This window comes from Xenorhabdus sp. TS4 (assembly GCF_014467265.1).
Taxonomy (GTDB): Bacteria; Pseudomonadota; Gammaproteobacteria; order Enterobacterales; family Enterobacteriaceae; genus Xenorhabdus; species Xenorhabdus ehlersii.
In genome coordinates, this window is the sequence record NZ_NKHQ01000002.1 from 32,940 (window position 1) to 90,610 (window position 57,671).

Genomic DNA, 57,671 nt, shown 5'->3' on the forward strand with positions numbered 1-57,671 from the left:
AAGAAATTCGGTGGTGCGGTAGTTCAGTTGGTTAGAATACCGGCCTGTCACGCCGGGGGTCGCGGGTTCGAGTCCCGTCCGCACCGCCACCGTATTTAGGGGCGTAGTTCAATTGGTAGAGCACCGGTCTCCAAAACCGGGTGTTGGGAGTTCGAGCCTCTCCGCCCCTGCCAGTTAACAAATAAGTAATAATTGATATAGCTTTCAGATTAATAGCCCAGCTAAAGTTAGCTGGGTTTTTTGTTGTTTGTCATTTTTTGTACAGCTCTAACGTACTATGGCTCTAACATATTGCAATTCTGACCTATATTTTTACTGACATATAGTTTTTAACTTCTAGTCTCGTGTGATTCTAATTTCTTTGCGGGTGCTACTCCTTTGCTCGCTCTATACCGTACATCAATCCTTATTTTTCTATAGTTTTGCTATAAAAGTTGTTTTTGGTTAGTTACAGGTGCTTTCTCAACAGGAATTTTTAATAAGTGTTGGATAAGCGCTTGTTGGTCACTGTTTTGTAGCCATACAGCGTACAATGGCCGTTCTATTAACTGATTATTATTAGGTAAGGCAACGAGTTTCGGATATTCTTCTTGCCAATGTACAGGAAGGAAGGTTGCAGCATTAACGCTATCCAATAATTCTCTGGCAATATGTGCTGATGTGGTTGTAATGATAGGTGGATGATCGTTCTTTAAGATTTGTTGTTCTTGTTGGTGAAAATCAGCTCCCCACTCTAATTTAATATAATTTTCTACTGTCTTATCAATGTTATTCAGGGTTGTTAATAAAATAAGCTGGATATTACCTATCAACTGACTTTGAAACTCATCCATTTTGGGCGGTTCAGTGGTAATTAAGAGATCCAATTCACGAGAATGCAATTGTTTGACTAGCGACTGGCGTGTTGAAACGAAAGACTCGATTCTTGTTTCCCGATGGTGTTGATAAAATGTATTTATCCAGGATGTTAGATAACTTTCCCATAGGGATGCTGTAGCGCCGATAGAGAGTTTTGTATGCTGGGCGACATAATTGATTTCTTTCTTCGCCAATTGCCAGGTACTCATTAGTGATTCTGCATAAGGTACTAGGCGTTCTCCAGCTGCTGTTAGGCGGATATTATTACGATGCCGTGTGAATAGATTGGTACCCAACTGATTTTCTAGTTGGCGGATACGAAAACTAACAGCGGATTGTGTTAAATAGAGCGATTCAGCTGCCCGACCAAAGTGACGAGTCTTACTGACTTCCAAAAAGGTTTTCAGTAATTCAGTATCCACATGCATCTCCAATAGTTTTTGTCGTTAAGATTTAAATATTTTGTTTTACAGAATGTCAAGCCTCCCTAATACTCCGCGCCATAATTAGTATGACTTAGAGTTAGGAGTGTGTCAGATGGCTGAAAGCTTCATCACGACTAATCGTTTTTTTGATAATAAAAATTATCCACGTGGATTTTCCCGTCATGGTGATTTCACCATCAAAGAGGCTCAATTGCTAGAACGTTATGGTCATGCGTTCAATGAATTGGACCTTGGTAAACGTGAACCTCAAACAGAAGAAGAAAAACTGTTTGTTGCAGTTTGCCGTGGTGAACGTGCACCTGCAACGACAGAAGAAAAGGTATGGACTAAATATTTGGCAAAAATTAGCCGTCCAAAACGTTTTCATACCCTTTCCGGTGGAAAACCGCAGCTTGATTCTTCAGAGGACTATACCGATACTGATGATTAATACCATCATTAATATTAATCATCTATCCAAGAGGGGCAGTTGTCCCTCTTCTAACCGATAACTTATCCAGCCTGCTTCTGTAATTGAATAAGTAACCTATCCATACTTCGGTAGCTGAGTGCTTCCATAATATCTGGTTTTTCTATTCTTGTTTGTTCTTTTAAGTCTGCAATTGTGCGAGAAACCCTAAGTATTCTGTGCCAGGCACGTATAGATAGTCCTAATTTCAATAAAGTATTTTCCAGAAAAACCGCATTTTCCATGTTAATTTTGCAAATATCTTCGGTTTGTTTGCTACTGAGACGGGCATTGATGTGCCCACAGCGCTCTATTTGTATTTTTCTTGCTTTTGCTACGCGTTTTTTGATTTCTTGACTACTTTCTCCATATTTTGTTGATGATTGACTTAAAATTCCTGGAGGAAGAAGGGGAACTTCAATAGAGAGATCAAAACGATCTAAAAAAGGGCCTGATAGTTTAGAGAGATAACGTAATACTTGGTGTGGACTACTTCGGTTATGTATTCCTTGATGATAGCCGGTTGGACTAGGGTTCATGGCTGCAATCAATTGAACTTGGGCAGGAAATCGGACTTTTGCTCTGGCACGGGATATTACTATTTCGCCAGATTCTAACGGTTCCCGTAGGGCATCAAGGACACTGCGATTAAATTCAGGTAATTCGTCTAGAAATAACACACCATTATGGGCAAGAGAAATTTCTCCCGGCTTAGGTATTGAGCCTCCCCCAACAAGAGCTGCCATTGAAGAACTGTGATGAGGGGTTCTAAACGGGCGTATATGCCATTTTTGAGGATTAACGGGGCATCCCGCTAAACTATTGATTGCAGCGACGTCTAGAGCTTCCTGATGCGTCAATGGTGGTAATAAACCACATAATCGGCTGGCAAGCATAGTTTTGCCGGTGCCTGGAGGACCGAGCAGCAGAAGATTATGACCGCCAGCGGCTGTGATCTCCAGTGCCCGTTTAGCTTGTTCCTGCCCAATAATATCCTGTATATCCAAAATAAATGATTCAGTCTGTAGTTCGACAGGAGAAGGAGAGGATAAGGTCGCATTTTCTCCTTGTAAGAAATGGCAGATTTGCAGTAAATGATTTGCCATTAGCGTTTCGTTTTGAGACAAAATTGCAAGTTCAGCTTGGTTTTCTGAGGAAAGGATCAGTTGTCTTCCTGCCCTTTTTGCACTCAATGCTGCGGGAATTGCTCCCGTAACTTGCCGTATTTCACCAGAGAGTGCTAATTCACCTAAAAACTCATAATTATGTAGCTTATCTGTCGGGATCTGCTCCGATGCAGCTAAAATTGCAATAGCGATGGGTAAATCATATCTTCCCCCTTCTTTGGGGAGATCTGCGGGTGCTAAATTGACGGTAATCCTTTTGGGTGGATAAGTAAAACCACTATTGATCAGAGCGCTTCGGACACGATCTCTGGCTTCCTTTACGGTAGTTTCAGGTAAACCAACAAGGGTGAGACCGGGTAAACCATTACTGATATGTGCTTCTATCGTGACGATAGGGGAATCAATACCAATTGTTGCCCGTGTATGAATAACGGCCAGTGCCATGATGCTCTCCTTAGCAAGAAAGCAGTTATCATGGATCGATAAAAAATAATGAAAAGTCGCTTTTCTTTATTTTGTGAAAAGGTTCGTAAATATATTTATCACTATGATTATACTGACAACCATTCAGTTGTTTGGATTTTAATAATAACATAATGTTATATATGAATAATCTAACAAGCTGGAATTTTTATGATAAAAAAATCGAGCGGGAATAAGTGGTACTCATCGATAACTATAACTTGATAAAATACATAAGATTAATTTAATTAATCTTGAGCATATATACTATTAACTATGATAATAGTTAATCATAAAAATTAGTTTTGATCGTATTTTTGCCATGTTATCGAGACTTAGACGATTAACTCGTTTTTTTATTATTTTATTTATTAATTATTTTACTAAACAAACAGATGGCAATTTTTTCTGAAATAAAAATGAGTGAATTACAGTGGATTTATCTATTTTTTAGTTATCTAAATGAAAAATATGAATAAAATAATTTTGTTATAAAAAAACAAAAATAATCGTTGTCAATAATCATAGAAAGTGATAACTCTTAAATATACGTCAAGCATACAAATTAAAAACGAATAGAATTATGAACGCATTTGTCTTTGTCCTAGTGATTAGCCTAATTATTAGCGTGGTGGTGATTATTCCACCGTGCGGGGCTGCACTTGGACGAAGAACGGCTTAGACAGAAGAATAGCCAGATTCCAAAAACCCCCGCACCGAAAGGCGCGGGGGTTTTTTTTAGGTCTGATACTGAGTTCGACAAAATAGAAGTAACAAAACATCGCAACAGCCAACAGCAAGGTAAACGTAACAGGGGAGACGGCAATGAACGGGGCACAATCGGTTGTAGAGGCATTACGAAAACAGGGAATTGAAAAAGTTTTTGGTTATCCTGGTGGAGCAATCATGCCAGTTTATGATGCGCTGTATGATGGTGGTGTTGAGCACATTTTGTGTCGCCATGAACAAGGCGCTGTTATGGCAGCTATTGGCTATGCGAGAGCAAGTGGTAAGCCAGGCGTTTGCATCGCGACATCAGGGCCAGGAGCGACAAACTTAATCACGGGATTGGCTGACGCATTATTGGATTCCGTTCCTGTTGTCGCTATTACGGGTCAGGTGAGTTCTGAATTTATCGGGACAGATGCCTTTCAGGAAATCGATATACTGGGAATGTCTCTTTCTTGTACAAAACACAGTTTTCTTGTTGATTCACTGGAAAAATTACCTCAAATCATGGCCGATGCTTTCTCCATTGCCATGAATGGTCGCCCGGGCCCTGTTCTGATTGATTTACCAAAAGATATTCAGTTAGCACAAGGTGATTTTGCCCCCTATTTAATACCGATATCCCCTAAATTTTCTCTTCCAAAACAAGAGATTGAATTTGCTCGTCAATTGTTAGCTTCATCTCGGAAACCTATTTTGTATGTGGGTGGAGGGGTTGGCATGTCTGGTGCTGTTCCTGAATTGCGTAATTTTGTATCTGAAACGGGTGTTCCCGTTGTTTCCACATTGAAAGGTTTGGGAGCGGCAGATTTTAAACATGAATGTTATTTGGGAATGTTAGGGATGCATGGTACTAAAGCCGCTAACCTTGCCGTTCAATCCTGTGATTTGTTAATTGCCGTTGGGGCGCGTTTTGATGACCGTGTTACAGGAAAGTTGAATACTTTTGCACCTAAAGCCAAAGTTATTCATTTGGATATTGATCCTGTTGAATTTAATAAATTACGTCAGACTCATGTTTCATTATTGGGTGATTTAAAAACCCTATTGCCTCATTTACAACAACCTTTATCGATCCAAGCCTGGCAACAAAAAATCAAACAATTAAAAAACGAACATGCATGGTGTTATGACTGTCAGGGCGAAAGCATTTATGCTCCGTTGCTGCTGAAGCAGGTTTCTGAACGTGCCTCGTCCAGCACAGTTATCACAACCGATGTTGGGCAGCATCAGATGTGGGCTGCTCAGCACATGACTTTTAGTCAGCCAGAAAATTTCATCACATCAAGTGGATTAGGCACGATGGGATTCGGCATTCCAGCGGCGGTTGGTGCCCAGATGGCTCGTCCTGAAGATATGGTTATCTGCATATCTGGTGACGGCTCCTTTATGATGAATGTTCAAGAATTAGGCACTATTAAACGCAAGCAATTGCCGGTCAAACTGATCTTATTGGATAACCAAAGATTGGGCATGGTTCGTCAGTGGCAAGAGTTGTTTTTTGACAAACGTTATAGCGAAACGATCTTAACTGATAATCCTGATTTTCTTACGTTGGCGCGGGCGTTTGGTATTCCGGGACAGAGAGTTACTGACAAAGCACAAGTGGACGAAGCATTGGATGCTTTGTTCAACAGTGAGGGTGCGTATTTATTACATGTGTCTATTGATGAATTAGAGAATGTCTGGCCATTGGTTCCACCAGGCGCAAGCAACGAAACCATGTTGGAGAAATCATTATGAGACAGCATCAACTTGCTATTAAGGCGCGGTTTTGCCCTGAGATTTTGGAACGGATTCTGAGGGTTACCCGTCACCGCGGGTTTCAGATATGCGCATTGAATATGGATCATATAACAGATAGTGATAATGTAAATATTGAACTCACCGTGTCTAGCCAGCGTCCAGTTAATTTACTTTTTTCTCAACTGATGAAATTGGTGGATGTTGCTGGTGTTGAGATCAAAAACAAAGAATCACGATTAATAAGCGCATAATGCGCCATTGAAGGAAAACTGAGAATGACAAAGCAAGCTGATTATATTTGGTTCAATGGAGAAATGGTGCCTTGGGCAGATGCTAAAGTTCACGTTATGTCCCATGCCTTACATTATGGTACTTCGGTATTTGAGGGGATTCGTTGCTATGACTCCCACAAAGGGCCCGTTGTTTTTCGTCATCGTGAACATATGCAGCGCTTGCGTGACTCAGCCAAGATTTACCGTTTCCCAGTGAGTCAAAGTGTGGACGAATTGATGGAAGCTTGCCGTGAAACGCTGCGTAAAAATAAATTGGTCAGTGCTTACATTCGCCCATTGATATTTGTGGGTCATGTTGGAATGGGAGTAAACCCACCTGCTGGCTATAAAACAGACGTTATCATTGCTGCTTTTCCGTGGGGAGCTTATCTCGGTGAGGAAGCTTTAGATCAGGGCATTGATGCGATGGTTTCTTCATGGAATCGCATGGCAGCAAATACGATCCCTACAGGCGCAAAAGCGGGAGGCAACTATCTCTCTTCTTTGTTGGTGGGAAGTGAAGCACGACGTCATGGTTATCAGGAAGGTATTGCCCTGGATGTTCATGGTTATATTTCAGAAGGTGCGGGCGAAAACTTATTTGAAGTGAAGGACGGAATTCTATTCACGCCGCCATTTGCTTCATCTGCTTTGCCAGGGATCACCCGTGATGCCATCATCAAGTTGGCACAAGATCTTGGCCTGGAAGTTCGTGAACAGGTACTTTCTCGCGAATCGCTTTATTTAGCGGATGAAGTATTCATGACAGGAACGGCTGCGGAGATCACTCCGGTTCGTAGTGTAGATGGTATTCAGGTGGGTATCGGCAAATGTGGCTCCGTCACTAAAAAAATTCAAAGTGCGTTCTTTGGCTTATTTGATGGTACGACAGAAGATAAATGGGGTTGGTTGGATCCAGTTAATCCTTAATAAAAAATATAAAACTCAACAGGCGGTCGTTCCCCGCCTGTTTTGATTGCTGAAGTTAATTGATAAGACTGACATGGGAGTGAAGACAATGCCTAAATACCGTTCTGCCACGACGACTCATGGCCGCAATATGGCGGGAGCCCGTGCCTTATGGCGAGCCACAGGTATGACAGATGCAGATTTTGGAAAACCTATTATTGCGGTTGTTAACTCATTCACGCAGTTTGTGCCAGGACATGTACATTTGCGTGATCTTGGCAAGCTGGTGGCAGAACAGATTCAGGCATCAGGGGGAGTTGCGAAAGAGTTCAATACCATCGCTGTTGATGATGGTATTGCAATGGGACATGGTGGAATGCTCTATTCGTTACCTTCGCGTGAGTTGATTGCTGACTCGGTGGAATACATGGTCAATGCCCACTGTGCTGATGCTATGGTGTGTATTTCCAACTGCGACAAAATCACGCCAGGCATGTTGATGGCATCTTTGCGCTTGAATATTCCGGTTATTTTTGTTTCTGGTGGTCCAATGGAAGCGGGTAAGACGCGATTATCCGATCAACTGATTAAACTGGATTTGGTCGATGCCATGATTCAGGGCGCCAACCCAAATGTCAGTGATGAACAGAGCGAGCAAATCGAACGTTCTGCCTGTCCGACGTGTGGCTCTTGCTCAGGTATGTTTACGGCGAATTCGATGAATTGTTTGACCGAAGCGCTTGGACTTTCACAGCCAGGTAATGGTTCATTGCTCGCTACTCATGCTGATCGTAAAACTCTGTTTATCAATGCTGGTAAACGCATTGTTGAACTAACTAAACGCTATTATGAACAAGATGATGATAGCGCTCTCCCACGTAATATTGCGACCAAAGCGGCATTTGAAAATGCGATGACATTGGATATTGCGATGGGGGGATCGACTAACACTGTTCTGCATTTGTTGGCCGCAGCGCAGGAAGCTGAAGTTGACTTCACGATGACGGATATTGATCGTCTGTCTCGTCAGGTGCCGCATTTATGTAAAGTTGCTCCGAGCACCCAGAAATACCATATGGAAGACGTCCATCGTGCTGGCGGTGTGATTGGTATCCTGGGTGAGCTTGATCGGGCTGGTCTTTTGTATCGCGATGTGAAAAATGTTTTGGGTTTGGATTTACCACAAACATTGGCCCAGTACGACATCATGCTGACAAAAGATGAAAATGTTAAGCGGATGTATGCAGCGGGGCCGGCGGGAATTCGTACCACACAAGCTTTCTCACAAGATTGTCGTTGGCCGTCGTTGGATGCAGATCGCGAGGCAGGATGTATTCGTGAACGTAATCATGCTTACAGTCAGGATGGTGGGCTGGCTGTTTTGTTCGGCAACATTGCAAGAGACGGTTGCATTGTGAAAACAGCAGGCGTTGATAAAGAAATCCTGACTTTCCGTGGTCCAGCCAAAGTTTACGAGAGCCAGGAGGATGCGGTAGAAGCCATTCTTGGTGGAAAAGTAGTGGCGGGAGACGTGGTTGTTATTCGTTATGAAGGGCCGAAAGGTGGCCCAGGTATGCAAGAGATGCTCTATCCTACCACCTATCTGAAATCGATGGGATTGGGGAAAAGTTGTGCATTGATTACGGATGGGCGTTTCTCAGGCGGAACATCGGGCTTATCTATTGGTCATGTCTCTCCAGAAGCGGCAAATGGTGGTTTGATTGGCCTGATTTATGACGGTGATATTATCAATATTGATATTCCAAATCGTAAAATTCAGTTGGATGTGGTGGAAACAGCACTGGCAGAGCGTACACAGGCTGAATTATCTCGCGGAGATAAAGCGTGGACACCTAAGTCCCGTGAGCGTCAGGTTTCTTTGGCATTACGTGCTTATGCTTCATTGGCGACCAGTGCTGATAAAGGCGCTGTGCGCGATAAAACCAAACTGGGGAGTTAATTGTGGCGGTTTATCCTCTTAATACTGAACCCAAGGGAGCGGAATATCTCAAGGCGGCATTGAGTGCGCCAGTTTATGATGTTGCTCAAGTCACTCCCTTACAGGAAATGAAAAAAATCTCTGCACGTTTAGGCAATACTATTTTGGTTAAACGGGAAGATCGCCAGTTGGTACATAGTTTCAAATTGCGCGGTGCGTACGCGATGATCGCAGGTTTGACGGAAGAGCAAAAAAGCAAAGGTGTGATCACGGCTTCCGCAGGCAACCATGCGCAAGGTGTTGCATTATCGGCCAGTAAGGTTGGCATAAAAGCCACTATTGTTATGCCGATAGCGACAGCGGATATTAAAGTCGATGCAGTTCGCAGTTTTGGTGGAGAGGTTTTGTTGCATGGTACGAACTTCGATGAAGCAAAGGCAAAAGCCATTGAGATAGCAAAAGAGCACGGTTACACCTTCGTTCCACCCTTTGACCATCCTGTCGTGATTGCAGGCCAGGCTACATTGGCAATGGAGTTGCTACAGCAGGATGTTCATCTTGATCGCATCTTTGTTCCGGTTGGTGGTGGCGGGTTGATTGCAGGGGTTGCCGTTCTGATCAAACAGCTTGTACCTGAAATGAAAGTCATTGGTGTGGAAGCCGAAGATTCTGCCTGTTTGAAAGCGGCACTGGAAGCAGGGCATCCGGTCGATTTGCCAAGAGTTGGATTATTCGCGGAAGGCGTAGCTGTCAAACGCATTGGCGACGAAACGTTTCGTTTATGCCAGCAATATGTCGATGATGTTATTACGGTAGACAGTGATGCTATCTGTGCTGCGATGAAAGATATCTTTGAAGATGTCAGGGCGGTTGCAGAACCTTCCGGTGCGCTGGCGCTGGCAGGCTTGAAGAAATATGTCCAGCAACATCAGATTCAGGGAGAACGGCTGGCACATATTCTTTCTGGGGCTAATGTGAATTTTCATGGATTGCGTTACGTTTCAGAACGCTGCGAGCTTGGAGAGCAACGCGAAGCCTTGCTGGCAGTGACGATCCCTGAACAAAAGGGAAGCTTCTTACAGTTCTGTCAGATACTGGGTACTCGTGTTGTGACTGAATTTAGCTATCGTTATTCGGATGCGACAGATCCAAATCAGGCCTGCATTTTTGTTGGTATCAGATTGAGTCGGGGAAATGCTGAACGTCGTGAAATCATTAAAGAATTAAAATCATCAGGGTATCAAGTCGCCGATTTTACGGATGATGAAATGGCGAAGCTGCATGTTCGTTATATGATCGGTGGCAGACCATCCAAGCCATTGCAGGAGCGATTGTTTAGTTTTGCTTTTCCTGAATCTCCAGGTGCTTTGCTGAAATTTTTGCAGACACTGGGGACTCATTGGAATATCACGCTGTTTCATTACCGTAGTCATGGCACGGATTATGGGCGTGTATTGGCTGCCTTTGAGCTTTCAGGGCCAGAAGTGTGTTTTGATCGCCATTTGAATGTGTTGGGCTATGAATACCATGATGAAACCGATAATCCTTCGTTTAAATTATTTCTGACTTAGTCATAAATCAATTAAATAAACAGCAAAATATCTTCCAAAGGGAAGTTGTTTTGCTGATTTTATATATTCAGATCATGACGAAATCCAGACTACAATAGCGCCCAAAATGCCTTAATCAACGGTTCGCCCAAGCGCTTACTCAACGCACAGACACCCAATTCAAACGGCTCGACCAAAGCAATATTTTCCAGCAGTGAAATACGGTTACGCACAGGTTCAGGACTGTTTTCGACAACAACCGTAGGGATCAGTGCAATCCCACAACCTAATGCTACCATAGAAACAATCGCTTCATGGCCGGAAACTGTCGCGTAAATGACGGGGTGCAGGATCTTATGTCGGCGGAACCACAGTTCAATACGTTTGCGGGAAGGGCCGTGCTCAGGCAGGATAAAAGGGATGTTATTCCAGTCGGGGTGTTCCTGGGTAGCGAGATTTCTCACGGCACAAGGCAGAGAAGGAGCAATCAGTACCAGTGGTACTTCACCTATTTTGGTAAAGCTGACATTATCAGGCAGTTTCTCTGGCTTACCTGCAATCCCTAAATCCACAGCATCGGATTGAACTTTATCAACGGCATCAGCAGCGTCTCCTGTTGTCAGTTTAATTTCCACCAGGGGATGTTCTGCCCGAAATTTATCCAATACTTGTGGAAGATGGCTATACGCAGCCGTGACTGAACAGAATAGACGTAACTCTCCCGTTAGTGATGGGCTTTGGTGGTTTAATGAATGCTGTAACTGTTTATATTGCAGGAGAGTTTGCTGGGCAAATTGTTTGAATTGTTCACCGGCTAAGGTCAATTTTACTGTCCGGTTATCCCGCAGAAAAAGCGGATGCCCCAATAATTCCTCAAGACGCTGGATCTGGCGTGAAAGTGTGGATGGACTGACGTGCATGGCCTTAGCTGAGCGGCCAAAGTGACAACTTTCTGCAAGGTGTAAAAACAGTTTTAAATCACGTAGATCCATCGTTTTTAGGCCTTTTATCGAGAGGCTGTTTGCCGTGAAAAAGTTTGTTGCATAAACTGCAATATAGTCTTGTTAATATATCAATTTCAGCAATGGCTTGCATGTCATATATTGTTTCTATGCAAACGACCTCACACCTAATTATTATATCGGAGTCACCATGGCTAATTATTTTGATACATTGAACTTACGCCAACAATTGGCGCAGTTAGGCAAATGTCGGTTTATGGCGCGGGAAGAATTTGCTGACGAAGCAGGGTATTTGAAAGGCAAGAAAGTGGTGATCATTGGTTGTGGTGCGCAAGGGCTAAACCAAGGTCTCAATATGCGTGATTCTGGTTTAGATATTGCCTATGCCTTGCGTAAAGAAGCGATTGATGAAAAACGACCATCATGGCGTAAGGCAACCGAAAATGGTTTTAAGGTTGGCACTTATGAAGAATTAATTCCACAGGCTGATTTGGTTATCAACCTGACACCAGACAAACAGCATTCAGCGGTGGTTCAGGCAGTGCAACCCTTGATGAAAGAAGGTGCAGCACTGGGCTATTCCCACGGTTTCAACATCGTCGAAGTGGGTGAGCAGATACGCAAAGATATCACCGTTGTGATGGTTGCGCCTAAATGCCCGGGTACGGAAGTGCGTGAAGAGTATAAGCGTGGATTTGGTGTGCCTACTCTGATTGCTGTACATCCAGAAAATGATGCAAAAGGCGAAGGGATGGCGATCGCGAAAGCGTGGGCAGCCGCAACAGGGGGACATCGGGCGGGTGTACTGGAATCTTCTTTTGTAGCAGAAGTTAAGTCTGATTTGATGGGAGAACAAACCATTCTGTGTGGCATGTTACAGGCTGGTTCTTTGTTGTGTTATGACCAACTGATTGCTGATGGTGTTGATCCCGGTTTTGCCGGAAAATTAATTCAATTTGGTTGGGAAACTATCACTGAAGCGCTGAAACAGGGTGGCATTACATTGATGATGGATCGTCTTTCTAATCCAGCAAAATTGCGTGCCTATGCCTTATCTGAACAACTGAAAACTATTTTGACTCCTCTGTTCCAGAAACATATGGATGACATCATTTCTGGTGAATTTTCTTCCACAATGATGGCAGACTGGGCAAATGACGATAAGAATTTGCTGGCTTGGCGTGAGGAAACCGGTAAGACGTCGTTCGAAAATTACCCAGACTACACAGGGCATATCAGTGAGCAGGAATACTTTGATCATGGCGTCCTGATGGTTGCAATGGTCAAGGCGGGGGTAGAACTGGCATTCGAGACGATGGTAGATACTGGCATTATCGAAGAGTCTGCTTATTATGAATCTTTGCATGAACTGCCGTTGATTGCGAATACCATCGCTCGCAAGCGTTTGTATGAAATGAACGTGGTAATTTCTGATACTGCAGAATACGGTAACTATCTGTTCTCATATGTCGCTGTTCCGTTGCTGAAAGAGAAATTTATGGCAACCTTGCAAGCAGGGGACTTAGGAAAAGAAGTTGCAGATCGTAGCGTTGATAATGCGCAGTTGCGTGATGTGAATGAAGCGATCCGTAACCATCCGATTGAAGTTATCGGTCGTACTTTGCGTGGCTATATGACAGATATGAAACGCATTGCAGTCGGTGGCTAATATCATGTTTATCCTGCCCGAAGTGACTTTATCGGGCAGGCAGTTCTTTCATTCTTGCAAATCGAATTTCAATTTTAGTTCATCAATGGCTTGTCGCTGAAATGCTTCAAATCGTTCTTTCGGTTGCTGCGATTGGATCATATTTAGCGCAGGATCGTTGACTTTAGTGCGTACACCGCTTAATTCCTCCATGACAGCCAACCCACAGAAAGGCACATAGGCTTCAGAATATCCCCCTTCGTGAACGATGACTAACTTGCCATGGCACAACTCATCGGCTGCTTGCTGTACCCTGCGGGTCATTTCACGGAAGCTGTCACTGTGCAATTGCATTCGTGCCAGAGGATCAAACGCATTGGCATCATAGCCGCAGGCAATGATGATCAACTCGGGTTGGTAACGTCGCAATGCAGGGAGTACAATCTGATCCATAGCATAAAGATAACTATTGTGCCCAGCTCCTGCCATCAATGGGATATTGATATTAAACCCTTCTCCTTTACCCGCCCCGATATCTTCCTCGCCACTATAGCCTTCGGGATAGCAGCCATCTTGATGCAGTGAAATAGTCAAAACATCATCACGTTCCCAGAAGATATGTTGGGTTCCATTGCCGTGGTGAACATCCCAGTCAATGACTGCGACTCGACCAACCCCAAGCTGTTCTTTTGCATGCTCAATGGCGAGGGCAATATTGGCAAGGAAACAGAATCCCATTGCTTGATCTGGCAGGCAGTGGTGTCCGGGGGGACGGGAAAGGCTGTAGGCATTATCCAACTCGCCTTGTAACACCGCTTTTACTGCGGCATAAGTTAGTCCGGCGGATAGTTTGGCTATTTCATAGCTACCTTGTCCTATTGGTGCCTCTGAGCCTAATGTTCCTCCGCCATTATCACTCACGGTCTTAAAGCGCTGTAAATACTCTTCGGTATGAACCAGTCTCAGCGTTGCATCATCAAGAGGTTCAGCACCACGCAGTTGCAATGAATGACTTAATCCCGAAACATCCATTAAGTTTTTCATTCTGCGTTTTGTTTCCGGTGATTCTGCATGTCCTGCACCGTTGGGAGGTTGTACCCATCCTCCAACCGGAAATGTCATAACGTGTGATAATCCCGAATTATGCCAGAAACAGAGTTCATCAAAGAAAAAGCCTGTTTTACGTAACATATTACATCCTCTTTGATTCCATTTATCTTTCAAGCTGCAACTTGAAATCTATTTGGTATATTGATTGTAGTCAGTAAGCGCAATTGATGGTTATAACATCAACGTAGTTAAATAGATCCTATGTATTTCAATTACAGTAGAATCAATATTGATATATTTTGACAGAGTAATTTAAATTATTAATGAAAAAATTATTTTGTAATTTATCACATAAATTAATAATAAAATGAATGAGTTTTAATGAAGTGCTATAAATAACAAATGGATATGTGAGTTAGCGATAGTATAAAATAGCGTAAAATAGGTATTCATATATTTATGGATTAAGAATGTTGGTAATAACTCCATTTTTTCTGCTATTTTTTTATCCGTTGAAAAATAAAATGCACTATAGTTTTCACCTCATTTTTTATAAAAATATGATTGATGCTTTTTTAATTTTTCTTGTGATAGTTCACTAACGTAAAGAAAATCACCTGTAACCTTGCTTTCTGTTACAATTTCTCTCCCCGATCTTTTATCCTGATATAGCTTTCGAAACAGTATGCGATTAAATCCAAGCCAACAACAAGCGGTTGAATTTGTAACAGGGCCTTGTCTGGTTCTGGCAGGTGCAGGCTCCGGCAAGACTCGAGTGATCACCAATAAAATTGCTCACCTGATCCGCACCTATGGTTATCAGGCTCGCCATATTGCGGCAGTCACTTTTACTAACAAAGCGGCACGTGAGATGAAAGAACGTGTTGCCCAAACCTTGGGTCGTAAGGAGACACGGGGATTAATGATCTCGACTTTCCATACCTTGGGATTGGAGATCGTTAAGCGTGAATACAAAGCGCTGGGAATGAAAAGTAACTTCTCATTATTTGATGATCAAGATCAGATGGCTTTGCTAAAAGATCTCACTGCGGATTTGCTGCAAGAAGATAAAGATCTGCTACAAAAACTGATTTCGAACATTTCTAACTGGAAGAATGACTTAATATCGCCAGAACAAGTAATGAGAATGGCACGTTCAGCGCAGGAACACCAGTTTGCAGAATGTTACCGTCGTTATGACTTGCACCTGAATAGTTGTAATGTTCTCGATTTTGATGATCTGATTACCAAACCAACTTTGCTGTTAATGCATGATGAGGAAGTCAGGGAGCGTTGGCAGAATAAAATTCGCTACTTGCTGGTGGATGAATATCAGGATACGAATACCAGTCAATATCAACTGGTGAAATTATTGGTGGGTAATCGCGCACGTTTTACCGTGGTTGGGGATGATGATCAATCCATTTATTCATGGCGTGGTGCTCGTCCACAGAATTTGATTTTATTGAAGGATGATTTCCCGCAGTTGAATGTGATTAAGCTGGAACAAAATTACCGTTCATCAGGGCGGATATTGAAAGCGGCGAATATTCTGATAGCCAACAATCCCCATGTTTTTGAAAAAAAACTCTTTTCGGAATTGGGGTATGGTGATCCGCTCAGGGTGATCGAAGCGAACAATGAAGATCATGAAGCTGAGCGTGTGGTGGGGGAGTTGATCGCTCATCACTTTATCAATAAAACGGAATATAAAGATTACGCTATTTTATATCGCGGTAATCACCAATCCCGTATCTTCGAAAAAATGTTGATGCAAAATCGCATTCCTTACCGAATTTCGGGGGGAACATCATTCTTTTCTCGGCCTGAAATTAAAAACCTGCTCTCTTATTTGCGTGTTTTGACCAATCCTGAGGATGACAGTGCATTTTTACGTATCGTCAATACACCACGACGAGAAATCGGTGCGGTGACGATCCAGAAATTGGGGGAATGGGCGAATCAGCGTAGCAAGAGCTTATATCAAGCCAGTTTTGATCTTGGGCTGGAGCAGCATTTAACAGGGCGTGGTTTGGCTGCATTACAGCGCTTTACCCACTGGATGGACGAAATAGCTCGTCAGGCGGAGCGGGAGCCACTGCTGGCGGTGAGAGACTTACTGCGTGGCATGGATTACGAAAGTTGGTTATATGAAACCTCCCCCAGCCCAAAAGCGGCTGAAATGAGAATGAAGAACGTCAACCAACTTTTCACTTGGATGAGTGAAATGCTGGAGGGAGATGACTTGAATGAGTCAATGTCTCTTTCCCAAGTCGTGGCGCGTTTTGCGTTGCGGGATATGCTGGAGAGAGGCGAGGAAGATGAAGAGTTGGATCAGGTTCAGTTAATGACGTTACATGCTTCCAAAGGGCTGGAGTTTCCCTATGTTTTTTTGGTGGGTATGGAAGAAGGTTTGTTACCTCACCAAAGCAGCATTGATGAAGACAATATTGAGGAAGAGCGTCGTTTGGCTTATGTGGGCATTACGCGCGCGCGGAGAGAACTTTTTTTCACTTTCAGCAAAGAGCGTCGCCAGTTTGGTGAACTTATCCGTCCAGAACCGAGCCGATTCTTGCTTGAGTTGCCGCAGGATGACTTGGATTGGCCACAAGGTAAGCGGGTGATGAGCGCAGAGGAAAGGATGAAACAGGGGCAATCGCGACTTGCCGACATTAAATCCCGTCTGGGACTTGGGCTGAAAACCGACAATAATAAATAGTACGATAATAGTCCCCTGCATTTATGGATAAGTGCAGAGGAATAAAGTAGAAACTTTAGCCGAGACGAGCATTATTTTGCTCTTCAAACAACAATAACCATTGGACATAACTCTGCCACTTCGTTTCTTGCTGTAATGCTTCAGTTCTGAGCGGGTGTTTTATCTGCCATTGATGGGGCAAGGTGATGATGAGCGTTTCATTTTTCGCCTGTAATCGTAAAGCTGGCAAAGTATCATCCCGCCGACGGCTGGCGAAAATAATTGCCAGCCGCAATAAGCGACATAACTTTTGTGCCTGTAGCGATGGCACAGCATTTTGCTGACTAAGTGATGCCAGATCCACTGGACCGCTTTGATTTTTCAATAGAATAGCCAACAGTCGTTTTTGGGCAGGAGTATAACCAGGCAGATCCAAGTGGCTTATCAAATAAGCGGAATGTGCAGGTCCCTGACGAAAATCAACAAACAGGCCTATTTCATGGAGCAAACAGGCACCGACCAATAACTCACGACAACGTTCGTCCAATTTCCATGAATTAGCAACTTGTTGGCAAAAATTTTCGGCTAACTGTTTGACACGCTGTGCCTGTTCAATATCCAGTTGAAAGCGATACTGAATATTGCACAGGGTTCTTGCCCGAATATCCTGTTCGATCGACAAATTCAGCATCCCATAAACCAGACCTTCACGTAGTGCGCCGCCTGCTAATATCATACTTTCGATATTCAATGCCTGAAAAATGGCGATTAAGATTGCCAATCCACTTGGAAAAACCAACGCCCGTTCCAGTGTCAGCCCATCAATTTCTAACTTTTCCAGCTTGCCGCACCCAATCGCCTGATGTTTAAGTTGCTGGAGTTTGGATAGGGTGATCAGTTCATCCATACCTTGAGCAATCATAATTTCCTGCAAGGCTTGTACCGTGCCGGAAGCTCCTACACAAACGTTCCAGCCTTGCTCAAGCAGCTTAGGGGTAACAGAGCTGAGAATATCATGTGCAGCAGTTTCTGCATTAGCAAAGTTTTCTGCTGTCAGGCGGCGATCATTGAAATAACGTTCCAGCCAGGTAACACAGCCCATTTCAAGGCTGAAAAGCTGGTTGGCTTTGGCGCCGATACCGGTTACCAATTCGGTACTGGCACCACCAATATCTACAACAAGTCGCTTTTCAGACCCGCCGGTCGTGTGAGCGACACCTTGATAAATTAGCTGGGCCTCTTCTTCGCCGCTGATCACATGAACAGGTTTGCCTAATATTTCTGAGGCCTTTCTGGTAAATTCATCTGAATTTTTTGCCAGCCTCAAGGTTGCGGTAGCAACAACGCGGATCTGTGAGACAGGAATATCCTGCAGATATTCGGAAAAGAGGCGCAAGCACTGCCATCCTCGTTCCATTGCCTGTTGTGATAAATGATTATTTTTATCTAATCCGGCAGCCAGCCTGACTTTGCGTTTGATGCGAGTAACGACTTGAATGCTGCCGGATACATCACGGACAACCAACATGTGAAAACTGTTTGAGCCTAAATCGATAGCCGCATAAAGCGAAGAAGCACTTAGCATAGTATTTATTCCGGCCTGTGTTGTTTCAGCATCGTGTTATTTCAACATTACGTTATTCCAATACCGATCGTACTATTCCAGCATTATTCAGCATTGCGTCATTTTAGCCTGGGCGCTTACTGTTACGTGTTGCATTGCCACGGCGTGGTATGTTGGTACGCCGTGGATGCCCCCCTGAGCGGGTGCGATTACGACGCTTAGGTACTGGCAGATCTTTTAGCAATGCATCACTGTTATATTTGCTAACAGGTATCTGGTGTTGAATATATTCTTCAATGGCTGGTAAGTTCAGCGCATACTCTTCACATGCCAGACTGATAGAATGACCACTTTCTCCAGCACGGCCTGTCCGACCAATCCGGTGAACATAATCTTCACAGTCATCGGGTAGATCATAGTTAAATACATGTGTCACTGATGGGATATGCAGCCCTCGGGCGGCAACATCTGTGGCAACCAGAATGTCTAGATTGCCCAAGCTGAATTCTTCAAGAATACGCAGGCGTTTTTTCTGTGCAACATCACCAGTCAGCAAACCAACCCGATGACCATCAGCAGCCAGATGGGCCCAGATGTCTTCACAACGGTGTTTGGTATTGGCAAAAATAATGCAGCGATCAGGCCACTCTTCTTCCAGCAGAGTCTGTAGCAGACGCATTTTCTCTTCGTTGGAAGGATAAAATAGCTCTTCCTTAATGCGGTGCCCGGTTTTTTGCAGCGGTTCCACTTCCACATACTCAGGATTATTCATCTGCTCAAAAGCCAGTTCACGCACTCGATAAGAGAGGGTTGCGGAAAATAGCAAATTCATTCTTTCTGTAGCCGCGGGGAACCGACGGAACAACCAGCGAATATCTTTGATAAAGCCCAGGTCATACATGCGATCCGCTTCATCAAGTACAATAACTTGAATGGCACCAAGATGGATATGGCCCTGTTTTGCGTAATCGATCAAACGCCCTGTTGTGCCAATGACGATATCGACGCCAGCTTCCAGAACCTTGAGCTGTTTATCATAGCCATCACCGCCGTAGGCAAGACCCATTTTCAACCCAGTGACTTGTGCTAATTCTTCTGCGTCAGAGTATATTTGAACCGCCAATTCACGGGTAGGCGCCATAATCAGTGCTCTTGGCTGATTAGTTTTACGCTCTTTCTTCGCAGGGTGAGTCAATAAGTAATTAAAAGTAGACGCCAAAAATGCCAGCGTCTTGCCCGTTCCGGTTTGTGCTTGCCCCGCAACATCTCGGCCTTCGACAGTTAAAGGCAATGTTAGCGCCTGTATCGGCGTGCAGTTGGAAAACCCCTTTTTTTCAAGGGCTTCTAAGACTTTGGGGTGCAATGCGAAGTCGGAAAACTTCTTTTCTGTCAAATGTGTTTTGCTCATAGTAAGGTAGAATATCAGTTAACTATTGCTTTAAGAAAGTGTATCCGCTGAAATAAAGACACCCTTATGTTGGTTAATGTACACTGACACTGTAAAAGATTTTACTTTTGGAGCAAAAAATGAGTGCGAATATTATCTCTCTGACTGATGCTGGCTTTGGAAACGATGTTTTGAAAGCACAAGGTCCTGTTCTCGTTGAATTCTGGGCTGAGTGGTGCGGTCCTTGCAAAATGATTGCCCCTATTCTGGATGAGATTGCCACAGAATACGAAGGAAAACTGACAGTTGGCAAGCTGAACATTGATGATAACCCAGCAACAGCACCAGAATACGGTATTCGTGGTATTCCAACTCTGATTCTGTTTAAAGGCGGTGAAAAGGTTGCCGTAAAAGTGGGTGCTTTGTCAAAAACTCAACTGAAAGAGTTTTTGGAACCACACCTATAATTTAGAATTAGGTCACAGTAATTACGGACGTTTGGCGTATGAGATGATTTATCTCATTGACCGCTAGACGTCCGCTACGAAGCATGGTAAGTTAGCGTCCATGTGCTTGTATGAAGCTTTGCTTGAGCGAATTCTTTATTTGATATAAAGAGTTGACATTAAGCACGTTACATACTAAACAATTTGTAGTGTCTGATAAATCTGTTATCTCTGGGTTACCTGAAGTATCTGATGACATATCGCATTTGGTAAAATTCCTGAGTCTATATACGGCTAATCCAGTATATAGCTTAGTACACTCATAACGTCCTAATGCTAAATATCTTTAAGTCGAGTGTTTTTATCCTAGGCATTTTTATGTCGAGCCTTCTCCTTCTTGTGCTAGGTGTTAGGTATAGAATCTGCTAACAGTGCTTATGTTAAAAAACGTTTATGCTGAAAGATGTGTATGCTGAAATAGTGTCCACTGTTAAACCTTAATAGTGTTCGCATTATAAAATTGTATCTATTATAGATAGTTATAACATATGGCACATAGATAGTTAGATGATAGTTTTGACAGTTTGTCAGCCTTATTTTGAAATCAATCTACGTACTTCAAACTATTGCCTTGTAATATAATTTAATATGTTAGAAGGTGTTATTCGTTTCTGGTACAAATAAACAGGCATCGATAATGCTGCCATACCATTCACGTTTATAGTTCGAGATATACCCCGAGTTAAAGAACCCACCATTATGAATCTTACCGAATTAAAGAATACGCCGGTATCTGAGTTGATTACTCTCGGCGAAAATATGGGGCTGGAAAACCTGGCTCGTATGCGTAAGCAGGACATCATTTTCTCTATTCTCAAACAGCATGCGAAAAGCGGAGAGGATATTTTCGGAGATGGTGTGCTGGAGATATTGCAGGATGGATTTGGTTTCCTCCGCTCCGCAGACAGTTCTTACCTTGCAGGTCCTGATGATATCTACGTTTCTCCTAGTCAAATCCGCCGCTTTAACCTCCGTACCGGTGATACCATTTCAGGGAAAATCCGCCCACCAAAAGAAGGTGAACGCTATTTTGCCCTGTTGAAAGTTAATGAAGTCAACTTTGACAAACCTGAAAATGCCCGCAGTAAAATCCTGTTTGAAAACCTGACTCCACTTCATGCTAACAACCGCTTGCGTATGGAACGTGGTAATGGTTCTACTGAAGATTTGACAGCCCGTGTTCTGGATCTGGCAGCGCCGATTGGTCGTGGTCAGCGTGGCCTGATTGTTGCACCACCAAAAGCGGGTAAAACCATGCTGCTGCAAAATATTGCGGCTAACATCGCTCATAACTACCCAGATTGTGTTTTGATGGTTTTGCTGATTGATGAGCGTCCAGAAGAAGTTACCGAAATGCAGCGTCTGGTAAAAGGCGAAGTGATTGCTTCAACCTTTGATGAACCTGCTTCCCGCCATGTGCAAGTGGCTGAAATGGTGATCGAAAAGGCAAAACGTCTGGTTGAACACAAAAAAGACGTTATTATCCTGCTGGATTCCATTACCCGTCTGGCTCGTGCATATAACACTGTGGTTCCTGCTTCCGGTAAGGTCTTAACTGGTGGTGTGGATGCGAATGCCCTGCATCGTCCAAAACGTTTCTTTGGTGCTGCACGTAATGTCGAAGAAGGTGGTAGTCTGACCATCATTGCGACTGCGCTGGTTGATACTGGCTCCAAGATGGATGAGGTTATTTACGAAGAATTTAAAGGTACAGGTAACATGGAATTGCACCTGTCCCGTAAGATTGCGGAAAAACGTGTCTTCCCAGCCATTGATTACAACCGTTCTGGGACACGTAAAGAAGAGTTGCTCACTGCACAGGATGAGCTACAGAAGATGTGGATCTTACGTAAGATTATTCATCCAATGGGTGAAATCGACGCGATGGAATTCCTTATCAACAAACTGGCTATGACAAAAACAAACGAAGAGTTCTTCGACTTTATGAAACGCTCATAGTGTTTGTAAAATTGATATTTCCGTAATAAGCAATATTCATTCGCTTCTCTAAAACGCCACATTTTTGTGGCGTTTTTTTATCGAATATTTATTCTATTTGCCTGAAATGGTATGTTTTTTGCATGTTTTTCGGGTGATTAGATGCATTTTTTCTAACCGAACGTTTTATAATTATGAATCACGCTTTACAGATCGCATGGTTTATTTGATTAATTTTATGAGTTAGAACTCTTTGTTTTGTTAACAGGGAGAGCTTATGGGTTCGGTGTCAAGTGGGACATCCATAAGTATACGAATAATAGATGCCCCGCCATTATTTTTATAGAGAGTTATTATTGTGAATATTCCCAGTATGAGTGTCGAAATTTTTTGCGTATTTATATTCTCATTTGTGTTTTTGTTTGTGGCTCGTAAGGCAGCAAAAAAAATCGGCCTGGTTGATAAACCGAATTACCGTAAACGTCATCATGGTTTAGTTCCTTTGGTGGGTGGCATATCTGTTTTTTTTGGTGTTTGTTTCGCATTTATTATTACAAAAGAGTTTATACCTCATAAATGGTTGTATTTGGCTTGTGCGGGAATATTGGTTCTTATCGGTGCCTTAGATGACCGCTTTGATATCAGCGTGAAGATTCGGGCAACTATCCAAGCTTTGGTTGGTATCAGCATGATGTATTTTGCTGGCTTGAAGCTTGATAGCTTGGGGCATGCATTCGGGCCATGGGAAATGGTACTTGGGCCATTCAGCTACGTTGTGACGTTATTCGCTGTCTGGGCTGCTATCAATGCTTTCAATATGGTGGATGGGATTGATGGGTTACTGGGCGGGCTATCTTGTGTTTCTTTCGGTACGTTGGGTATTTTGTTGTATGAAAGTGGCAATACGGCACTGGCGTTTTGGTGTTTTGCGTTTATAGCGGGGATTTTGCCTTACATCTTCCTTAATCTTGGCATATTAGGGAAACGTTTTAAGGTATTTATGGGGGATGCGGGAAGTACCCTAATTGGCTTTACCATTATTTGGCTATTGACTGAAGCGACGCAAGGGGAAAATGCTTCTATTAGCCCTGTGACAGCATTGTGGATTATTGCAATTCCATTGATGGACATGATCGCTATTATGTACCGCCGATTGCGTAAGGGAATGAGTCCGTTTTCTCCAGATCGCCAGCATATTCACCATTTGATTATGCGTGCTGGGTTTACTTCTCGCCAGGCATTTATTTTGATCACTTTGGCTGCGGCTCTATTGGCATCAATTGGAATTATTGGAGAGTGGCTAAGTTTTATTCCTGAATGGATAATGTTGGCATTATTTTTGCTTGCATTTATGTTGTATGGCTATTGCATCAAAAGAGCGTGGAAGGTAGCCCGTTTTATCAAACGGTGTAGGCGCCGTATGCGTCGGGCAGCAAGCCATCATTAAGACATCGACAATCAAAGAGGTTTTGTGCAGTGATAAATTCAGAAACGAAATCTAAACAGGATCAACCAGCTATAGAGCATGAACTGGATATTCGGGCACTGTGTTATGCTTTGTGGCATGGAAAGATATGGATTATCGCCCTGGCAATAATTTTCGCTGCCGCCGCTCTGGGAGCATCTTATTTGATGCAGCAAAAATGGAGCGCAACCGCTATTGTGAACTTACCGACAACGAATAATTTGGGTAGCTACTACTCGCAACAACAATTCCTGCGTAATTTGGATACCCATATCAATGCTTCGCCAGAAGCGCAATTACCGACCATTCCAGACGGTGCATACCAAGAATTCATGACACAGGTCTTTGCGTATGATACCCGTCGTGAATTTTGGCTTCATTCTGAGTATTACAAACAACGCAAGGAAGGGCGTGCCAAAGCGGATGCTGTATTGTTGGATGAATTGATCAACGATATTAAAATCACGCACAGTGATAATAAAACATCATCAAATAACAGTATCAAATTGACAGCAGAAACCGCCGTTGATGCCAATCAACTTCTGCGTCAATATATTGCGTTCGCCAACCAACGGGCGAGCACTCACCTGAACAACGAAATTAAAGGGGCGTGGGCGACGCGGACTCAGTCAATGAAAGCATTGGTGAAACGTCAGGAGATGGTGGTAAAGGCAATATATAATCGTGAATTGAATGTGTTGCAGCAGTCACTGAAAGTGGCTGAGAAGCAAGGTATTCACCGTAATCAGACAAACATCCCTATCGAAGAACTGCCTGAATCCAAAATGTTTATGCTGGGTACATCATTACTGCAAGCCCAAATTGAAACTTTGGAAGCCACAGGCCCTGACTACAGCATCGATTATGATCAAAATATCGCGATGCTGGCTACGTTGAATGTCGGTCCGACTTTGCAGAACTCTTTCCAGACTTACCGCTATCTCAGAACACCGGAGGAACCCGTTAACCGAGACAGTCCTCGCCGTGCTTTCATGATGATTTTATGGGGAGCCGTAGGCATGTTGGTTGGTGCAGGTGTCGCTTTAGTAAAACGTCCTCGCTCCGATAGTTCATATAAGTAACAGTATGTAAATATAAACGATAGGTTTTGATCCCCCATTCTTGGAAGTATCTGCAATGATTGACAAAATAAGAGAGTCACTGTGAAAGTGTTGACTGTGTTTGGTACCCGGCCGGAGGCCATTAAAATGGCCCCGTTGGTACATGCGTTGGCTATGGATACTGCCTTTGAAGCAAAAGTGTGTGTCACAGCTCAGCATAGGGAAATGCTGGATCAGGTATTGCATCTGTTTGGGATAACGCCGGATTTTGATCTGAATATCATGCAAAAAGGGCAGGATCTGACGGATATCACATGTCGTATCCTGCAAGGTATCAAGCCTGTATTAGAAGAATTCAAACCAGATGTGGTACTGGTGCATGGTGACACAACAACAACCATGGCAACGAGTCTGGCCGCTTTCTATCAGCATATTCCGGTAGGCCATGTTGAAGCTGGCTTAAGAACAGGGGATCTTTATTCACCATGGCCGGAAGAAGCCAACCGTAAGATTGCCGGACACTTGGCTATGTACCATTTTGCACCGACGGAAAATTCCCGGAATAACCTCTTAAAAGAATCCATTGTGGAAAACCGTATTTTTGTTACAGGCAATACGGTGATTGATGCCCTGCTATCAGTGCGTGATCGCATCATGAATGATGAAGCCATGTATGGGCAGTTTGCTGAGCTTTATCCTTTCCTTAACCTAAATAAAAAAATGATCTTGGTGACAGGCCATCGCCGTGAAAATTTTGGTAAAGGGTTTGAGCGTATTTGTGAAGCATTGGCACAGATTGCCAAGGCGCATCCTGATGTCCAGATAGTTTATCCGGTCCATTTGAACCCGAATGTCAGTGAACCCGCTAAGCGCATTTTGCATGACATTGATAACGTTATCCTTATCAAACCACAGGATTATCTGCCATTCGTCTATTTGATGAATCATGCCTATTTAATCTTGACCGATTCAGGGGGAATTCAGGAAGAAGCCCCTTCTCTGGGAAAACCGGTTTTAGTTATGCGCGATACCACTGAGCGACCTGAAGCGATTGATGCGGGGACAGTGCGACTGGTGGGAACAGAAACACAAACTATCGTTGCGGAAGTTACGCGTTTATTGACGGATGTTAACGCCTACCAACAAATGAGCCATGCCCATAACCCTTATGGTGATGGCAGGGCTTGCCAGCGAATTCTTGAAGCATTGAGAAAAAATCAGGTGACATTATGAGTTTTGAAACAATTTCTGTTATCGGCCTGGGTTATATCGGTTTGCCCACTGCGGCTGCATTCGCCTCCCGTCAAAAGAGGGTTATTGGCGTGGATGTTAATCAACATGCGGTAGAAACGATTAACCGTGGTTCGATTCATATCGTTGAACCTGATTTAGATAAGGTAGTAAAAATTGCGGTAGAAGAGGGCTTTTTGAAAGCCGTGACTATTCCACAAACTGCGGATGCTTTCTTGATTGCTGTTCCTACGCCCTTCAAAGGGGAGCATGAACCCGATATGGCCTATGTGCGTTCTGCGGCGGAATCAATAGCACCCGTCTTGAAAAAAGGTGATTTGGTTATTTTGGAATCCACTTCTCCTGTTGGTGCGACGGAGCAGATGGCTGCATGGTTAGCCGCGGTACGTCCTGATCTTTCATTCCCTCAACAAGCGGGTGAAAACTCAGATATCGATATCGCCTATTGCCCTGAGCGTGTTTTACCCGGGCAAGTTATGGTGGAATTGATTAAAAATGATCGTGTAGTAGGGGGTATGACAGCCAAATCTTCCCACAGGGCGAGTGAGCTGTACAATATTTTCCTTGAAGGTGAATGTGTTATCACCAATGCCAGGACAGCGGAAATGTGCAAGCTGACAGAGAACAGTTTCCGTGATGTTAATATCGCTTTTGCCAACGAACTTTCCTTGATCTGTGCCGAACAGGGAATCAATGTGTGGGAGCTGATTAGTCTGGCAAACCGCCATCCACGTGTAAATATTTTGCAGCCTGGCCCTGGTGTAGGAGGGCATTGCATTGCCGTCGATCCGTGGTTCATTGTATCCCAGAATCCTGAGCAATCCCGTTTAATTCATACCGCGCGTTTGGTGAATGATGGCAAGCCGCTGTGGGTCGTGGATCAAGTGAAAGCCGCAGTCGCTGACTGTTTGGCTGAGAGTGGTAAACGGGCAAATGAGATTAAAATTGCCTGTTTTGGCTTGGCTTTCAAACCGAACATTGATGATTTACGGGAAAGTCCAGCCGTTTATATTACAAAAATGGTTGCACAGTGGCATGCAGGGCAAACCATCGCGGTTGAACCCAATGTGCATGAACTGCCCAATTCACTGAAAGATATGGTGGAATTGATGGATGTCAACCAGGCATTAGAGCAGGCTGACGTTGTATTGATGCTGGTGGATCATAGCCAGTTTAAAGCCATTACTGGTTCTGCAATAAAACAAAAATGGGTTGTTGATACAAAAGGAGTTTGGCGTTGAAACGTATTCTTATTACAGGTGGTGCAGGTTTTATCGGTTCTGCGGTTGTGCGCCACATTATTAATCAGACTGAAGATAGCGTCGTTGTCGTTGATAGCCTGACTTATGCCGGTAATCTTGAATCACTGGCTTCGGTAGCTAACCATCCCCGCTATGCGTTTGAACAGGTTGATATCCGCCAGCGTGATGCCTTAGATCGCGTATTCCAACAATATCAACCGGATGCTGTCATGCATTTGGCCGCAGAAAGTCATGTTGACCGCTCCATTGACGGGCCAGCAGCTTTTATCGAAACCAATATCATCGGCACTTATACTTTGTTGGAAGCAGCTCGTGCATTTTGGCAACAGTTGGATCAGGAAAAACAGAGCCAATTCCGCTTCCACCATATTTCAACAGACGAAGTATATGGCGATCTGCATGGTGAAGATGGTTTCTTTACTGAAACCACACCTTACTCGCCAAGCAGTCCTTATTCTGCATCAAAAGCGTCCAGTGATCATCTGGTCAGGGCATGGCGCCGTACTTATGGCTTACCGACCATGATCACCAATTGTTCGAATAACTATGGTCCTTATCATTTCCCTGAGAAACTGATCCCATTGATGATCCTGAATGGGCTGGCAGGCAAGCCTTTGCCGGTCTATGGCAAAGGAGAGCAAATCCGTGACTGGCTCTATGTGGAAGATCATGCGCGTGCGTTGTATTTGGTGGTAACCCAGGCGGAGCCCGGCAAAACCTACAATATCGGTGGACATAATGAGCGCCGAAATATCGAAGTTGTGGAAACGATTTGCGAATTGCTGGAGGAGTTGCGCCCCGAAAAACCTGCTGGGGTAGAGCATTATCGCGACCTTATTACTCATGTAACGGATCGCCCAGGACATGATATGCGTTATGCGATTGATGCGGCGAAAATTGAGCGTGAATTGGGGTGGATCCCCGAGGAAACGTTCGAATCTGGCATTCGCAAGACTGTGCAATGGTATCTGGAAAATGAGAGTTGGTGGAGAAGAGTTCAGGATGGCTCTTATACAGGGGAACGACTTGGGTTAGGAAATGAATAAGCCCATCAGGGGGAGCAGATGAAAGGAATTATACTGGCTGGGGGCTCTGGCACCCGTTTGTATCCAATAACACGTGGCGTATCAAAGCAGTTGTTACCGATTTATGACAAGCCGATGATTTATTATCCGCTGTCAGTGTTAATGCTGTCGGGCATACGCGATATCCTGATCATCTCGACACCGGAAGATTTACCTGCTTTTAAACGATTACTAGGCAGTGGCGAACAATTTGGTATCCAACTTAGTTATGCCGAACAGCCTTCACCTGATGGTTTGGCCCAGGCATTTCTGATTGGTGAAGAATTTATCGGTAATGATGCTTGCTGCTTGGTATTGGGTGACAATATCTTTTTTGGTCAAGCGTTTAGCCCGAAACTACAACATGTTGCTGGCCGAACAACAGGAGCGACAATATTCGGTTACCAAGTGATGGACCCTGAACGATTTGGCGTAGTGGAATTTGACGAGCAGTATCGGGTTCTTTCCATAGAAGAAAAACCTGTACAGCCTAAATCCAATTGGGCGGTGACGGGTCTCTATTTCTACGACAACAAAGTCGTGGATTTTGCCAAACAAGTAAAACCTTCTGCGCGCGGGGAACTGGAAATCACCAGTATCAACCAGATGTATCTGGAATGCGGAGAATTGAATGTTGAATTATTGGGGCGTGGTTTTGCCTGGTTAGATACGGGAACTCATGACAGCCTGATTGAAGCCAGTACTTTTGTTCAGACCGTCGAAAAACGTCAAGGCTTCAAAATTGCCTGTTTGGAAGAGATCGCATGGCGTAATGGTTGGCTCAGTGAGGAGCAATTAAAAGTGGCGGCCACGGATTTGGCGAAAACAGGTTACGGCAACTATCTGATGGATTTGCTCAATGTCTATTCACGCCAACCTTGACCCCTTGGCCTGGGAAAGCCAGTTTTTTGGTTTGCCCACAGCTCGCCTGAATTTTTCGTCGGATGCGGCGGCATTGACGGCTGCTGATTTGGACCAATATGCATTGGTGCAAGCCAAAGTGGCAGCCCAACAAACGGGCATTATCGATGAGCTTTCTGTCTTAGGATTTTCACTGGTTGAAGGTGAGGTTGATTTACGGTTATCGATTGAGGCGGGAAATATTCCTGGCATTCATACGGGAAAGGAACTAATTTCGGCAAAACAAGAAGATATCCCCGTATTGAAGGAGGTGTCAGCCCGTGTATTTACGTCTAGCCGTTTTCGTGCACCCTGGTATCAACCGGATGACAGTGGGAAATTCTATGCTACCTGGGTTGAAAAAGCCGTTTTGGGCACATTTGATCACCAATGCCTGCTTATCAATAATGAACGTGGTCAAATAGCGGGCTTTGTCACCTTAAGGGATATAGGTAATAGCGAAGCACGCATTGGTTTATTGGCTGCTGTACCAGGCAATCATCATCAAGGGATTGGCAAAAAATTAATGTCGGCGGCGCAACAGTGGTGTCATAACCATCAGATACAATGGCTGAGAGTGGCTACGCAAATCAGCAACATCGCTGCGTTGCGTCTTTATACACGTTGTGGTGCCATCATTGAAAGCACCGCATATTGGTTATACAGAGGACGAAATGATTCCATTTAATAAACCACCGGTAGTCGGCACTGAACTTGAATACATGCAACAGGCGATGGCTAGCGGTAAGTTGTGTGGTGATGGAGAATTTACCAAACGTTGTGAAGCGTGGATGGAACAGCGCTTTAATTGCCCGAAGGTATTGTTGACACCATCTTGTACAGCTTCACTGGAAATGGCGGCAATGTTGTTGAATATCCAGCCGGGTGATGAAGTCATTATGCCGAGCTATACCTTTGTATCGACCTCCAATGCCTTTGTTCTGCGTGGTGCTACCATTGTGTTCGTGGATATTCGTCCTGATACCATGAACATTGATGAGAACAAGATTGAAGCAGCTATTACAGAGAAAACCCGTGCTATCGTACCGGTGCATTATGCGGGCGTGGCCTGTGAAATGGATACCATCATGGCACTGGCGAAAAAATATAACCTGTATGTGGTGGAAGATGCCGCACAGGGCGTCATGTCCACCTATAAAGGCCGTGCATTGGGCACAATTGGGCATATTGGTTGTTTCAGCTTTCATGAAACCAAAAATTACTCGGCCGGTGGTGAAGGCGGGGCAACATTAATCAATGATAAATCCATGATTGCCCGTGCCGAAATCATCCGAGAGAAAGGCACTAACCGTAGTCAATTCTTCCGCGGGCAAGTAGACAAATACACATGGCGTGATATCGGTTCCAGTTATCTGCTCTCTGATCTGCAAGCGGCTTACCTGTGGGCACAACTGGAACTTGCTGAAAAAATTAACCAACGCCGCCTGACTTTGTGGGAGAACTACCATCAAGCCTTGAAACCGTTAGCAGACGCTGGACATTTAGTTTTACCAATTGTTCCGGAAGGCTTGGAACACAATGCCCACATGTTCTATATCAAGCTCAAAGATGTAGAAGAACGTAGCGCATTCAATAGTTATATGAAAGAGAATGGTATCCTGAGCGTATTCCACTACGTGGCATTGCATACCAGCCCTGCGGGTGAGAAATGTGGCCGTTTCCACGGCGAAGATCGCTTTACCACCCGCGAAAGTGACCGCTTAGTTCGCTTACCAATGTTCTACAACATCACTGATACAGAGCAGCAAATTGTTATCGATCGTATCAAGGAATTTTTCGCCTGATATGTCACTTGCTAAAGCTTCTGTTTGGACAGCAGGCTCCACATTGATCAAGATCGGTGTGGGGTTGCTGGTCATTAAACTTCTGGCGGTATCTTTTGGCCCAACAGGTGTTGGGCAAGCAGGTAATTTTCGCCAACTCATTACTGTATTAGGTGTGCTCTCTGGGGCAGGGATTTTTAATGGTGTCACAAAATATGTAGCGGAACATCATCAACAACCGGAAAAGCTTAGGGCGATATTGGGTACATCGTCCTTGATAATTCTGGGGTTTTCGACCTTATTGGCAGTGATCTTCCTTTTGTTCAGTGAAATCATCAGTATTAGCCTATTTGGTCACATCCATTACAAAACTGTTGTGCAGGCGCTCGCATTTATTCAAATGGGCATCGCTTACGCCAACTATTTTCTGGCAATCCTGAAAGGGTTCAGGGATGCTAAGGGAAATGCGTTGGCCATTATTTTGGGCAGCCTGACAGGCATGTTGGCTTATAGCCTCTGCTATTGGCTGGGAGGCTATGAAGGGGCATTGGCAGGCTTGGCATTGGTACCTGCATTGGTGGTTTTACCTGCCGGCCTAATGATACTGCATAGCAAGGTGATTACATTTTCTGCCTTGAAACCTATGTGGGATCGTGCGATTGCCAGCCATCTGGGCAAATTTACTCTTATGGCGTTGCTGACTTCCATTACATTGCCCGTTGCTTATGTCATGATGCGAAATTTGCTGGCAGCGCGTTATAGTTGGGAAGAAGTAGGGATTTGGCAGGGAGTTAGCAGTATTTCAGATGCTTATTTACAATTTATCACCGCCTCCTTCACTGTCTATCTATTGCCAACCCTTTCTCGTCTGAAGAATAAGCAAGAAATTACCCGCGAAACTGTGAAGGCTTTGAAATTTGTCTTGCCTGCTGTAGCTGCTGCCAGTTTCTCTGTCTGGCTATTGCGTGATTTCGTGATTTGGCTGTTGTTTTCAGACAAATTCATCGCCATGCGGGATCTGTTTGCGTGGCAGTTAGTGGGCGACGTGTTGAAAGTTGGCGCTTATGTTTTTGGTTATCTGGTGATAGCGAAAGCTGCACTGCGTTTTTATATATTGACTGAAGTGAGCCAGTTCCTTTTACTGACGGGTTTTTCTCATTGGCTGATACCGGCAAATGGAGCATTGGGGGCTGCCCAGTCATATATGGTAACTTACATTGTTTATTTCATTCTTTGTTGTAGCGTATTTATTATTTATCGCAGGCGAGCATGACAACCCTAATTCACGTTTTGGGATCGGATATCCCACATCACAATCAAACGTTACTACGTTTCTTTAATGACGTCTTGGCACAGGAAATACATTTTTGCGCCAAACCGTGTTTTATGGTGGTGTCTAGAGACCACACATGGCTATCAAATTACCCTAACTTGACTATTTCTCTTTATCACAGCAAATCTGCCTTATCGCAGGCAGTAATAGAGAAAGCGAAGGCAAACAGAACAGTCCGCTTCTTTTTCCACGGGCAGTTTAATGCTGCTTTGTGGTTGGCTTTATTAATGGGAAAAATTAAGCGGCACCAATTCTTCTGGCATGTTTGGGGAGCAGATCTCTATGAAGAGTCCCGCCAACTGAAATTCCGTTTGTTCTATCTGATTCGTCGTTTGGCACAGAAGCGGGTGGGGCATATTTTTGCCACGCGCGGTGATCTGCGGCACTTTTTTCAGGATGATTCGCGTTCAAGTCGGGCCAAACCTGATGTGCCATCATCATTGCTCTATTTCCCAACTCGGATGGAGCCTGCGTTGACGGTGACGGAGAAAACATTCTCACCGGAAGGAATTACCATCTTACTGGGGAATTCGGGGGATCAATCCAACCGTCATATTGAAGCCTTGCAGAAGATCCACCACCAGTTTGGCGATGAGGCTAGGGTGCTAATCCCAATGGGCTATCCTGATAATAACCAAGCCTATATCCAGAGCGTGGAGCAAACTGCATTGTCGTTATTTCCAGCGCAAAATGTTCGTATTCTGAAAGAGCAAATAGCCTTTGATGAATACTTGTCATTGTTGCGCCAATGCGATTTGGGTTATTTCATTTTCAATCGTCAGCAGGGTATTGGAACACTCTGTTTGCTGATTCAATTTGGTATTCCGTTTGTTCTGAGCCGTCAAAATCCATTCTGGCATGATTTAACGGAACAGCAGATCCCTGTTCTGTTTGACGGTGATGAACTCAATAAACACTGGGTGCAGGAAGCACAGCGCCAGATGCTGTCCCTCGATAAAAAGGCGATTGCTTTTTTTGATCCCCATTTCATGGAGGGGTGGAAAACCGCCCTGTCGGAAGCATCTGGAGAGTAGCAATGACCTTGACACAATTCGGTGGGCTTTTTGTTATTTACATAATTTCGGTGGCTTTTATCCTGACCTTGACGTATCAGGAATTTCGACGTGTCCGCTTTAACTTTAATGTCTTTTTCTCATTGTTGTACCTGCTGACATTCTATTTTGGTTTTCCATTGACCAGCTTGTTGGTATTTCAGTTTAATGTGGAAGTGGTGTCTGTAGATTCATTACTACATGCAATGTTGGCGTCTGGCTGTTTTTATGCCATTTACTATGTGGCTTATAAAACACGGCTCACTTATAAAACACGGCCCAATAATGGTATAAGTTCTGAAAACTTAACGGTGACTATGCCGCGTAAACCTTTATTTACGATGAATCGAGTGGAAGCTAATCTGACGTGGTTACTACTTGCTTGTATTGCCATCGTTACGGTAGGTTCGTTCTTTATGCAGAACGGATTTTTGCTGTTCAAGTTACAGTCCTATAGCCAGATATTTTCCGGCCAGGTTTCCGGTGTGGCGCTCAAGCGATTTTTCTATTTCTTCATTCCTGCCATGCTGGTTGTTTTTTTCCTAAAACCGACCAAAGCACGCTGGCTGTGCTTTTTGGTAGGAACGGTGGGGTTTGGTATCCTGACCTATGTGATCGTTGGGGGTACGCGAGCTAACATCATTATCGCGTTTGCATTGTTCCTGTTTATCGGGATTGTCCGCGGCTGGATCACGTTGTGGATGCTGTTTACTGCGGGCGCAATGGGAATTGTCGGTATGTTCTGGCTGGCGTTGAAGCGCTATAGCCTGGACGTAAGTGGGGCAGAGGCATTTTATACTTTCCTGTATCTCACGCGAGATACTTTCTCGCCGTGGGAAAATTTGGCCCTGCTGCTGGATAATTACAGCAAAATAGATTTTCAAGGGCTGGCACCGATTGTCCGTGATTTTTATGTTTTTATTCCTGGTTGGGTGTGGCCGGATAGGCCTAATCTGGTCTGGAACACAGCTAACTATTTCACGTGGAATGTATTGAATAACCACTCTGGTCTTGCGATTTCCCCAACACTGATTGGCTCTCTTGTGGTGATGGGGGGGGTATTCTTTATCCCTCTGGGGGCGATCGCAGTCGGTTTTATTATTAAATGGTTTGACTGGATTTATGAAGCAGGAAAACAGGAAAGTAATCGCTATAAGGCGGCAATTTTGCAAGCTTTCTGCTTTGGCGCCATCTTTAACATAATTGTGCTTGCCCGTGAAGGAGTAGATTCTTTTGTTTCTAGGGTGGTGTTCTTTTGTATTGTCTTCGGCCTATGTCTGGTTGCGGCGAAATTGCTGTATTGGCTGTTTGAAAGTGCCGGGCTGATTCGAAAGCTTGTGGTCAGTAATCTGGCTACTTCGCGAAAAACATCTGTGATTTTGGATGTAAGGAAAAAAAATGGCGTTAAATAACATTCCCAAATACCGCATTCGTGGTCTTAGTATCTGGGGATTCCGCGGTATGTCGCATTTCCTCGACCACCTTTTCCTGGATGGACAGGTAAAAGCAGGTACATTGGTTGCGATTAACGCAGAAAAAGTACTCACGGCGGAGAAAGACAATGCACTGAATACGTTGCTGGATGAGGCCGAATACTTATACGCAGATGGTATTAGTATCGTACGTGCCATTCGCCGTAAATATCCTGATGCGGATGTATCGCGTATTGCGGGCGCTGATTTGTGGGAAGACTTGATGGAACGCGCTGGGCGTGAGGGTACACCAGTCTTTCTAATCGGCGGAAAACCCGATATCTTGGCCCAGACTGAGAACAAACTGCGTACCCAATGGAATGTCAATATCGTGGGCAGACAAGATGGGTATTTTACACCAGAAACGCGTGATGATGTATTTGAGCGGATTCATGCCAGTGGTGCGGCGATTATTACCGTAGCAATGGGATCACCCAAACAGGAGATCTTTATGCGTGACTGCCGCAAGGTACATCCAGATGCACTGTATATGGGCGTTGGAGGAACCTATGATGCCTTCACTGGTCACGTTAAACGAGCACCGAAAGTCTGGCAGAATCTAGGGTTGGAGTGGTTGTATCGCTTGCTCTCTCAGCCAAGCCGTATCCGTAGGCAGATAAAGCTATTGAAATTCCTTGGCTATTATTACGGTGGCAAACTTTAGCCCCGAAATTTCTCTGTTTCTACCTGTTGCATTGAGCATATGCAGCAGGTTTTTGCTTTATTTTATTGCTGTCTTTGAGGTTATCAATAGCTTGTTGTTTGACTGCTTATTTTCAAATCTACTCTTGCAAGCCTTATTTTTATAATTTTTTTATTTCACTGATCGGCAAAACGTGTTTTGATCCCAGCCTTTTTTACAACGATTGATTATCAATTCCTGTATTTTTCTGTTTGCAAGTATAGACATCATAAAAGTGGATAGGGAGTTTTATGAGTGATTCAAAACAGAGCCTGCAAAGGGGACTTGAGGCACGTCATATTGAGCTGATTGCGCTAGGTGGCACAATCGGCGTAGGGCTGTTCATGGGTTCAGCCAGTACCTTGAAATGGGCCGGTCCTTCTGTTTTGCTGGCTTACATTATTGCTGGGCTTTTTGTCTTTTTCATTATGCGTTCCATGGGAGAAATGTTGTTCCTTGAACCTGTAACAGGTTCATTTGCTGCTTTTGGGCATAAGTACCTAAGCCCTTACTGGGGATGCCTGACCGCATGGGGTTATTGGTTCATGTGGGTTTCTGTCGGGATTTCAGAGATTACTGCTGTTGGCGTCTATGCTGAATTCTGGTTTCCAGAATTGCCCCAATGGGTTTCGGCACTGGTAGCGGTTGGATTGGTTGCTTTGGCAAACTTGGCGGCGGTAAGGTTGTATGGTGAGTTGGAGTTTTGGTTTGCCATGATCAAAGTCACAACGATTATTGTGATGATCCTGATTGGCATTGGTTTGATTTTCTTCGGTTTAGGCAATGACTGGCAACCTATTGGTTTGGATAACCTGACCTCACATGGCGGTTTCTTCTCCGGTGGATGGAAAGGCTTTTTATTTGCTCTTTGTATTGTGGTTGCTTCCTATCAGGGGGTAGAGCTGGTTGGTATTACTGCCGGTGAAGCAAAAAAACCACAAGTTACCCTTAAAAAAGCGATCAACAATATCTTGTGGCGTATCCTGATTTTTTATGTTGGTGCCATTTTTATTGTTGTAACTTTGTTCCCGTGGACAGAGGTTGGTGCACATAGTAGCCCGTTTGTGATGACTTTTTCTAAAGTCGGTATTGCTTCTGCGGCTGCGGTGATTAACTTTGTTGTGCTAACTGCTGCGTTGTCAGGATGTAACAGCGGAATGTACAGCGGTGGCAGAATGCTGTATGCCTTGGCGCAAAACCGTCAATTGCCTGCTTCATTGCTGAAGCTGTCGAAAAATGGTGTGCCAGTAAAATGTATTGCAATTACTATTGGTTGCTTGATTGCAGGTTCCAGCCTGAATTATCTGATACCAAATCCGCAGTCAGTATTTGTTTACGTTTATAGTGCCAGTGTATTGCCTGGCATGGTGCCATGGTTTGTGATTCTGGTCAGCCAATTGCGTTTCCGTAAGCATCATGAAGAAGCCATAAAACAGCATCGGTTTAAATCGATTCTGTTCCCTTATGTTAATTACCTGACATTGATTTTCCTGTGCTGCGTATTAGTGGGGATGGCAATTAACACGGATACACGTTTCTCACTGATAGTGGGGGGAATATTTTTGTCGGTAGTGTCATTAATTTATTGGGTGGTGAAATTTTATTCATCTAAAAAATCGATATAATTTTATCGATTGGTTTTTAATTTAAAAAACGATTTATGGTAATACTGCGGTGGAAAAGTGCTGGCTTTATCAGCTAAATGAGTAAAGCATAATCAAACGCATCATTTCTTTTAAAAAAGCACTGGACAGTACGACATTAAATCCGTACTATCCTCCACCGCAACGGCGTTAAGCGCCCGTAGCTCAGCTGGATAGAGCGCTGCCCTCCGGAGGCAGAGGTCTCAGGTTCGAATCCTGTCGGGCGCGCCATTTAAAGCGTGCAAGAGCAGTGGTAATGAGTTATCGTGGTCGGGCATTGTTGTATGTAAAAAGATAGCTGTTATGGTGGCTATAGCTCAGTTGGTAGAGCCCTGGATTGTGATTCCAGTTGTCGCGAGTTCGAGTCTCGTTAGCCACCCCATCTTTTTTATGAAACGCGAGGGTGGCGGAATTGGTAGACGCGCTAGCTTCAGGTGTTAGTGTCCTTACGGACGTGGGGGTTCAAGTCCCCCCCTTCGCACCATAAGAAAGATGAAAAATATATTTCGGCGAGTAGCGCAGCTTGGTAGCGCAACTGGTTTGGGACCAGTGGGTCGGAGGTTCGAATCCTCTCTCGCCGACCAAATTCTGAAAAATCCCCGCAATAGCGGGGATTTTTCTTTCTAACTACTTCTTGGTTACTTTCTTTTCTTCTTCCTACTTTTCCTGCTGATAAAAAGGTTTTCCCTTTTTATTTCTTCTTAATTTCTGTTTGATTTTTAATCTGGAAATTGAATGTTATTGTTTTTGTTAATGCACTAATATTATGTTTTAAAAGATATTTTTTTATTGGTGTTGTATTTCAACGACAAACCGCACCACTTAATGTCTCAAATAGGAGACGTTTAACTGCATGATTTATATTTACTATATGTAAATGGCTCGAAAGGCGTCTCAAATGAGAGACGGTATTTTTAACGATATTTGGTGAAAATTAAGTTATCTATTTATGGAAAGCCAGCTAAATCTTGGGTAAGGAAAATTTATCCTGATTGAAAAAGTTGGCACGTAAAATGCAGTATTAAAATCGTAGATGCTCATCCCACTCCTTATGACAGCATATGACTTCATAAACCTCGGGATGATGTAGAGCTGATTGTCAGTGCCTATGGTCCACGTTATAGATGAGTAAGCATTCTGTCTTTTCATCGCAAACCGGACACAACGTTGAGTGAGGCACTATCCGTCTGTAGACCTGATTGTATTTATACACCTGTCTTTTTTGATAGGTGTTTTTTTTGTCTGTAGAAAAGTAAGGATAGGCTTCAGGTAGTTTGCCATGAGTTCTAATGGTGAATGCACCTCGGTTAACGACTCAATTGCATCTCATATATTTCATCGTTAACTGAGGTGTGCCTCCGCGCTTTTATACTTCGACTTCGCTATCACGCTTCAAGGTCAGCATAAAGCCTTTATTGCGGGTTTGGGTGGCTTCTTCACGCTTTTGCAATCTGTCCAGTGCATCGGCAAGCCATGCATAATCATGAGCATCTGGTCGCTGTGCAAGCGCTGTTTTAAATGCTGACTCAGCATTCGCCCATTCACCATGGCGCAAGGCAACCTGTCCCAGTGTACTATTTAGCAATGGAGTTGCACCATGTTGCTTTAACAGGTGAGAGAGGGCCTTTTGTATGGTTTCAGAATCACTTGCCTTAAGGTGGGGAATTAATAGCAGCAGACGTTCATCGTAGTGTTGTTTTAATCCGTCCAAAATGATTTGCTGGGCAGTCTCGTGATCATTACATTCAATCAAATGCTCAGCCATGGCGACTTGCAACACAATGTCATTGCGAATTTTACGGCTTTGATCTTTCCACCATATTTTCAGTCCCGTACAGCCTTTCTCTGCCATAACCTGATTCATTAATCCGATATAGGCTTGTTGACGCAATTTAAGGATCTCTTCTTCACTGTGCAGATTAGCTTTCAGTATAGAAGGCAAGATATCAATCAGGGATTGATAAGCACCTGAAAGAGAGTAAGCTTGTTCCGCCAATCGCAACAATTCAGGGTGACGAGGGGCATGATCCAACAGCTTGTCCACGCCAACGCGTGCGGCATAAATTTCACCTTGTGCCAATTGGACACGGATACGGGTAATATCAACAGGGAGCAGGTCTTTATCAGCAACTGCTGCCGCTTGTTCAATATATTGATTGGTGCGGAAATAATCACCGCGCCGTTGGGCTGCCTCTGCCGCCAGCAGATAATTCACAACAGGAAGTTCTGCATGGTCAGCGTTGCGAGCCATCAGGCGCTCAACTTGCTTGAAGTCCCCTTCGGCGAATTTCAGCAGCGCCTGTTTGGTTTGTGAACGAGCACGACTACGTTTATATCCACCAAAGAGCCAGCTATGGGTGAACGTGCTGGTACGTTTTAAGCGACGATAACACCAGCCGATAAAAATCAGCAGAAATTGTAGCAGAAGGAAGATAATCACCAGACCGGTGATACTGGTGGTGATATTGGACTTGTCTGTCTGGATCAAAACATATCCTTGATGACCTGACATCAAGGGGCCAACTACGATCCCCACAATAAGGATAATGAACAGTAAGAATATTTTCAGCACGTTCAGTTCTCCTTAACGGGGGTTTTTGCCTGATCGGTGGTTTCTGTTGTCGACCGTGATTGTGCCTCAGGCTGAATTTCAGGTTGGGAACCTGGTTGGGGTTGCTTAGAATGCGGTAAGTTATAGATACGCTTACGAACCAGCTCTGCCAATATTGGCTGACTGCTCAGTTGTTCAGGAACATCAATGGACAACGGTCTCTTTTGTAGTGAAACAACATTTTTTAAAAAGTCTTCTGCCTCAGGGTAAGAGGTATCAAAATAGGCATTCACCCATGATTGAACATCTTCCAATGCGTCCTGATAAATTCTAACCTGGTGACGAGGAACCGCCTGCGCAGCAATCAGTAATTTGGAACGAATGTTCTCGCGCAGGTAAACACCTTGGTTAGGTGCCAGCAGCGGCTCTTTGCTGTTATCACGTGGGGTAATGGTAACGAAGTTGTCCATAAAGCTGTGCCAGCTATTGCTCAGGTTCTGGCGCCAATCAGCGAGGGAAGCCGTGATCCCATGATCGTTTGCTTTCTCTGATATGGCTTGTTCTATTTTATTGGCAAGGTGTAAATTATCGACTTGGTTTGATAACTGATTCAGCATTAGGATAATACCGTCTAAGTCAGTCTGTTTGATTTTGGTCAGGGAATCGATATCTGCCATGATAGCTTTACGAGCATAGAGCAGGCTGGGATCATCCATTTCCGCAAGGTTCTGGTCAGCATCTTTCAGCAAGGCGATGGCAGTGGTGATATCCTGTTCGCTCCATACTTTTCGACCCGCCATCTTAACGAAAGAGCTTGCCTGCGCCAGTCGCCAGTTTTCGATGTCAGTATTTGAAAATGCTGAAACACGGTTTTGAAGCTCTGCCATGCTACCATCCAGCCGCTGGTTTTGTGAGTGGGCTTGTTGTAAGGAATCTTCCAGCTCTTGGAGTTTGGAGTCAAAGTTTTGCTTATTGGCAGACTGCTGTTGTGTCAGAGAGGTAATCTCCTGTTGAAGAGCGAGATTTTCGGCTTTTAATACTGCATTCTGTTGTTGACCATGATGATAAATATAAATACCACCAACGCCTATCGCCAAAGAAATGGCAATTGAGAGCGTATTACCCACCCATCCATAACGCTTGGGTTTATGGGGAGCCGTTGCAGGCTGCTGAGGGCGTTTTGTCTCAACCGCATCGGTAGATTGTTTTTGTTCCGTCATAGTGGACATCCCATATTAATTTATTCCAGTGCCTGGATTAAGGCGTCATTATCTGCACTCTTGGCCACTTTTATTGTTTGCCAGCCCAAGGTTCGGGCGATATCAGCAAGACGTTTACTGACCACAATTAGCTTGCAATTCAGTAACCATACTTTTCCATCGCTATCAGTAACTAAGTTATATAGCAGTTGCAGCATTTCGCCACTTGTGACAACGATGGTTTTTATCCCACATTGCTGCCAGTGACGACTGAAATCGGCTGTATTGTATTTGACTGGCTGGCGTGAATAACATTCACAGTAATCTACTACACCTCCACGGAGCCTTAATGTGGAGGCAATCACTTCACGGCCGCCATTGCCTCGGAGCAATAAAATCTTTTTATTGCCCATTGTCTGTAAGGTGGGGAGTTGCAGTAGATCTTCACTGGTTTCACCTTGCTTAGAGTAGACAATTTCCAACCCAGTTAATTGATGAAACATCAGGGAAGTTGATTTGCCGATCCCATAATAGGATAACTGTTCAGGCCATGACTGGCCTGCTTGAATAAGCTGTTCATTGGCATAATGAACGGCATTTTTTGATAATAGGAAAACCAGATCTCCCGCAGATAGCCATTGCAGTTTTTGTGACAGGAATGGCAAATCTGCCCCCGATTGGATTTCGATGAGGGGAGCGCTGAAGGCTGATTTTCCAATAGACCGCAGTCGCTTGACCAATTCCTCTCCTGCGGGGACAGGGCGGGTGATCAGAATACTCATTTCGGTAGGTTCCTCTGGTATACGCTCGCCAGAATCTGGCGTGCGCCCTTCTCCAATAATTCTTCCGCCAATGCGATACCCGCTTGACGAGCCTCTTTGGGTGAGACCACTCTTTCCCCGCGTACGATCACTGTGCCATCAGGGGAACCCACTAGCGCGCGTAGCCAAATGCTCTCTCCCTGCCAGATGGCATAACTGCCAATTGGTACCTGACAACCCCCTTCAAGGCGGGTGTTCATTGCTCTTTCAGCAAGAACGCAAGCTTCTGTTCTTGCGTGGTTCAAGGGTGACAGCAGTTCACGGGTTTGACGATCATCGAGCCGACACTCAATGCCTACCGCCCCTTGACCGACAGCTGGCAGCAATAACTCAGGCTCTAATGGCATACGAATGCGTTCTTCCAGCCCCAGCCGTTTCAGGCCCGCTGTTGCAAGAATAATGGCATCATAATCGCCGTTATCGAGCTTGTTCAGACGGGTACCGACATTACCGCGTAAGTCACGAACAGCAAGATCAGGACGTAGCTGACGGATTTGGCATTGGCGGCGTAAACTGGATGTACCCACAATACTGCCAGCAGGTAGGTCATCGAGCGAAGCGTATTTTACTGAAACAAAAGCATCCCGTGGATCATCCCGTTCGCAGATTGTGACCAATCCCAAACCATCAGGAAATTCGACAGGGACATCTTTCATGGAGTGGACGGCGATATCAGCTCGCTTTTCGAGTAGAGCTAATTCCAATTCCTTCACAAACAGCCCCTTGCCTCCCACTTTTGCCAATGGAGTATCGAGGATAATATCACCGCGTGTCACCATTGGAACCAGCTCTACTTGCAATTCTGGGTGAAAGTGTTTCAGTTGCTTTTGAACATATTGCGCTTGCCACATAGCTAATGGGCTTTGGCGGGTAGCGATGCGAATGGTTTTCATTGTCATGGATAAATCTATTAGGTAAGTATATTGGGTAACTGTATTAACTAATGGTTTCTATATTCTTCATCTTTCAATTTTTGTTTCTTTATTGACCAGAGCATTAACTACTATGCAACTTGAATTGATGGAAAATAATGGTTTTTAGCCACCTGTTAGTCACCAATTAGTGAGAAAATAGTGTCAGTTTTAACATCTCAATGATTTTTTTTCCAGTTACGAGAAAGCCGGAGAAAATCAAAATAGTATATGGATATACAGTTTATGAAATAAAAATAATTTTAAATATTAAAATAATATTTTATTTTAATGAAGAAAATAAACAAAGAGATTGATTTAAAAGCAAATTGAAATTTGTGCTTAGCTTGATGATAAAAAGTGGTGAAAATATTTAACAATAAGAAAAATATTATTCAGTTAAATATTGATGAAAGAGTGATGTATTTACAATGCTTTACAACAGAGATATGAAAAATAATCAACAATAATAGTTATGCTAAAAAAGCATATTATTGTGTCTGTTTCGTGATTAACTTAATATTTTACAAAGAGTTAATTATATTTTAGCTATTGCAGGCGAAGAGAAAAGATGGTATTGCGTACTTTACGCTTTGATTGCAAGGTGTTAAATTGATCACGTTTCCGACAATAAGTTTGTAAAAATAATTTTAAATAATCTTGTAATACCACGCGTTATCGGAAACAGGGGACTACTTTAGGCACTGGAACTGATATCAGGCGAAACTCTTGTATCTCTATATTGAAACGCTGAAGCAGCGACTGGATGCAATTAACCAACTTAGATTAGAGCGCGCTACTAGCTTAATGAGTGACGCTTTCAAGCAAGTTTATAGTTTAATTCCAGTATTATTACATTATCATCATCCAATGATGCCAGGTTATATCAAAAGCGATGTTCCTCATGGTGTTTGCTTTTTTATGCCTGATGAAGCACAGCAGTTTTGGATTAATGATCTGGATTGCCTGCTTACCGGCATCCTGCCAGATGTATCGTCACATGCATCTAATGGTGAATTACCAATAACGGGAATTTACTCGATGGGCAGTACCTCTTCTATCGGGCAAAGTTGCTCTTCTGATTTGGATATTTGGGTTTGCCATCAATCCTGGTTGGATAGTGACGAAAAAGCTTTATTGGAACAAAAATGTACCTTGATAGAACAGTGGGCGGCTTCACTGGGTACTGAGGTTACTTTTTTTCTGATTGATGAAAACCGTTTTCGGCATAATGCCTCTGGTAGTTTGAACGGTGAAGATTGTGGTTCTACCCAACATATCCTTCTGCTTGATGAATTTTATCGCACAGCGGTTTGTATGGCTGGCAAACGCTTATTATGGGCAATGGTTCCGGTGGAAGAGGAAGTTCATTATGATGAGTACGTCCTTTCTCTCTATGCTCAGGGAGTGTTGACGCCAAATGAATGGTTGGATCTGGGCGGCTTGGGTGAATTATCCGCAGAAGAATATTTTGGGGCAAGCCTCTGGCAGCTTTACAAGAGCGTGGACTCTCCTTATAAGGCTGTATTGAAAAGCCTGCTGTTGGAAGCTTATTCATGGGAATATCCCAATGGAAAACTTCTGGCGATGGAAATGAAGCAGTATTTTCATGATGGTGCGATTGTTTCTTTTGGCCTCGATGCCTATAGCATGATGCTGGAACGTGTAACCCGCTATCTAACTGCCACGAATGACCTTGCGCGCCTTGATTTGGCGCGTCGTTGTTTTTATCTGAAGGTATGCGAGAAACTATTGGCAGGCCAGAATGACAAAGGTTGTACAGGATGGCGTCGTCAGGTTATGTCCCAGTTGGTGCGCGAATGGGGTTGGGATGACAGTAAACTGGCCATATTGGATAAGCGTAATGCATGGAAAATTGAGCAGGTACGTGATGCCCATAATGAATTGCTTGATACCATGATGCAGAGTTATCGCAATTTAATCCGCTTTGCCCGTCGCAATAATTTAAGTGTGAGTGCCAGCCCGCAAGATATTGGCGTATTAACCCGTAAATTGTATGCGGCTTTTGAAGCATTGCCCGGTAAAGTGACTTTGGTGAATCCTCAGATATCACCGGATCTGTCGGAAAAGGATCTGACCTTCATCTATGTCCCTCCGGGGCGAGTAAACCGCAGTGGTTGGTATCTTTACAACCATGCCCCTACGATTGAATCAATCATTGGTTATCAACCATTGGAATACAATCGCTATCTGAATAAATTAGTTTCCTGGACCTATTTCAATGGTCTGCTGGCTAAAGAAACTCGGTTTCATATTCATCACGGGGAATCTCAGTGTGACAGGCAGAAATTATGTGATTTGGTGGATGACATTGCCGCTCATTTCCCAATCCGTCTACCTGCCCCCACACCAAAAGCACTATATAGTCCTTGTGAAATCCGTCATTTGGCGATCATTGTCAATTTAGAACAAGATCCAACGGCTGCATTTTCTGATCAAATCGTTCGTTTTGATTTAAGGAACCTGAATGTTTTCAGTTTTGGCGAGTTGCAGCAATGTCTGGTAGGTAGCATTGATTTGCTTTATCGCAATTCATGGAATGAAGTGAGAACTTTGCATTTCAGTGGTGAACAATCGGTATTGGAAGCATTGAAGACCATATTGGGAAAAATGCATCAAGATGCAGCGCCGCCATCTGACGTTGAAGTATTCTGTTATAGCAAACATTTGCGTGGATTGATCCGCACACGTATCCAGCAATTAGTTTCGGAGTGTATAGAGTTACGCCTGTCCAGTAACCGACAAGATCCAAACCGTTTCAAGGCATTACGAATTTCAGGGCAAACATGGGGATTATTCTTCGAACGGTTAAACGTTTCGGTACAAAAATTGGAAAATGCAGTGGAATTCTATGGTGCGATTTCCAACACCAAATTGCATGGCCTGCCAGTCAAAATTGATACCAAAGAAAAACACTTACCGCCTGTAATAGACGGTTTTGCCTGTGAAGGAATTATCCAGTTCTTTTTCGAAGATATTGAGAACAAACAAGGGTTCAATATTTATATTCTTGATGAATCAAATCGGGTGGAAATTTATTCCCATTGTGAAGGCAGTAAAGAAGAGTTGGTGCGAGATATCAGCCGATTTTATTCATCATCACATGATCGTTTCACTTATGGCTCTAGTTTTGTCAATTTCAACTTACCGCAGTTCTATCAAATCGTTAAGAAAAGTGAGCGTACCCATATCACTCCATTTATAGAGGGAGTGTACCCAGTGGGTGATATAGAAGCGAATGATACAAGGCTCCCTATTAACGAGTGCCTTGATAAAACATGTGGGGCACATGCACACGATCCTTATCGTTCGCTGTATCACTATTGATATTATCAGTTAACTTAAACGCCTGTATCATCAGGCGCTTTTATTAGATATCTTTCGTTGACTAATTGTTTTTATTTGGTTTTGATGAAATTGGGTTTTAATGAAATATAGTCATGAAAATTGGAATGGTTCACCGCTTTGCTCAGTAATGGCTTGTGCCAGCATAGAGATAAAATCATTACCACTGCGGTCACAAATCCACTGGCTATCCCGATAATCAAAATGGTAACCGCCATTTTTGGTTGCCAGCCATATCTGATGGAAAGGCTCTTGACGGTTAATAATGATTTTGCTGCCGTTTTCAAAACTCAGCGTCATCACACCGCCGTTTGTTTCATAGTCGATATCCGCATCACCATCGTAATTATCCAGTTGCTCTTCAAGATGAAGCATCAATTGATCAGCTAATTGATGAAATTCGCTATCTTTCATGTTTATTTCCTATTTGCTTTTCAGGGCCTAGCTGCGATTATAGAGAGTATTGGCGCATGAATCACAGGCATTAATATAATGAAAAAACAACTTCGTTGGTCACTGGCTATCATAACATTACTTTCTCTGGCGGGTTGTGGCTTGAAAGGGCCCCTTTATTTTCCTCCTGCGGAAACATCTGCAACACAAGTACCTATACACAAAATGGATAAGATTCAGCCAGAAAGATTATTTAAAAACAGCTTATTAAAAGACAATATATCGATGAATGCTTAATGATAGTGATTTGGTAATGTGATTTCTCTTGGAGCCGTACATATATGCAGTTCTCCAAAATGCATGGTCTTGGCAATGACTTTATGGTCGTTGATGCAGTGACCCAAAATGTTTATTTTTCTCCAGAGTTAATTTGTCGTCTGGCTAACCGGAATACTGGGGTGGGTTTTGATCAACTTTTGATTGTTGAAGCGCCCTATGATCCTGACTTAGACTTTCATTACCGCATTTTTAATGCTGACGGCAGTGAGGTTTCCCAGTGTGGTAATGGGGCACGTTGTTTTGCCCGTTTTGTCCGTCTCAAAGGGTTGACCAATAAACGTGATATCAAAGTCAGCACGCAAGCGGGCCGAATGATATTAAGCATCACAAATGATGAGCAAGTCTGTGTCAACATGGGAGAGCCGGACTTTGAGCCGCAGCGTATTCCCTTTCGCGCCAATAAGGCTGAGAAAACCTATATTATCCGTACTAACGAACGTACGGTACTTTGTGGCGTTGTATCGATGGGAAATCCTCATTGTGTCATACAGGTTGAGGATGTGGACACTGCCGAAGTGGAAATATTGGGGCCCGTGTTGGAAAACCATGAACGTTTTCCTGAACGAGCCAATATTGGTTTCATGCAGATAATAAATCGGGGCCATATTCGGTTGCGTGTTTTTGAGCGTGGTGCTGGTGAAACCCGGGCATGTGGCAGTGGCGCATGTGCCGCAGTAGCTATCGGTATCCAGCAGGATCTGTTGGATAATCAGGTTCGGGTTGATCTTCCGGGTGGGGCACTGCAAATTCGCTGGGATGGGCCGGGCAAACCACTTTTTATGACTGGGCCTGCAACCCATGTTTATGATGGTACGATTCATTTGTGATTGATTCTGTGTTTGCTGAGTCTCTCTTGAAATATGGGGCATTGGAAAATGAGTGAAAAAGACGATCCATTGCACAGCGGAAACAGGCTGGATGATCAGACAGTCGTGGATTATTTATTGAATAATCCGGATTTTTTTATCCGTAATGCCAATATGGTCGATAAGATAAGAGTTCCTCATCCAGTGCGGGAATGTGTCTCTTTAATGGAATGGCATATGAACCGCCAGAGGAAACGTATCTGTTATTTGGAAGACGATCTGAACCATTTGATAGAGCAGGCGAAACAGAACGAAGTGCTGTTCAGCAGCCTATTGCAATTACTGTCAGACCTCTCTGGTGCCAAGAGTTTGCAGGATTTTCTTTCATGCTTAACTTCATGGTCGAAAACATTGGGATTGAGTAACAGTTATATTCGGTTGTTCAGTGATAAATGGCATCTTGGTGCACCACTGAATGTGCCGGAGCTGGCTATTTCCCGTCAGGCCTTTGAATCCGTCCGCATAAAGCGATTCGGGGAAAAAAATCATTATCTTGGCCGATTGCATGGCCCGGAGATTTTATTGTTGATGCCACAGGCACTCCATGTTGGCTCAGTGGCGATTTCCCTTTTAGGATCACGAGGGGAGTTGGGCATGGTCATTTTCAATAGCCATGATAAACAGCACTATCACGAAGGCATGGGAACTGACATTCTCGCCCATTTGGCGAAGCTGTTGCCGGGTTTGTTGTCCCGTTGGATTGAACGCGCATGACTCAGCCGATTGATTTACTGTTAACGCCCGTGGAAGACTTCTTGCGCTATTTGCGGGTTGAGCGACGTTTAAGCCCCGTCACGATCACTAACTATCGACGCCATTTGGCAGTTTTGGCGGAAATGTCACTGGAAATGGGGATACGTGAGTGGCAGGAGTTAGATCCGGCTAAAGTCAGAATGTTTGCTTCCCGTAGTCGTCGGGCAGGATTGCAGTCTGCCAGCATTGCGTTGCGTTTTTCTTCTTTGCGTAGTTTTCTTGACTGGATGGTAATGCAAAATAAGTTGGCAGCCAATCCCGCTAAAACAGTCAGTACCCCCCGTAAAAAACGCCACTTACCTAAAAACATGGATGTGGATGAAGTTAACCAACTACTCAATATTAATCTGAACGATCCGTTGTCAGTGCGTGACAGAACCATGCTAGAAGTGATGTACGGAGCGGGATTGCGTTTGTCTGAGCTGGTAGGTTTGGATTGTCACCATTTGGATTTGGAAGAAGGGGAAGTTTGGGTACATGGCAAGGGCAGCAAAGAGCGTAAAGTGCCGTTTGGCCGTATGGCGCAGGAGTGGCTCCAGCATTGGCTGGATATGCGGGAATTGCTTGAGCCGGAAGATGATGCGGTTTTCATTTCCACCAAGAGCGGAAAACGTATTTCTGCCCGTAATGTACAGAAACGGTTTAAACAGTGGGGGATTCGGCAAGGTGTTAGCAGCCATGTTAACCCTCATAAATTGCGTCACTCTTTTGCCACACATATTCTGGAATCCAGCGGTGATCTGCGAGCAGTGCAGGAATTACTGGGTCACGCGAACCTGTCGACCACCCAGATCTATACCCATTTGGACTTTCAGCATTTGACCAAAGTCTATGATGTGGCTCACCCCAGAGCCAAACGAGGAAAATCATAATGCGTTTTTATCGGCCTATCGCGCCGTTTGCTGCGATGACATTCGATCTGGATGATACGCTTTACGATAACCATCCTGTAATCGATAAAACCGAAAAAGAAGTATTGTGTTTTATCAGGCAGTACGATACCAAATTCGGTCACTTTGGGCATGAAGATCTGCATGTATACCGCCGGGCGGTTCTTGAACAGGAACCCGATATTTATCATGATGTAACTTCATGGCGTCGGCAATCCGCAGAACTCATGTTTACCCACCATGGCTTCAATGATGAAGAAACAGTACGTGGTACGAATGAAATTATGTCTTGTTTTATGTACTGGCGTAACCAAATCACTGTTCCGGAATCTACCCATAAAACTTTGTCCATACTGGCGGAAAAAATGCCGTTAGTGGCAATTACCAATGGGAACGCTGAACCTGCTGCATGTGGGCTTGCCCGTTATTTTGAATTTGTATTGAAAGCGGGCATTGATGGGCGTTCCAAACCTTATCCTGATATGTATCAGCTCGCGGCAGAGCGGCTCAACCTACCGATAAATCAGATCCTGCATGTGGGGGATAATCTGTATACCGATGTAGAAGGGGCACTTTGCAGTGGTATGCAAGCCTGTTGGATTAACATCGAAAATAAAAACTTGATGCAGGAATCTGAAGGGCGTCTGGTGCCACATATTGAGATTTCTGATTTGGCTTCTTTGATAGCACTGATATAATTTCAGATTGAAATCTATATAAAAATATTAACAACTGACGGTAATTATGGACGTTTCTTATCTGCTCGAAAGCCTCAATGATAAACAACGTGAAGCGGTCGCCGCTCCCCGTAGTAATATGTTAGTGCTGGCTGGCGCTGGCAGTGGTAAAACGCGCGTGCTGGTTCATCGGATTGCCTGGTTACTGTCAGTTGAAAATGCTTCGCCGTTTTCCATCATGGCGGTCACATTTACGAATAAAGCGGCTGCTGAGATGCGGCACCGAATTGAAAACCTGATTGGCACCAGTCAGGGCGGAATGTGGATCGGCACATTTCATAGTCTTGCTCACCGCTTGTTGCGCGCCCATCACCTTGATGCAAATTTGCCGCAGGATTTCCAGATCCTTGATAGCGAAGATCAGCACCGCCTCATCAAACGCATCATTAAAGCGATGAATCTGGATGACAAACAGTGGCCAGCCCGTCAGGGGATGTGGTACATCAATGGCAAAAAAGATGAAGGATTGCGTCCACAGCACATTGAAAGTTATGGCAATCCGGTAGAGGCAACCTGGCTGAAAATCTATCAGGCTTATCAGGAGGCGTGTGACCGCGCAGGGCTGGTGGATTTTGCGGAATTATTGCTACGCGCCCATGAACTTTGGCTGAACAAGCCGCAGATCCTGCAACACTATCGTGAGCGTTTCACAAATATTCTGGTGGATGAATTTCAGGATGCCAACAGTATTCAATACGCTTGGATTCGTCTTCTGGCTGGTGATAGCGGCAAGGTCATGATTGTCGGGGACGATGACCAGTCCATTTATGGCTGGCGTGGTGCGCAGGTAGAAAATATCCAGCGTTTCCTCAAGGATTTTCAGGGAGCGGAAACGCTCCGTCTGGAACAGAATTACCGTTCGACCAGCAATATCCTTAAAGCTGCCAATGCCCTGATCGCCCATAACAGTGATCGTTTGGGCAAGAATTTGTGGACAGAAGGGAGCGAGGGAGAGCTAATTTCACTTTATTGCGCCTTCAATGAATTGGATGAGTCCCGTTATGTTGTCGGCCGTATCAAGCATTGGTTGGATAATGGCGGCGCCCTGAAAGAGTGTGCGATCCTGTATCGAAGTAATGCCCAATCCCGCGTCTTAGAAGAAGCCTTGCTACAGGCTTCCATGCCTTACCGAATTTATGGTGGCCAGCGTTTCTTCGAACGTCAGGAAATCAAAGATGCTTTATCCTATTTGCGTTTGGTAGCAAACCGTCACGACGATGCTGCTTTTGAGCGTGTGGTGAATACACCAACACGTGGCATTGGCGACAGGACGCTTGATGTTGTGCGCCAAGCGGCGCGGGATCAGCAAAAAACCTTGTGGGAAAGTAGCCTGGTATTGATACAGGAAAAAGTGCTGGCTGGCCGTGCGGCATCTGCGTTGCAACGCTTCATCGAATTGATTGATGCGCTGGAAACAGAAACGCAGGAAATGCCATTGCACGTGCAGACCGATCGCATTATCCGTGACTCTGGTCTATGGGCCATGTATCAACAGGAAAAAGGCGAAAAGGCGCAGGCCCGTATCGAAAACCTTGAAGAATTGGTCACGGCAACCCGCCAATTCAGCTACCAGGACGAAGATGAGAACCTGCTGCCATTGCAAGCTTTCCTTTCCCATGCCGCACTTGAATCGGGGGAAGGTCAGGCAGATGCCTATCAGGATGCGGTGCAACTGATGACTTTACATTCAGCGAAAGGTTTGGAATTCCCGCAAGTTTTTATTGTGGGTATGGAAGAGGGCATGTTTCCGAGTCAGATGTCCATTGAAGAAGGTGGTCGGTTAGAGGAAGAGCGTCGTCTGGCCTATGTAGGCGTTACCAGGGCGATGGAAAAACTGACGCTGACTTATGCGGAAAGCCGTCGTTTATATGGCAAGGAAGTGCATCACCGCCCATCTCGTTTTATTGGAGAATTACCGACAGAATGCGTGGCAGAAGTTCGCTTGCGGGCAACGGTATCCCGTCCGGTCAGCCACAAACGGCTGGGTACGCCTATCAGTGCTAATGATAGTGGTTATGCTCTTGGACAGCGTGTGCGCCATCCTAAATTTGGTGAAGGGACGATTATCAATATGGAAGGCAGTGGGGAACATTGCCGCCTGCAAATCGCGTTTCAAGGTGAAGGTATTAAGTGGCTGGTGGCTGCTTATGCCAGACTCGAAACAGGCCAATAATCCGGTTGAATGTTGACAGGCTTTTTCTTCTAAGCGTAACATTCGCGCCTTACGATAAACGTAGGGAGTATAAGGAGACTTATGGTACATGCTGAACGCATTTAAATTAGAGAATAATCGCCTGCTCCGTCTTGAACTTGAAGAAGGTGATAAGTTATCTGACGCCATGTGGGTAGATTTAGTGGGTCTGGGGGATGATGATCGCCTCCGAGTCCAGAATGAGCTGGGACAAGTCCTGGCGACCCGCACCGAGTTGGATGACATCGAGGCATCAGCCCGTTTTTTTGAAGATGAAGATGGTATGCACGTCCATTCATTCTTCTACTTTGAAGATGCCGAAGACCATGCTGGCAACTCGACAGTCGCATTTACCATCCGTGACGGTCGTCTCTACACATTGCGAGAGCGTGAACTCCCTGCATTTCGATTATACCGAATGCGTGCCCGTAACCAGACGATGGTTGATGGGAATGCCTATGAGTTGTTGATGGATTTGTTCGAAACCAAAATCGAACAATTGGCTGATGTCATTGAAAACATCTATAGCGTGCTGGAATCCCTGAGTCGGGTCATTATGAACGGTAAACAGGGCGATGAATTTGATTCTGCTTTGTCTAATCTTGCTGAGCAGGAAGATATTGGCTGGAAAGTCCGCTTGTGCCTGATGGATAGCCAGCGCGCACTGAACTTCCTTGTGCGCCGTGCCCGCTTGCCTGCTAATCAATTGGAACAGGCTCGCGAAATTCTACGAGATATTGAATCTTTGCTGCCGCACAATGAGTCCTTGTTCCAGAAAGTTAACTTCTTGATGCAAGCTGCGATGGGCTTTATCAACATCGAGCAGAGCCGCATTATCAAGATTTTCTCCGTTGTTTCCGTGGTATTCCTGCCACCGACGCTGGTAGCGTCCAGCTACGGTATGAACTTCGAATTTATGCCGGAGTTGCATTGGACATTCGGCTATCCTGCGGCCATTGGATTGATGATAGCAGCGGGTTTGGCTCCTTATCTCTACTTCAAACGCAAAAATTGGCTGTAGTTATCTCACCAGCTATCTATCTTCTTATCTTCTAAGTAATTGCTTTGCAGGCTGATTTCACTAACCCAAAAGTATAATTATCTATGCTTTTGGGCACTATTCTTTTGTTGCTGTACTACAACAACTTTGCCTATTGGTTGAGAATGCAAGGCATTCATATCTCTCATATCAAGCAAAATGGAAATAGAGTGGTTTTGTGTGTAAATTGATCTGCCATAGATATTAGCATATGCTGTGCATATGTAATTCAACATGGGAGATTTGACATGAGAACTGTAGCTATTTTCAAAAATGGTAATAACCGTGCTATCCGCTTACCCAAGGATCTAGATTTTGAGGGTGTCAATGAACTGGAAATTATCCGAGAAGGGGAAACCATTATATTGCGTCCAGTAAAACCTAGCTGGAATTCATTTTTATATGAAGATAAAGCCGATAAGGATTTTCTATCTGAACGCCCAGATATTATTGAGGAAGGGCGTATTAAATTATGAAAAAAACTTACATGCTGGATACCAACATTTGTTCATTCATTATGCGCGAACAGCCCATTGCTGTGATTGCTCAATTGCAGCAATGTGTGATGAACAATCATCCAATAGTTGTCTCTGCTATTACTTATTCGGAAATGCGTTTTGGGGCGGTTGGGAAAAAAGCTTCTCCGAAACATGTTGTGTTGGTTGACGAATTTTGTAGGCGATTGGATAGGATTTTGCCGTGGGATAAATCCGCGGTAGACGAAACGACTAAAGTAAAAATAGCTTTGGCTGCTGCCGGTACGCCAATCGGACATAATGATACCGCTATTGCGGGGCATGCTTTGTCTGTAGGAGCTACATTGGTAACAAATAATACCCGTGAGTTTTCTCGTGTAGTTGGGTTGTCATTAGAGGATTGGACTAAAATTTATTAATATTATTAATAACATCGTGAATCAACTAACGAGAAAACTGACCCATTTAGTTAATGCCTTGGGTCAGTTTAGAAATGTCGTTTAAAGAATTTGATTACTTCCGTAAACGACGTTGCGTATAGAGCGCATCCAGTATAAACAGAATTAAGGCAGCCCAAATAAAACCAAAAGTGATCAAACGATCTGATCCAATTTTCTCACCATAAACTAACGTTGCCAGCAAGAACATCAATGTTGGACCAAGATACTGGAATAAGCCCAGTGTAGACAAACGCAGATGCGCAGCGGCTGCGGTGAAGAACAGCAGTGGTACTGTCGTAATAATACCGGCAGCAATCAACATGAGGTTCAAAGAGTACGTATTATCCAACATATTACTTGTCGGGCTATGGGTGAAAAATAACAGGTAAGTTAAGGCGACAGGGAATACCCAAGTTGTCTCAATCAACATACCTGTCTGTGCATCAACTCCCATTTTTTTGCGGATCAATCCATAGACGGCAAATGTCGTCGCTAAGTACAAACCAATCATCGGTACAGAACCAAACTGCCATAGCTGGATCAATACACCAGTAAAGGCCAATCCCACAGCAATCCATTGCATACGGCGGAAACGTTCACCAAGAAATATCATACCAAACAGAACATTAACCAGTGGGCTAATAAAATAACCCAGACTCGCTTCCAGTAAATGTCCATTATTGACTGCCCAGATATAGGTAAGCCAGTTACTGGTAATAGTGAAAGCAGTGATGCCTAGCAACAGCAGTATTTTCGGCTGGCGAACAACAGCCCAAACCTGGCGCCAGTGACGAGTCACTGTCAGCATCAGCACCATAAAGAAAACCGACCATATAACACGATGTGACACAATTTCATCTGGGGGCACATATTGTATGGTCTTGAAGTAGATGGGTGCTAATCCCCAAATAAGATAAGCCCCTAAGGCATACAAGATACCTTTGGCAGTCTGTTGGTTACTCATAATATCCTTGAATGTTGAGAGAATGTTCAGAAAATCAGAAGAGCTTATTAAGGTGATAGCTCATAGAACTATACAATGTGTCATTGGGATGAATGATTTACAAGTAGTTAATGGCATGAATAATAAATTAAATTTTTCCAATTAGCCAAATAGCACTTTATGCTAAATTGTTATGTTTGGGTAACAGGATTATCTATTTTTATGCGGAAAACTCATTTATTACATAAGTAGTCTGAATGTTGGAGAGGATCTAACAGTGAACCACGTTGGCAAGCGATATTGACATATTTACACTATCAAACTATCTGAATCCCATCATCGTTCTAATTGGTAATTCAGATTTATCAGGGCAATCTAGTCCTCGTATTTTGACTGCAAGATCGTTATTTCTCAACTCATTACATAGTTGTGCAATGTCTTTCGGAGTCCAATAGATATTTTTTCCATATCCTATTCTCTGAATTGGGTTTAATAAACTTTCCACACCACCCGCTGTTAATATTCTGGCAACTATTGTTGCGCAATTTTTACTGAAAGTACTATAGCTATGGCTCACATGATAGTTGCCATATGTTTTCCCAATATAGATTTCACTCTTTTTTTCCTGCATTTTTTCAACATTTAAGTTGATAAGCAAATATTCCAGATGGGGTTGTAGTATAAAATCTTTCTGAATATTACCGAAGGTTCCTGCAAATGATAAGCCTCCTCGATACCTGTTGGGATCAGAATAGAAACTGACATAATTATTATCTGTTGGAGATGGTGGATGCTGTATGGATGTTGAAGGCCAATCTCTTTCAGTAACGTTGTAAGGAGCAGGAGAACCGGCACCCCGTGAGAAGATAGAACCCCTTGAAGGACTTCTTTCATGTCTTGAAAAAATGGAAGAAGCTGAACGTCTCCTTTCAGTTGGTGGTATGGGGCTTGCTGGTGTGGAATTTTGCGGTGTTGGGGGTTCCGTAACCCCAATTGACCAGGGGCATCTGGGTACTCCACCAATATAGATAGAGGCATGCCCTGCAACAAATTTGTGGCAGGGATACCAAATATAGACAACGGCAGAGACGGGAGTCCCCGCGAGGATTTTTTGTTCTGCTTTGGTTCTTGGGGTCATAGCTTGTTCTCTGGCTGGTTTATTGATTGATGTTTCAATAAATAACTTTGTAAGACAAGTTGTTGCGACTTTTTGGTATTGCCGGAATTGGCGATTGTTAAGATGAGCGCCGTATAATGACTGATGCAGCACGGTTTGTTCATTAAGTCGGGGTATCATATACCCAGAGTGGCGGTCTGTTAATAGGTGATTTGGGGGAGCTACCACAGATGGGATACGTGCTGCAAAATGACAAGGCCAAAGCCCCGCGTGCAATCCATCTTAAAGGGCAATGGCTTAAGGCCGCTGGGTTCGATAAAGGTTGCACCCTGACCGTGAAGATTATGGACGGCTGTCTGGTGCTTATTCCTGATACTGACGACACCCGCACCATCAAGCAACAGTATCGATGCCAGCAAGACCAGTTCAGTGAAATTAAGCTGAGAATGCGGGAGCTTATTGGGGATTAGAGGGCTGGATGATGATAAAAAGCCGGAATAATTTATATCCCGGCTCAGATATTCTCGAATAGCATAATTATTTCTTTGCAATAAAATAAGAAAAAGGGTTGTGATATCAATTTATTGATCATGTATAATCTTTCTATTTGGAGAACATTCAAATGGCAAAGATTGATGTAACCTGCCCCGCTTGTCGTGCGTTTAAAGGGATCCATCGCAATGGGCGCTCACGTTCTGGTCATCAGCGTTATCTTTGCCAATCCTGCCGTCATTCCTGGCAACTTGAGTTCACTTATGCCGCATGTCGCCCCGGAACCCATAAGCAAATCGTCGATATGGCCATGAATGGCCTGGGATGTCGGGCGACAGCGCGGGTGATGGGGATTGGCCTAAATACCGTGCTTCGCCACTTAAAAAGCTCAAACCCAAATCAGTAACAGAAGCCATTGCACCCGGCACCGAAGTGATTATCTGCTGTGAAATGGATGAACAATGGTCGTACGTGAAGTCAAAGAAACAGTCGCACTGGCTCTTTTACGCCTACGACAGGACAAGACGAAAAGTGATCGCACATGTTTTTGGTTCAAGGACAAAGAAAACATTAATGCGCCTGATGGCCTTGCTGGCACCTTTCAATATCGTTATTTATATGACAGATGGCTGGAAAAGTTATGAAAAATCAATGGCAGGGTTAGCGCTCGCTAGTCCAACATCAAGTTGGAAGGGATTCGATAAACTCTCTGTCAGTGTGAAATTCGTAACTACAAAAGTTTTCGGCGATAAACTACCTGTGCTCAGCGTGAACAGCAGACCGTCAGAAGATTGGTTGCCCTTTTTTAATGACATATTGTTCTCCCGTATTTAGCGCTAATGAGCGCATTATTCTGCTACCAGTTGTTTCTTATTAGAGTGATAACGGAACGTGTTTAATGCGGAGGACATTGAGAATGATAAAAGTGTTGACGGCTTG

Annotated in this window: 48 protein-coding genes, 6 tRNA genes and 1 pseudogene; 42 read left to right on the forward strand and 13 right to left on the reverse strand. The window is 44.1% G+C overall.

Annotated features, from left to right (window positions below):
* Positions 1-12 precede the first annotated feature (12 nt).
* A tRNA-Asp gene (locus Xets_RS00855) sits at positions 13-89 on the forward strand.
* An 8-nt stretch (positions 90-97) separates the two neighbouring features.
* A tRNA-Trp gene (locus tag Xets_RS00860) sits at positions 98-173 on the forward strand.
* Positions 174-425: 252 nt separating this feature from the next.
* On the opposite strand, the gene hdfR is transcribed toward Xets_RS00860, so the two are convergent.
* The gene (gene hdfR / locus Xets_RS00865) at positions 426-1,280 is read right to left on the reverse strand and encodes an HTH-type transcriptional regulator HdfR (protein ID WP_187651048.1); all 855 of its coding nucleotides are present in this window, start codon (positions 1,278-1,280) and stop codon (positions 426-428) included.
* 115 nt (positions 1,281-1,395) lie between these two features.
* On the opposite strand from hdfR, the gene Xets_RS00870 reads away from it, so the two are divergent.
* On the forward strand, positions 1,396-1,734 hold the full coding sequence (locus Xets_RS00870; RefSeq protein ID WP_099133079.1) for a DUF413 domain-containing protein: 339 nt from the start codon (positions 1,396-1,398) through the stop codon (positions 1,732-1,734).
* Between the two features lie 62 nt (positions 1,735-1,796).
* Here Xets_RS00870 and Xets_RS00875 read toward each other — a convergent pair whose 3' ends face one another.
* Entirely contained in the window at positions 1,797-3,323 is a 1,527-nt protein-coding gene (locus tag Xets_RS00875) for a YifB family Mg chelatase-like AAA ATPase (protein ID WP_099133080.1), read from the reverse strand.
* 601 nt (positions 3,324-3,924) lie between these two features.
* Between Xets_RS00875 and Xets_RS00880 the strand changes: the two genes are divergently transcribed.
* The 6 genes from Xets_RS00880 (at position 3,925) to ilvA (ending at position 10,507) form a co-directional block, all read left to right on the forward strand.
* Positions 3,925-4,023, forward strand: a complete 99-nt coding sequence (locus Xets_RS00880) for an IlvGEDA operon leader peptide (protein ID WP_099133081.1) — start codon at positions 3,925-3,927, stop codon at positions 4,021-4,023.
* 143 nt (positions 4,024-4,166) lie between these two features.
* Entirely contained in the window at positions 4,167-5,813 is a 1,647-nt protein-coding gene (ilvG, locus tag Xets_RS00885) for an acetolactate synthase 2 catalytic subunit (protein WP_099133082.1), read from the forward strand.
* Positions 5,810-6,067 (forward strand): acetolactate synthase 2 small subunit, encoded by a 258-nt coding sequence (gene ilvM / locus Xets_RS00890; protein ID WP_099133083.1) that lies wholly within the window; start codon positions 5,810-5,812, stop codon positions 6,065-6,067. Before ilvG ends, ilvM begins: the two co-directional genes overlap by 4 nt.
* 24 nt (positions 6,068-6,091) lie before the next feature.
* Positions 6,092-7,018: a branched-chain amino acid transaminase gene (locus tag Xets_RS00895; RefSeq protein WP_187651049.1), complete on the forward strand. Its 927-nt coding sequence runs from the start codon at positions 6,092-6,094 to the stop codon at positions 7,016-7,018.
* An 88-nt stretch (positions 7,019-7,106) separates the two neighbouring features.
* Positions 7,107-8,957: a dihydroxy-acid dehydratase gene (gene ilvD / locus Xets_RS00900; protein WP_099133085.1), complete on the forward strand. Its 1,851-nt coding sequence runs from the start codon at positions 7,107-7,109 to the stop codon at positions 8,955-8,957.
* Positions 8,958-8,959: 2 nt separating this feature from the next.
* Complete coding sequence (ilvA, locus tag Xets_RS00905; RefSeq protein ID WP_099133086.1) at positions 8,960-10,507, forward strand: threonine ammonia-lyase, biosynthetic; 1,548 nt, start codon at positions 8,960-8,962, stop codon at positions 10,505-10,507.
* A gap of 89 nt (positions 10,508-10,596) precedes the next feature.
* On the opposite strand, the gene ilvY is transcribed toward ilvA, so the two are convergent.
* Complete coding sequence (gene ilvY, locus Xets_RS00910; RefSeq protein WP_099133087.1) at positions 10,597-11,478, reverse strand: HTH-type transcriptional activator IlvY; 882 nt, start codon at positions 11,476-11,478, stop codon at positions 10,597-10,599.
* Between the two features lie 160 nt (positions 11,479-11,638).
* On the opposite strand from ilvY, the gene ilvC reads away from it, so the two are divergent.
* Positions 11,639-13,117, forward strand: a complete 1,479-nt coding sequence (gene ilvC / locus Xets_RS00915; RefSeq protein ID WP_099133088.1) for a ketol-acid reductoisomerase — start codon at positions 11,639-11,641, stop codon at positions 13,115-13,117.
* 48 nt (positions 13,118-13,165) lie between these two features.
* On the opposite strand, the gene Xets_RS00920 is transcribed toward ilvC, so the two are convergent.
* Complete coding sequence (locus Xets_RS00920) at positions 13,166-14,287, reverse strand: class II histone deacetylase (protein WP_099133089.1); 1,122 nt, start codon at positions 14,285-14,287, stop codon at positions 13,166-13,168.
* A gap of 544 nt (positions 14,288-14,831) precedes the next feature.
* Between Xets_RS00920 and rep the strand changes: the two genes are divergently transcribed.
* Positions 14,832-16,865 carry a DNA helicase Rep gene (gene rep / locus Xets_RS00925; protein ID WP_187651050.1) on the forward strand — a complete coding sequence of 678 codons (2,034 nt, stop codon included), beginning with the start codon at positions 14,832-14,834 and terminating at the stop codon, positions 16,863-16,865.
* Between the two features lie 55 nt (positions 16,866-16,920).
* On the opposite strand, the gene gppA is transcribed toward rep, so the two are convergent.
* Entirely contained in the window at positions 16,921-18,429 is a 1,509-nt protein-coding gene (gene gppA, locus Xets_RS00930) for a guanosine-5'-triphosphate,3'-diphosphate diphosphatase (protein ID WP_187651051.1), read from the reverse strand.
* A 103-nt stretch (positions 18,430-18,532) separates the two neighbouring features.
* Positions 18,533-19,816, reverse strand: a complete 1,284-nt coding sequence (gene rhlB / locus Xets_RS00935; RefSeq protein WP_187651052.1) for an ATP-dependent RNA helicase RhlB — start codon at positions 19,814-19,816, stop codon at positions 18,533-18,535.
* A gap of 119 nt (positions 19,817-19,935) precedes the next feature.
* Here rhlB and trxA point away from each other — a divergent pair, with 119 nt between their 5' ends.
* The 19 genes from trxA to Xets_RS01030 all read left to right on the forward strand — a co-directional run bounded on the left by trxA (position 19,936) and on the right by Xets_RS01030 (position 37,792).
* On the forward strand, positions 19,936-20,262 hold the full coding sequence (gene trxA / locus Xets_RS00940; protein ID WP_099133093.1) for a thioredoxin TrxA: 327 nt from the start codon (positions 19,936-19,938) through the stop codon (positions 20,260-20,262).
* Between the two features lie 738 nt (positions 20,263-21,000).
* Positions 21,001-22,260, forward strand: a complete 1,260-nt coding sequence (rho, locus tag Xets_RS00945; RefSeq protein ID WP_074020680.1) for a transcription termination factor Rho — start codon at positions 21,001-21,003, stop codon at positions 22,258-22,260.
* Between the two features lie 337 nt (positions 22,261-22,597).
* Entirely contained in the window at positions 22,598-23,686 is a 1,089-nt protein-coding gene (gene wecA, locus Xets_RS00950) for a UDP-N-acetylglucosamine--undecaprenyl-phosphate N-acetylglucosaminephosphotransferase (RefSeq protein WP_099133094.1), read from the forward strand.
* Between the two features lie 29 nt (positions 23,687-23,715).
* Positions 23,716-24,786 carry an ECA polysaccharide chain length modulation protein gene (wzzE, locus tag Xets_RS00955; RefSeq protein WP_099133095.1) on the forward strand — a complete coding sequence of 357 codons (1,071 nt, stop codon included), beginning with the start codon at positions 23,716-23,718 and terminating at the stop codon, positions 24,784-24,786.
* An 81-nt stretch (positions 24,787-24,867) separates the two neighbouring features.
* A complete protein-coding gene (wecB, locus tag Xets_RS00960) occupies positions 24,868-25,998 on the forward strand; it encodes a non-hydrolyzing UDP-N-acetylglucosamine 2-epimerase (protein WP_099133096.1) in 1,131 nt (376 codons plus the stop codon).
* A complete protein-coding gene (wecC, locus tag Xets_RS00965; protein ID WP_187651053.1) occupies positions 25,995-27,257 on the forward strand; it encodes a UDP-N-acetyl-D-mannosamine dehydrogenase in 1,263 nt (420 codons plus the stop codon). Before wecB ends, wecC begins: the two co-directional genes overlap by 4 nt.
* A complete protein-coding gene (rffG, locus tag Xets_RS00970; protein WP_099133098.1) occupies positions 27,254-28,324 on the forward strand; it encodes a dTDP-glucose 4,6-dehydratase in 1,071 nt (356 codons plus the stop codon). The genes wecC and rffG overlap by 4 nt, the downstream gene beginning before the upstream one ends.
* A gap of 18 nt (positions 28,325-28,342) precedes the next feature.
* A complete protein-coding gene (gene rfbA / locus Xets_RS00975) occupies positions 28,343-29,224 on the forward strand; it encodes a glucose-1-phosphate thymidylyltransferase RfbA (RefSeq protein WP_099133099.1) in 882 nt (293 codons plus the stop codon).
* Positions 29,202-29,930: a dTDP-4-amino-4,6-dideoxy-D-galactose acyltransferase gene (rffC, locus tag Xets_RS00980; protein WP_099133100.1), complete on the forward strand. Its 729-nt coding sequence runs from the start codon at positions 29,202-29,204 to the stop codon at positions 29,928-29,930. The genes rfbA and rffC overlap by 23 nt, the downstream gene beginning before the upstream one ends.
* Positions 29,917-31,047: a dTDP-4-amino-4,6-dideoxygalactose transaminase gene (rffA, locus tag Xets_RS00985; RefSeq protein ID WP_187651054.1), complete on the forward strand. Its 1,131-nt coding sequence runs from the start codon at positions 29,917-29,919 to the stop codon at positions 31,045-31,047. Before rffC ends, rffA begins: the two co-directional genes overlap by 14 nt.
* A 1-nt stretch (position 31,048) precedes the next feature.
* Positions 31,049-32,299: a lipid III flippase WzxE gene (gene wzxE, locus Xets_RS00990; RefSeq protein WP_187651055.1), complete on the forward strand. Its 1,251-nt coding sequence runs from the start codon at positions 31,049-31,051 to the stop codon at positions 32,297-32,299.
* The gene (locus tag Xets_RS00995; protein ID WP_187651056.1) at positions 32,296-33,393 is read left to right on the forward strand and encodes a TDP-N-acetylfucosamine:lipid II N-acetylfucosaminyltransferase; all 1,098 of its coding nucleotides are present in this window, start codon (positions 32,296-32,298) and stop codon (positions 33,391-33,393) included. Before wzxE ends, Xets_RS00995 begins: the two co-directional genes overlap by 4 nt.
* 2 nt (positions 33,394-33,395) lie before the next feature.
* Positions 33,396-34,823, forward strand: coding sequence for an ECA oligosaccharide polymerase (wzyE, locus tag Xets_RS01000; protein ID WP_099133104.1), 1,428 nt, complete (start codon positions 33,396-33,398; stop codon positions 34,821-34,823).
* On the forward strand, positions 34,810-35,547 hold the full coding sequence (wecG, locus tag Xets_RS01005; protein ID WP_187651057.1) for a lipopolysaccharide N-acetylmannosaminouronosyltransferase: 738 nt from the start codon (positions 34,810-34,812) through the stop codon (positions 35,545-35,547). Before wzyE ends, wecG begins: the two co-directional genes overlap by 14 nt.
* Before the next feature lie 269 nt (positions 35,548-35,816).
* Positions 35,817-37,190: an amino acid permease gene (locus Xets_RS01010; protein WP_099133106.1), complete on the forward strand. Its 1,374-nt coding sequence runs from the start codon at positions 35,817-35,819 to the stop codon at positions 37,188-37,190.
* A 172-nt stretch (positions 37,191-37,362) separates the two neighbouring features.
* Positions 37,363-37,439: transfer RNA gene (locus Xets_RS01015), tRNA-Arg, on the forward strand.
* A 75-nt stretch (positions 37,440-37,514) separates the two neighbouring features.
* Positions 37,515-37,590: transfer RNA gene (locus Xets_RS01020), tRNA-His, on the forward strand.
* Positions 37,591-37,605: 15 nt separating this feature from the next.
* Positions 37,606-37,692: transfer RNA gene (locus tag Xets_RS01025), tRNA-Leu, on the forward strand.
* 23 nt (positions 37,693-37,715) lie between these two features.
* Positions 37,716-37,792 (forward strand) — tRNA-Pro (locus tag Xets_RS01030).
* A gap of 782 nt (positions 37,793-38,574) precedes the next feature.
* On the opposite strand, the gene hemY is transcribed toward Xets_RS01030, so the two are convergent.
* From hemY to hemC, 4 genes are read right to left on the reverse strand one after another with little or no spacing between them, the layout of a single operon-like run.
* A complete protein-coding gene (hemY, locus tag Xets_RS01035) occupies positions 38,575-39,780 on the reverse strand; it encodes a protoheme IX biogenesis protein HemY (protein ID WP_099133107.1) in 1,206 nt (401 codons plus the stop codon).
* Positions 39,781-39,782: 2 nt separating this feature from the next.
* On the reverse strand, positions 39,783-40,979 hold the full coding sequence (gene hemX / locus Xets_RS01040; RefSeq protein ID WP_099133108.1) for a uroporphyrinogen-III C-methyltransferase: 1,197 nt from the start codon (positions 40,977-40,979) through the stop codon (positions 39,783-39,785).
* Positions 40,980-40,999: 20 nt separating this feature from the next.
* A complete protein-coding gene (gene hemD, locus Xets_RS01045; protein ID WP_099133109.1) occupies positions 41,000-41,740 on the reverse strand; it encodes a uroporphyrinogen-III synthase in 741 nt (246 codons plus the stop codon).
* Positions 41,737-42,678: a hydroxymethylbilane synthase gene (gene hemC / locus Xets_RS01050; RefSeq protein WP_099133110.1), complete on the reverse strand. Its 942-nt coding sequence runs from the start codon at positions 42,676-42,678 to the stop codon at positions 41,737-41,739. Before hemC ends, hemD begins: the two co-directional genes overlap by 4 nt.
* 741 nt (positions 42,679-43,419) lie before the next feature.
* Between hemC and Xets_RS01055 the strand changes: the two genes are divergently transcribed.
* Complete coding sequence (locus Xets_RS01055) at positions 43,420-46,038, forward strand: class I adenylate cyclase (RefSeq protein ID WP_187651058.1); 2,619 nt, start codon at positions 43,420-43,422, stop codon at positions 46,036-46,038.
* A 111-nt stretch (positions 46,039-46,149) separates the two neighbouring features.
* On the opposite strand, the gene cyaY is transcribed toward Xets_RS01055, so the two are convergent.
* A complete protein-coding gene (gene cyaY / locus Xets_RS01060) occupies positions 46,150-46,470 on the reverse strand; it encodes an iron donor protein CyaY (protein ID WP_099133112.1) in 321 nt (106 codons plus the stop codon).
* A 78-nt stretch (positions 46,471-46,548) separates the two neighbouring features.
* Here cyaY and Xets_RS01065 point away from each other — a divergent pair, with 78 nt between their 5' ends.
* The 9 genes from Xets_RS01065 (at position 46,549) to Xets_RS01105 (ending at position 54,159) form a co-directional block, all read left to right on the forward strand.
* A complete protein-coding gene (locus Xets_RS01065) occupies positions 46,549-46,746 on the forward strand; it encodes a lipoprotein (RefSeq protein ID WP_099133113.1) in 198 nt (65 codons plus the stop codon).
* A 44-nt stretch (positions 46,747-46,790) separates the two neighbouring features.
* Complete coding sequence (gene dapF / locus Xets_RS01070) at positions 46,791-47,615, forward strand: diaminopimelate epimerase (RefSeq protein ID WP_099133114.1); 825 nt, start codon at positions 46,791-46,793, stop codon at positions 47,613-47,615.
* 48 nt (positions 47,616-47,663) lie between these two features.
* Positions 47,664-48,368: a DUF484 domain-containing protein gene (locus tag Xets_RS01075; RefSeq protein ID WP_167450606.1), complete on the forward strand. Its 705-nt coding sequence runs from the start codon at positions 47,664-47,666 to the stop codon at positions 48,366-48,368.
* Entirely contained in the window at positions 48,365-49,279 is a 915-nt protein-coding gene (xerC, locus tag Xets_RS01080; RefSeq protein WP_187651059.1) for a tyrosine recombinase XerC, read from the forward strand. Before Xets_RS01075 ends, xerC begins: the two co-directional genes overlap by 4 nt.
* On the forward strand, positions 49,279-49,995 hold the full coding sequence (gene yigB / locus Xets_RS01085; protein WP_099133117.1) for a 5-amino-6-(5-phospho-D-ribitylamino)uracil phosphatase YigB: 717 nt from the start codon (positions 49,279-49,281) through the stop codon (positions 49,993-49,995). Before xerC ends, yigB begins: the two co-directional genes overlap by 1 nt.
* Before the next feature lie 46 nt (positions 49,996-50,041).
* Entirely contained in the window at positions 50,042-52,207 is a 2,166-nt protein-coding gene (gene uvrD / locus Xets_RS01090; protein WP_187651060.1) for a DNA helicase II, read from the forward strand.
* Between the two features lie 88 nt (positions 52,208-52,295).
* Positions 52,296-53,246, forward strand: coding sequence for a magnesium/cobalt transporter CorA (corA, locus tag Xets_RS01095; RefSeq protein ID WP_099133119.1), 951 nt, complete (start codon positions 52,296-52,298; stop codon positions 53,244-53,246).
* A 266-nt stretch (positions 53,247-53,512) separates the two neighbouring features.
* Positions 53,513-53,740: a type II toxin-antitoxin system VapB family antitoxin gene (vapB, locus tag Xets_RS01100; protein WP_099133120.1), complete on the forward strand. Its 228-nt coding sequence runs from the start codon at positions 53,513-53,515 to the stop codon at positions 53,738-53,740.
* On the forward strand, positions 53,737-54,159 hold the full coding sequence (locus tag Xets_RS01105; RefSeq protein ID WP_099133121.1) for a type II toxin-antitoxin system VapC family toxin: 423 nt from the start codon (positions 53,737-53,739) through the stop codon (positions 54,157-54,159). Before vapB ends, Xets_RS01105 begins: the two co-directional genes overlap by 4 nt.
* 94 nt (positions 54,160-54,253) lie before the next feature.
* Here Xets_RS01105 and rarD read toward each other — a convergent pair whose 3' ends face one another.
* Together rarD and Xets_RS01115 are read right to left on the reverse strand one after the other, a co-directional pair.
* Positions 54,254-55,144, reverse strand: a complete 891-nt coding sequence (rarD, locus tag Xets_RS01110; RefSeq protein WP_099133122.1) for an EamA family transporter RarD — start codon at positions 55,142-55,144, stop codon at positions 54,254-54,256.
* Positions 55,145-55,445: 301 nt separating this feature from the next.
* Complete coding sequence (locus Xets_RS01115) at positions 55,446-56,393, reverse strand: hypothetical protein (RefSeq protein WP_143707530.1); 948 nt, start codon at positions 56,391-56,393, stop codon at positions 55,446-55,448.
* Between the two features lie 77 nt (positions 56,394-56,470).
* Here Xets_RS01115 and Xets_RS01120 point away from each other — a divergent pair, with 77 nt between their 5' ends.
* Positions 56,471-56,710, forward strand: a complete 240-nt coding sequence (locus tag Xets_RS01120; protein ID WP_099133124.1) for a SymE family type I addiction module toxin — start codon at positions 56,471-56,473, stop codon at positions 56,708-56,710.
* A 152-nt stretch (positions 56,711-56,862) separates the two neighbouring features.
* A pseudogene (locus Xets_RS22715) lies at positions 56,863-57,392 on the forward strand (IS1 family transposase); the annotation flags it as partial.
* Positions 57,393-57,671: the final 279 nt, after the last annotated feature.

What these genes read in the sequence shown, in the direction of transcription:
- ilvC (WP_099133088.1), top strand. Translation starts at nt 11,639, where the DNA reads ATGGCTAATTATTTTGATACATTGAACTTACGCCAACAATTGGCGCAG.
- Xets_RS01075 (WP_167450606.1), top strand. Translation starts at nt 47,664, where the DNA reads ATGAGTGAAAAAGACGATCCATTGCACAGCGGAAACAGGCTGGATGAT.
- cyaY (WP_099133112.1), bottom strand. Translation starts at nt 46,470, where the DNA reads ATGAAAGATAGCGAATTTCATCAATTAGCTGATCAATTGATGCTTCAT.
- Xets_RS01120 (WP_099133124.1), top strand. Translation starts at nt 56,471, where the DNA reads ATGGGATACGTGCTGCAAAATGACAAGGCCAAAGCCCCGCGTGCAATC.
- hemD (WP_099133109.1), bottom strand. Translation starts at nt 41,740, where the DNA reads ATGAGTATTCTGATCACCCGCCCTGTCCCCGCAGGAGAGGAATTGGTC.
- xerC (WP_187651059.1), top strand. Translation starts at nt 48,365, where the DNA reads ATGACTCAGCCGATTGATTTACTGTTAACGCCCGTGGAAGACTTCTTG.
- yigB (WP_099133117.1), top strand. Translation starts at nt 49,279, where the DNA reads ATGCGTTTTTATCGGCCTATCGCGCCGTTTGCTGCGATGACATTCGAT.
- Xets_RS00920 (WP_099133089.1), bottom strand. Translation starts at nt 14,287, where the DNA reads ATGTTACGTAAAACAGGCTTTTTCTTTGATGAACTCTGTTTCTGGCAT.
- rho (WP_074020680.1), top strand. Translation starts at nt 21,001, where the DNA reads ATGAATCTTACCGAATTAAAGAATACGCCGGTATCTGAGTTGATTACT.
- rffA (WP_187651054.1), top strand. Translation starts at nt 29,917, where the DNA reads ATGATTCCATTTAATAAACCACCGGTAGTCGGCACTGAACTTGAATAC.
- Xets_RS00895 (WP_187651049.1), top strand. Translation starts at nt 6,092, where the DNA reads ATGACAAAGCAAGCTGATTATATTTGGTTCAATGGAGAAATGGTGCCT.
- Xets_RS01010 (WP_099133106.1), top strand. Translation starts at nt 35,817, where the DNA reads ATGAGTGATTCAAAACAGAGCCTGCAAAGGGGACTTGAGGCACGTCAT.
- ilvD (WP_099133085.1), top strand. Translation starts at nt 7,107, where the DNA reads ATGCCTAAATACCGTTCTGCCACGACGACTCATGGCCGCAATATGGCG.
- dapF (WP_099133114.1), top strand. Translation starts at nt 46,791, where the DNA reads ATGCAGTTCTCCAAAATGCATGGTCTTGGCAATGACTTTATGGTCGTT.
- Xets_RS01065 (WP_099133113.1), top strand. Translation starts at nt 46,549, where the DNA reads ATGAAAAAACAACTTCGTTGGTCACTGGCTATCATAACATTACTTTCT.
- Xets_RS00880 (WP_099133081.1), top strand. Translation starts at nt 3,925, where the DNA reads ATGAACGCATTTGTCTTTGTCCTAGTGATTAGCCTAATTATTAGCGTG.
- Xets_RS00870 (WP_099133079.1), top strand. Translation starts at nt 1,396, where the DNA reads ATGGCTGAAAGCTTCATCACGACTAATCGTTTTTTTGATAATAAAAAT.
- wecC (WP_187651053.1), top strand. Translation starts at nt 25,995, where the DNA reads ATGAGTTTTGAAACAATTTCTGTTATCGGCCTGGGTTATATCGGTTTG.
- ilvY (WP_099133087.1), bottom strand. Translation starts at nt 11,478, where the DNA reads ATGGATCTACGTGATTTAAAACTGTTTTTACACCTTGCAGAAAGTTGT.
- corA (WP_099133119.1), top strand. Translation starts at nt 52,296, where the DNA reads ATGCTGAACGCATTTAAATTAGAGAATAATCGCCTGCTCCGTCTTGAA.
- rffC (WP_099133100.1), top strand. Translation starts at nt 29,202, where the DNA reads ATGTCTATTCACGCCAACCTTGACCCCTTGGCCTGGGAAAGCCAGTTT.
- wzxE (WP_187651055.1), top strand. Translation starts at nt 31,049, where the DNA reads ATGTCACTTGCTAAAGCTTCTGTTTGGACAGCAGGCTCCACATTGATC.
- uvrD (WP_187651060.1), top strand. Translation starts at nt 50,042, where the DNA reads ATGGACGTTTCTTATCTGCTCGAAAGCCTCAATGATAAACAACGTGAA.
- vapB (WP_099133120.1), top strand. Translation starts at nt 53,513, where the DNA reads ATGAGAACTGTAGCTATTTTCAAAAATGGTAATAACCGTGCTATCCGC.
- Xets_RS00995 (WP_187651056.1), top strand. Translation starts at nt 32,296, where the DNA reads ATGACAACCCTAATTCACGTTTTGGGATCGGATATCCCACATCACAAT.
- rfbA (WP_099133099.1), top strand. Translation starts at nt 28,343, where the DNA reads ATGAAAGGAATTATACTGGCTGGGGGCTCTGGCACCCGTTTGTATCCA.
- hemX (WP_099133108.1), bottom strand. Translation starts at nt 40,979, where the DNA reads ATGACGGAACAAAAACAATCTACCGATGCGGTTGAGACAAAACGCCCT.
- ilvG (WP_099133082.1), top strand. Translation starts at nt 4,167, where the DNA reads ATGAACGGGGCACAATCGGTTGTAGAGGCATTACGAAAACAGGGAATT.
- Xets_RS01105 (WP_099133121.1), top strand. Translation starts at nt 53,737, where the DNA reads ATGAAAAAAACTTACATGCTGGATACCAACATTTGTTCATTCATTATG.
- rep (WP_187651050.1), top strand. Translation starts at nt 14,832, where the DNA reads ATGCGATTAAATCCAAGCCAACAACAAGCGGTTGAATTTGTAACAGGG.
- hemC (WP_099133110.1), bottom strand. Translation starts at nt 42,678, where the DNA reads ATGACAATGAAAACCATTCGCATCGCTACCCGCCAAAGCCCATTAGCT.
- ilvM (WP_099133083.1), top strand. Translation starts at nt 5,810, where the DNA reads ATGAGACAGCATCAACTTGCTATTAAGGCGCGGTTTTGCCCTGAGATT.
- gppA (WP_187651051.1), bottom strand. Translation starts at nt 18,429, where the DNA reads ATGCTAAGTGCTTCTTCGCTTTATGCGGCTATCGATTTAGGCTCAAAC.
- wzyE (WP_099133104.1), top strand. Translation starts at nt 33,396, where the DNA reads ATGACCTTGACACAATTCGGTGGGCTTTTTGTTATTTACATAATTTCG.
- Xets_RS00875 (WP_099133080.1), bottom strand. Translation starts at nt 3,323, where the DNA reads ATGGCACTGGCCGTTATTCATACACGGGCAACAATTGGTATTGATTCC.
- wecG (WP_187651057.1), top strand. Translation starts at nt 34,810, where the DNA reads ATGGCGTTAAATAACATTCCCAAATACCGCATTCGTGGTCTTAGTATC.
- trxA (WP_099133093.1), top strand. Translation starts at nt 19,936, where the DNA reads ATGAGTGCGAATATTATCTCTCTGACTGATGCTGGCTTTGGAAACGAT.
- rhlB (WP_187651052.1), bottom strand. Translation starts at nt 19,816, where the DNA reads ATGAGCAAAACACATTTGACAGAAAAGAAGTTTTCCGACTTCGCATTG.
- rarD (WP_099133122.1), bottom strand. Translation starts at nt 55,144, where the DNA reads ATGAGTAACCAACAGACTGCCAAAGGTATCTTGTATGCCTTAGGGGCT.